The sequence below is a fragment of the Siccibacter turicensis LMG 23730 genome (genome assembly GCF_000463155.2).
GTDB lineage: Bacteria > Pseudomonadota > Gammaproteobacteria > Enterobacterales > Enterobacteriaceae > Siccibacter > Siccibacter turicensis.
The window spans coordinates 108535-166205 of record NZ_AWFZ01000061.1 but is presented as its reverse complement, the minus strand read 5'-3'; the positions used below and the strand labels follow the sequence as shown (position 1 = coordinate 166205).

At 59.2% G+C, this 57671-nt stretch carries 53 protein-coding genes (1 of these 53 running past the window's edge); 30 read left to right on the top strand and 23 right to left on the bottom strand.

Features of this window, described 5'->3' with window-relative positions; translation table 11 throughout:
- Window positions 1–1038: the 5' portion of a xylulokinase gene (xylB, locus tag DW58_RS18690; RefSeq protein WP_024548398.1), read on the bottom strand. Its footprint begins 417 nt before the window's first position; 1038 of the gene's 1455 nt are visible here — the first part of the coding sequence; its start codon is at window positions 1036–1038; its stop codon lies beyond the left edge, outside the window.
- Window positions 1039–1082: 44 nt separating this feature from the next.
- Window positions 1083–2405: a xylose isomerase gene (xylA, locus tag DW58_RS18685; protein ID WP_024548397.1), complete on the bottom strand. Its 1323-nt coding sequence runs from the start codon at window positions 2403–2405 to the stop codon at window positions 1083–1085.
- Window positions 2406–2779: 374 nt separating this feature from the next.
- On the opposite strand from xylA, the gene xylF reads away from it, so the two are divergent.
- From xylF to xylR, 4 genes are all read left to right on the top strand, one after another.
- Complete coding sequence (xylF, locus tag DW58_RS18680) at window positions 2780–3772, top strand: D-xylose ABC transporter substrate-binding protein (protein WP_024548396.1); 993 nt, start codon at window positions 2780–2782, stop codon at window positions 3770–3772.
- 66 nt (window positions 3773–3838) lie between these two features.
- On the top strand, window positions 3839–5380 hold the full coding sequence (locus DW58_RS18675; RefSeq protein ID WP_024548395.1) for a xylose ABC transporter ATP-binding protein: 1542 nt from the start codon (window positions 3839–3841) through the stop codon (window positions 5378–5380).
- On the top strand, window positions 5358–6539 hold the full coding sequence (gene xylH, locus DW58_RS18670; RefSeq protein WP_024548394.1) for a xylose ABC transporter permease XylH: 1182 nt from the start codon (window positions 5358–5360) through the stop codon (window positions 6537–6539). Before DW58_RS18675 ends, xylH begins: the two co-directional genes overlap by 23 nt.
- A 100-nt stretch (window positions 6540–6639) precedes the next feature.
- Complete coding sequence (gene xylR, locus DW58_RS18665; RefSeq protein WP_024548393.1) at window positions 6640–7824, top strand: D-xylose utilization transcriptional activator XylR; 1185 nt, start codon at window positions 6640–6642, stop codon at window positions 7822–7824.
- Between the two features lie 95 nt (window positions 7825–7919).
- Here the strand turns inward: xylR and DW58_RS18660 are convergent, their stop codons facing one another.
- On the bottom strand, window positions 7920–8741 hold the full coding sequence (locus tag DW58_RS18660; RefSeq protein ID WP_071789237.1) for a protein bax: 822 nt from the start codon (window positions 8739–8741) through the stop codon (window positions 7920–7922).
- A 312-nt stretch (window positions 8742–9053) separates the two neighbouring features.
- Between DW58_RS18660 and DW58_RS18655 the strand changes: the two genes are divergently transcribed.
- From DW58_RS18655 to DW58_RS18635, 5 genes are all read left to right on the top strand, one after another.
- Window positions 9054–11087, top strand: a complete 2034-nt coding sequence (locus DW58_RS18655; protein ID WP_024548391.1) for an alpha-amylase — start codon at window positions 9054–9056, stop codon at window positions 11085–11087.
- A 181-nt stretch (window positions 11088–11268) separates the two neighbouring features.
- Window positions 11269–12525: a valine--pyruvate transaminase gene (gene avtA, locus DW58_RS18650; protein WP_024548390.1), complete on the top strand. Its 1257-nt coding sequence runs from the start codon at window positions 11269–11271 to the stop codon at window positions 12523–12525.
- Between the two features lie 405 nt (window positions 12526–12930).
- On the top strand, window positions 12931–14142 hold the full coding sequence (locus DW58_RS18645) for a collagen-like triple helix repeat-containing protein (RefSeq protein WP_024548389.1): 1212 nt from the start codon (window positions 12931–12933) through the stop codon (window positions 14140–14142).
- Window positions 14143–14229: 87 nt separating this feature from the next.
- A complete protein-coding gene (locus DW58_RS18640; RefSeq protein WP_024562380.1) occupies window positions 14230–15948 on the top strand; it encodes a ShlB/FhaC/HecB family hemolysin secretion/activation protein in 1719 nt (572 codons plus the stop codon).
- Between the two features lie 91 nt (window positions 15949–16039).
- Window positions 16040–16915: an ROK family protein gene (locus DW58_RS18635; protein ID WP_024547896.1), complete on the top strand. Its 876-nt coding sequence runs from the start codon at window positions 16040–16042 to the stop codon at window positions 16913–16915.
- Between the two features lie 102 nt (window positions 16916–17017).
- On the opposite strand, the gene selB is transcribed toward DW58_RS18635, so the two are convergent.
- The 3 genes from selB to DW58_RS18620 form a co-directional block, all read right to left on the bottom strand.
- Entirely contained in the window at window positions 17018–18868 is a 1851-nt protein-coding gene (selB, locus tag DW58_RS18630) for a selenocysteine-specific translation elongation factor (RefSeq protein ID WP_024547897.1), read from the bottom strand.
- A complete protein-coding gene (gene selA / locus DW58_RS18625; RefSeq protein WP_024547898.1) occupies window positions 18865–20256 on the bottom strand; it encodes an L-seryl-tRNA(Sec) selenium transferase in 1392 nt (463 codons plus the stop codon). Before selA ends, selB begins: the two co-directional genes overlap by 4 nt.
- A 126-nt stretch (window positions 20257–20382) precedes the next feature.
- Window positions 20383–20991, bottom strand: coding sequence for a glutathione S-transferase (locus DW58_RS18620; RefSeq protein ID WP_024547899.1), 609 nt, complete (start codon window positions 20989–20991; stop codon window positions 20383–20385).
- A 41-nt stretch (window positions 20992–21032) separates the two neighbouring features.
- Here DW58_RS18620 and DW58_RS21080 point away from each other — a divergent pair, with 41 nt between their 5' ends.
- From DW58_RS21080 to lldD, 11 genes are all read left to right on the top strand, one after another.
- The gene (locus DW58_RS21080) at window positions 21033–21212 is read left to right on the top strand and encodes a hypothetical protein (protein WP_152525604.1); all 180 of its coding nucleotides are present in this window, start codon (window positions 21033–21035) and stop codon (window positions 21210–21212) included.
- 312 nt (window positions 21213–21524) lie between these two features.
- Window positions 21525–23447 (top strand): PTS mannitol transporter subunit IICBA, encoded by a 1923-nt coding sequence (locus DW58_RS18615; RefSeq protein ID WP_024547900.1) that lies wholly within the window; start codon window positions 21525–21527, stop codon window positions 23445–23447.
- A 166-nt stretch (window positions 23448–23613) separates the two neighbouring features.
- Window positions 23614–24762, top strand: coding sequence for a mannitol-1-phosphate 5-dehydrogenase (gene mtlD / locus DW58_RS18610; RefSeq protein ID WP_024547901.1), 1149 nt, complete (start codon window positions 23614–23616; stop codon window positions 24760–24762).
- A 48-nt stretch (window positions 24763–24810) separates the two neighbouring features.
- A complete protein-coding gene (gene mtlR, locus DW58_RS18605) occupies window positions 24811–25347 on the top strand; it encodes a mannitol operon repressor MtlR (RefSeq protein ID WP_024547902.1) in 537 nt (178 codons plus the stop codon).
- Between the two features lie 151 nt (window positions 25348–25498).
- The gene (locus tag DW58_RS18600; protein WP_024547903.1) at window positions 25499–25861 is read left to right on the top strand and encodes a YibL family ribosome-associated protein; all 363 of its coding nucleotides are present in this window, start codon (window positions 25499–25501) and stop codon (window positions 25859–25861) included.
- A gap of 259 nt (window positions 25862–26120) precedes the next feature.
- Entirely contained in the window at window positions 26121–26990 is an 870-nt protein-coding gene (locus DW58_RS18595) for a radical SAM protein (RefSeq protein WP_024547904.1), read from the top strand.
- A complete protein-coding gene (locus DW58_RS18590) occupies window positions 26987–27730 on the top strand; it encodes a deoxynucleoside kinase (RefSeq protein ID WP_024547905.1) in 744 nt (247 codons plus the stop codon). Before DW58_RS18595 ends, DW58_RS18590 begins: the two co-directional genes overlap by 4 nt.
- A complete protein-coding gene (gene nudI, locus DW58_RS18585) occupies window positions 27696–28121 on the top strand; it encodes a nucleoside triphosphatase NudI (RefSeq protein ID WP_024547906.1) in 426 nt (141 codons plus the stop codon). Before DW58_RS18590 ends, nudI begins: the two co-directional genes overlap by 35 nt.
- 250 nt (window positions 28122–28371) lie before the next feature.
- Window positions 28372–30027 carry an L-lactate permease gene (gene lldP, locus DW58_RS18580; RefSeq protein ID WP_024547907.1) on the top strand — a complete coding sequence of 552 codons (1656 nt, stop codon included), beginning with the start codon at window positions 28372–28374 and terminating at the stop codon, window positions 30025–30027.
- Window positions 30024–30797 carry a transcriptional regulator LldR gene (lldR, locus tag DW58_RS18575; protein WP_024547908.1) on the top strand — a complete coding sequence of 258 codons (774 nt, stop codon included), beginning with the start codon at window positions 30024–30026 and terminating at the stop codon, window positions 30795–30797. The genes lldP and lldR overlap by 4 nt, the downstream gene beginning before the upstream one ends.
- Window positions 30794–31975 (top strand): FMN-dependent L-lactate dehydrogenase LldD, encoded by a 1182-nt coding sequence (gene lldD, locus DW58_RS18570; RefSeq protein ID WP_024547909.1) that lies wholly within the window; start codon window positions 30794–30796, stop codon window positions 31973–31975. Before lldR ends, lldD begins: the two co-directional genes overlap by 4 nt.
- Window positions 31976–32036: 61 nt before the next feature.
- On the opposite strand, the gene DW58_RS18565 is transcribed toward lldD, so the two are convergent.
- The 5 genes from DW58_RS18565 to DW58_RS18545 all read right to left on the bottom strand — a co-directional run bounded on the left by DW58_RS18565 (window position 32037) and on the right by DW58_RS18545 (window position 37229).
- Window positions 32037–33407, bottom strand: a complete 1371-nt coding sequence (locus tag DW58_RS18565; RefSeq protein ID WP_024547910.1) for a Fic family protein — start codon at window positions 33405–33407, stop codon at window positions 32037–32039.
- A gap of 263 nt (window positions 33408–33670) precedes the next feature.
- Complete coding sequence (locus DW58_RS18560; RefSeq protein WP_024547911.1) at window positions 33671–35050, bottom strand: carbohydrate porin; 1380 nt, start codon at window positions 35048–35050, stop codon at window positions 33671–33673.
- A 149-nt stretch (window positions 35051–35199) separates the two neighbouring features.
- Window positions 35200–35502, bottom strand: coding sequence for a PTS lactose/cellobiose transporter subunit IIA (locus DW58_RS18555; protein WP_024547912.1), 303 nt, complete (start codon window positions 35500–35502; stop codon window positions 35200–35202).
- Between the two features lie 75 nt (window positions 35503–35577).
- Entirely contained in the window at window positions 35578–36903 is a 1326-nt protein-coding gene (locus tag DW58_RS18550) for a PTS sugar transporter subunit IIC (RefSeq protein ID WP_024547913.1), read from the bottom strand.
- 11 nt (window positions 36904–36914) lie between these two features.
- Window positions 36915–37229 (bottom strand): PTS sugar transporter subunit IIB, encoded by a 315-nt coding sequence (locus DW58_RS18545; protein ID WP_024547914.1) that lies wholly within the window; start codon window positions 37227–37229, stop codon window positions 36915–36917.
- Between the two features lie 294 nt (window positions 37230–37523).
- Between DW58_RS18545 and DW58_RS18540 the strand changes: the two genes are divergently transcribed.
- Window positions 37524–38477 (top strand): LacI family DNA-binding transcriptional regulator, encoded by a 954-nt coding sequence (locus tag DW58_RS18540; protein ID WP_024547915.1) that lies wholly within the window; start codon window positions 37524–37526, stop codon window positions 38475–38477.
- Window positions 38478–38533: 56 nt separating this feature from the next.
- Here DW58_RS18540 and yiiM read toward each other — a convergent pair whose 3' ends face one another.
- Window positions 38534–39223 (bottom strand): 6-hydroxyaminopurine reductase, encoded by a 690-nt coding sequence (gene yiiM / locus DW58_RS18535; RefSeq protein WP_024547916.1) that lies wholly within the window; start codon window positions 39221–39223, stop codon window positions 38534–38536.
- Window positions 39224–39394: 171 nt separating this feature from the next.
- Here yiiM and DW58_RS18530 point away from each other — a divergent pair, with 171 nt between their 5' ends.
- The gene (locus DW58_RS18530) at window positions 39395–40288 is read left to right on the top strand and encodes a dihydrodipicolinate synthase family protein (RefSeq protein WP_024547917.1); all 894 of its coding nucleotides are present in this window, start codon (window positions 39395–39397) and stop codon (window positions 40286–40288) included.
- A gap of 50 nt (window positions 40289–40338) precedes the next feature.
- Here DW58_RS18530 and sodA read toward each other — a convergent pair whose 3' ends face one another.
- On the bottom strand, window positions 40339–40959 hold the full coding sequence (gene sodA, locus DW58_RS18525; RefSeq protein WP_024547918.1) for a superoxide dismutase [Mn]: 621 nt from the start codon (window positions 40957–40959) through the stop codon (window positions 40339–40341).
- A gap of 391 nt (window positions 40960–41350) precedes the next feature.
- Here sodA and rhaT point away from each other — a divergent pair, with 391 nt between their 5' ends.
- A complete protein-coding gene (gene rhaT / locus DW58_RS18520) occupies window positions 41351–42385 on the top strand; it encodes an L-rhamnose/proton symporter RhaT (protein ID WP_024562678.1) in 1035 nt (344 codons plus the stop codon).
- Here the strand turns inward: rhaT and rhaR are convergent, their stop codons facing one another.
- Together rhaR and rhaS are read right to left on the bottom strand one after the other, a co-directional pair.
- Window positions 42386–43237, bottom strand: coding sequence for an HTH-type transcriptional activator RhaR (gene rhaR / locus DW58_RS18515; RefSeq protein WP_024547920.1), 852 nt, complete (start codon window positions 43235–43237; stop codon window positions 42386–42388).
- Between the two features lie 73 nt (window positions 43238–43310).
- Window positions 43311–44147 carry an HTH-type transcriptional activator RhaS gene (gene rhaS, locus DW58_RS18510; RefSeq protein WP_024547921.1) on the bottom strand — a complete coding sequence of 279 codons (837 nt, stop codon included), beginning with the start codon at window positions 44145–44147 and terminating at the stop codon, window positions 43311–43313.
- 298 nt (window positions 44148–44445) lie between these two features.
- Between rhaS and rhaB the strand changes: the two genes are divergently transcribed.
- The 5 genes from rhaB (at window position 44446) to rhaM (ending at window position 49673) form a co-directional block, all read left to right on the top strand.
- A complete protein-coding gene (rhaB, locus tag DW58_RS18505) occupies window positions 44446–45915 on the top strand; it encodes a rhamnulokinase (RefSeq protein WP_024547922.1) in 1470 nt (489 codons plus the stop codon).
- Window positions 45912–47171, top strand: coding sequence for an L-rhamnose isomerase (gene rhaA, locus DW58_RS18500; protein WP_024547923.1), 1260 nt, complete (start codon window positions 45912–45914; stop codon window positions 47169–47171). The genes rhaB and rhaA overlap by 4 nt, the downstream gene beginning before the upstream one ends.
- 116 nt (window positions 47172–47287) lie before the next feature.
- Complete coding sequence (gene rhaD / locus DW58_RS18495; RefSeq protein WP_024547924.1) at window positions 47288–48118, top strand: rhamnulose-1-phosphate aldolase; 831 nt, start codon at window positions 47288–47290, stop codon at window positions 48116–48118.
- A 95-nt stretch (window positions 48119–48213) separates the two neighbouring features.
- Entirely contained in the window at window positions 48214–49362 is a 1149-nt protein-coding gene (gene fucO / locus DW58_RS18490) for a lactaldehyde reductase (RefSeq protein WP_024547925.1), read from the top strand.
- The gene (rhaM, locus tag DW58_RS18485) at window positions 49359–49673 is read left to right on the top strand and encodes an L-rhamnose mutarotase (protein WP_024547926.1); all 315 of its coding nucleotides are present in this window, start codon (window positions 49359–49361) and stop codon (window positions 49671–49673) included. The genes fucO and rhaM overlap by 4 nt, the downstream gene beginning before the upstream one ends.
- 58 nt (window positions 49674–49731) lie before the next feature.
- Here rhaM and DW58_RS18480 read toward each other — a convergent pair whose 3' ends face one another.
- The 7 genes from DW58_RS18480 to DW58_RS18450 all read right to left on the bottom strand — a co-directional run bounded on the left by DW58_RS18480 (window position 49732) and on the right by DW58_RS18450 (window position 56013).
- Window positions 49732–50100 carry a type II toxin-antitoxin system PemK/MazF family toxin gene (locus DW58_RS18480; protein WP_024547927.1) on the bottom strand — a complete coding sequence of 123 codons (369 nt, stop codon included), beginning with the start codon at window positions 50098–50100 and terminating at the stop codon, window positions 49732–49734.
- Window positions 50101–50331: an AbrB/MazE/SpoVT family DNA-binding domain-containing protein gene (locus DW58_RS18475; protein ID WP_152525672.1), complete on the bottom strand. Its 231-nt coding sequence runs from the start codon at window positions 50329–50331 to the stop codon at window positions 50101–50103.
- A 118-nt stretch (window positions 50332–50449) separates the two neighbouring features.
- Window positions 50450–51724, bottom strand: a complete 1275-nt coding sequence (locus DW58_RS18470; protein WP_024547929.1) for an MFS transporter — start codon at window positions 51722–51724, stop codon at window positions 50450–50452.
- Window positions 51725–51775: 51 nt separating this feature from the next.
- Window positions 51776–53899, bottom strand: a complete 2124-nt coding sequence (locus tag DW58_RS18465) for an alpha-galactosidase (protein WP_024547930.1) — start codon at window positions 53897–53899, stop codon at window positions 51776–51778.
- A 102-nt stretch (window positions 53900–54001) separates the two neighbouring features.
- Window positions 54002–55012: a LacI family DNA-binding transcriptional regulator gene (locus DW58_RS18460; protein WP_024547931.1), complete on the bottom strand. Its 1011-nt coding sequence runs from the start codon at window positions 55010–55012 to the stop codon at window positions 54002–54004.
- A 107-nt stretch (window positions 55013–55119) separates the two neighbouring features.
- Window positions 55120–55329, bottom strand: a complete 210-nt coding sequence (locus tag DW58_RS18455) for a YdgH/BhsA/McbA family protein (protein WP_024547932.1) — start codon at window positions 55327–55329, stop codon at window positions 55120–55122.
- Between the two features lie 135 nt (window positions 55330–55464).
- A complete protein-coding gene (locus tag DW58_RS18450; RefSeq protein ID WP_024547933.1) occupies window positions 55465–56013 on the bottom strand; it encodes a helix-turn-helix domain-containing protein in 549 nt (182 codons plus the stop codon).
- Window positions 56014–56114: 101 nt separating this feature from the next.
- On the opposite strand from DW58_RS18450, the gene DW58_RS18445 reads away from it, so the two are divergent.
- Together DW58_RS18445 and DW58_RS18440 are read left to right on the top strand one after the other, a co-directional pair.
- Window positions 56115–56777 (top strand): AzlC family ABC transporter permease, encoded by a 663-nt coding sequence (locus DW58_RS18445; protein ID WP_024547934.1) that lies wholly within the window; start codon window positions 56115–56117, stop codon window positions 56775–56777.
- Window positions 56777–57100 (top strand): AzlD domain-containing protein, encoded by a 324-nt coding sequence (locus tag DW58_RS18440; protein ID WP_024547935.1) that lies wholly within the window; start codon window positions 56777–56779, stop codon window positions 57098–57100. The genes DW58_RS18445 and DW58_RS18440 overlap by 1 nt, the downstream gene beginning before the upstream one ends.
- Here the strand turns inward: DW58_RS18440 and DW58_RS21480 are convergent.
- On the bottom strand, window positions 57101–57671 hold a 571-nt coding region (locus tag DW58_RS21480; RefSeq protein WP_268873306.1), incomplete at its 5' end, for a flagellin.

The window sequence follows — 57671 nt, the reverse complement described above, 5'->3', positions numbered from 1 at the left end:
TTTTGCTTCCGGATTGTTATGTGGGGTCCGCTCTCCGGAAAGGTAAGGTAAAAACCACACTACCCCCGCGTTATCATCCGCCTGCTGTGCGGCCTCAAGCAGCGCCGGTACGCCCGTCATACCGGTAAGCCTGGCGGCCCAGTCAAGGCAGGAGGCAGCGCTGAGCATTACCGACATCAGATGCCAGCGGTTGGGCAGCGCGTGACAAAAACTGTGCACCGCCTGCTCCGGTTTGCTGCGAAACCCGTCGCTGACCGCGAAATAGACTCCCGACGTTCCCAGCGACAGCATCGCCTGCCCCGGATCGACCATCCCAACCCCGACGGCACCCGCCGCGTTGTCGCCACCGCCTGCCACTACCGGCACCGCAGGCATACCCCAGGCCTGCGCGATATCGGCCTTCAGCACACCGGTTATTTCACTGCCTTCAAACAGCGCCGGCATCTGCTCACGGGTGAGCTGGCAGGCCTCGAGCATCACGTCACTCCAGTCGCGCTTTGCCACATCAAGCCACATGGTGCCCGCCGCATCGGACATATCGCTGGCGAACTCGCCGGTCATGCGTAGCCGCAGATAGTCCTTGGGTAACAGTACCTTGTCGATCTGGCGAAAAACCGCCGGTTCGTGCCGTTCAACCCACAGCAGTTTGGGCGCGGTGAAGCCCGGCATCATCAGATTTCCGGTGATACGCCTCGCGTCGGCGACGTTATCCTCCAGCAGGGCGCACTCCTCTGCGCAGCGTCCGTCGTTCCATAAAATCGCCGGGCGTAGCACCCGCTGCTGGCGGTCAAGCAGCGTGGCGCCGTGCATCTGCCCGGCCAGCCCCAGCGCTTTTACCGTATTGAGTGGATACTGCGCGCCCAGCGCGCGCATTGCCATGTCGGTGGCCTGCCACCAGTGCTCAGGATCCTGCTCTGACCACAGCGTATGCGGGCGGGAAACCGTCAGGGGCTGACTGCTGGAGGCCAGCAGCTCCCCCTGCTCATTAAGCAGAATTGCTTTTACACCCGATGTGCCAAGATCGATCCCGATGTACATGATGGCGGCTCCTCTGGGTGCGCCGCTAATGCGGCGCAGTGCCTTTATTTATCAAACAGATAGTGGTTTACCAGGTTTTCCAGCAGCTCCTGATGACCGCTCTGATGACGCGGCGCTAAGTTGTGCTGCTCAGCGTACTTCGCCAGTTCGGCGAGGGTAAGTTGGCCCTTCAGGATTTGCTGACCCAGTTCACCATTCCAGCCCGCGTAACGCTTCGCCACACGCTTATCCAGCTCGCCCGCTTCAATCATGCGCGCGGCAACTTTCAACGACAGCGCCATGGTGTCCATCGCACCAATGTGCCCGTAGAACAGGTCGTACTTATCGGTGCTCTGACGGCGCACTTTGGCATCGAAGTTCAGGCCACCGGTGGTGAACCCGCCCGCTTTCAGGATTTCGTACAGCACCAGCGCGTTCTCTTCGACACTGTTCGGGAACTGGTCGGTATCCCAGCCCAGCTGCATGTCGCCGCGGTTGGCATCCACCGAACCGAAGATCCCCAGCGCGATGGCGGTGGCGATCTCATGATGGAAAGAGTGCCCCGCAAGGGTGGCGTGGTTGGCTTCGATATTGAGTTTGATCTCTTTTTCGAGGCCGAACTGCTTCAGGAAGCCGTACACGGTCGCCACGTCGTAGTCGTACTGGTGTTTCGTCGGCTCCTGCGGTTTCGGCTCGATGAGCAGCGTCCCGCGAAAACCGGTTTTGTGCTTGTGCTCCACCACCATCTGCATAAACCGGCCGATCTGTTCGCGCTCCTGACGCAGGTCGGTATTGAGCAGCGTTTCATACCCTTCGCGCCCGCCCCACAGCACGTAGTTTTCACCGCCCAGCGTGCGGGTGGCGTTCATGGCGTTCACCACCTGAGTACCGGCCCAGGCGAACACCTCCGGATCCGGGCTGGTTGCCGCACCTGCACCGTAACGCGGGTGGGTAAAGCAGTTCGCCGTCCCCCACAGCAGCTTCACGCCGCTTTGCTGCTGCTTCTCGCCCAGCACGTCTACCATCTGCGCGAAATTGCTTTGATACTCGCGCAGCGAACCGCCTTCCGGCGAGACGTCAACATCATGAAAACAGTAGTACGGCACGTTCAGCTTGTGGAAGAACTCGAAGGCGACGTCGGCTTTTTGCTTCGCCAGCCCCAGTGCATCGCCCGCCTGCTGCCACGGACGTTCAAACGCACCGACCCCAAACATATCCGCACCGTTCCAGCAGAACGTGTGCCAGTAGCAGGCTGCGAAGCGCAGATGGTCTTCCATGCGCTTGCCCAGTACTTTTTCGTCGGGATTGTAGTGGCGAAACGCCAGGTGATTGGTGGTCTGCGGGCCTTCGTAACGTACGCGATCAAGCTCTTCAAAATAAGCGGGCATAATTAACTCCATCGTCCAGGATACGGTGTGCGTTGAGATTGAAATTATCCTGTATTTTCCCGACGGCCAGCTCAATTACGTTATTTCACACTGCGATTAAGAGAATACCCAAACGTGCGCTGGCTCGCAAAAGTCGGCCGATAATATTTACGAGGCGCCTTCCCGCTCATCATGCAATTATCAGCGCGCTTATTTTAAAAGCCGATCGCGGTCATACTTTGGCAAATAAACCAAAAAACATAAACGGAAGATAAAAATCTGTAATTGCGGTGTTTCCATAACGCGTTAAAAATCCCAACGTCGTTAATTGGCTCTTTCTTTACTTTTTATTTGTCAGCAACCGAAAAACTCACCCTACTACAGGTATTAACAATATGAAGATAAAGAACCTTTTCCTCACACTGTGCGCGACGCTGCTGCTTACCAGCGTCGGCAGCCAGGCCAAAGACATTAAAATCGGTATGGCTATTGACGATCTGCGTCTGGAACGCTGGCAGAAGGATCGCGACATTTTCGTCAAGCAGGCTGAATCGTTAGGCGCAGATGTATTTGTACAGTCCGCGAACGGCAATGAAGAAACGCAAATGTCGCAGATTGAAAATATGATCAACCGCGGCGTGGACGTGCTGGTGATAATTCCTTACAACGGCCAGGTATTAAGTAACGTCGTGAAGGAAGCGAAGCAGGAAGGAATCAAGGTACTGGCCTATGACCGCATGATTAATAACGCCGATATCGATTTTTACATTTCGTTTGATAATGAAAAAGTGGGTGAACTTCAGGCCCAAAGCCTGCTTAAGAAAGTGCCTCAGGGCAATTATTTCCTGATGGGCGGCTCACCTGTCGATAATAATGCCAAGCTGTTCCGCGAAGGCCAGATGAAAGTGCTTAAACCGCAGGTTGATAGCGGAAAAATCAAAATCGTGGGCGACCAGTGGGCAGACGGTTGGTTACCGGAGAACGCGCTGAAAATTATGGAAAATGCCCTGACCGCAAACAATAACCATATTGATGCAGTAGTGGCCTCGAACGATGCCACCGCGGGCGGCGCTATCCAGGCGCTGAGTGCGCAGGGTCTGGCCGGTAAGGTCGCGATTTCCGGTCAGGATGCCGATCTCGCTGGCGTAAAACGCATCATCGCCGGTACCCAGACCATGACCGTGTACAAACCCATCACCGAGCTGGCGACTACCGCGGCCACCATTGCGGTTGAGCTGGGCAATGACAAACAGCCGCAGTCAAACGCCACCCTGAACAACGGCCTGAAAGAGGTGCCGTCTCGCCTGCTGACGCCGATTGAAGTCGACAAATCCAACATCGACAGCACCGTCATCAAGGATGGTTTCCACAAGAAAAGCGATCTCTGACCGATACGCCTCTCGCACCCTGCGGGAGGCGTCTGACACGGCATCTGTAGCGGCTGCGGAGGAGTTATGCCTTATCTGTTGGAAATGAAAAATATCACTAAAACCTTCGGCGTGGTGAAAGCGCTGGATAACATCAGCCTGACGCTCAACGCTGGCGAAGTGATGTCGCTGTGCGGCGAGAACGGCTCAGGCAAATCGACGCTGATGAAGGTGCTGTGCGGGATCTATCCCCATGGTAGCTATCAGGGCGAAATCTGGTTTGCCGGCGAAAAACTGGAGCCGGAACACATTCGCGACAGCGAGCGTAAAGGTATCGCCATCATCCACCAGGAGCTGGCACTGATTAAGCACCTGACGGTGCTCGAAAATATTTTCCTCGGCGCCGAGATCGCCCGCCGCGGCGTGCTGGATTACGACGCCATGACGGTGCGCTGCGAGAAGCTGCTGGGCCAGGTGAATCTGCGGGTTTCGCCGCACACCAAAGTGGCGGACCTCGGACTGGGGCAGCAGCAGCTGGTGGAGATCGCCAAAGCGCTGAACAAGCAGGTGCGGCTGCTGATCCTCGATGAGCCAACCGCGTCGCTCACCGAACAGGAGACCGCGCTGCTGCTGGATATTATCCGTGACCTGCAACAGCACGGCATCGCCTGCATCTATATTTCGCACAAGCTGAACGAAGTGAAAGCCATTTCGGACACCGTCTGCGTGATCCGCGACGGGCAGCATATCGGCACGCGCGACGCCACCGGCATGCGTGAAGAGGAGATCATCACCATGATGGTGGGCCGTGAGCTGACGGCGCTCTATCCAGCGCGCAAGCATCAGCCCGGTGCCGAAATACTGCGCGTGGAACATCTTACCGCCTGGCACCCCGTCAACCGCCACATTCGCCGGGTTAATGACGTGTCGTTTTCATTACGCCAGGGCGAGATTCTCGGCATCGCCGGGCTGGTCGGCGCCGGGCGTACCGAAGCGGTGCAGTGCCTGTTTGGCGTCTGGCCGGGGCGGCGCGAAGGTACGTTTTTTATCAACAACCAGCCGGTGGAGATAAACCGCTGCCAGCAGGCGATTGCGCATGGCATCGCCATGGTGCCTGAAGACCGCAAAAAGGACGGCATCGTGCCGGTGATGCCGGTTGGGCAAAATATCACCCTGGCGGCGCTTGGCCGTTTCGCCGGGCCGCTGAGCGCGCTGGACGATGCCGCCGAGCAGCAGTGCATTGCTCAGTCCATTCAGCAACTCAAAGTCAAAACCGCCTCTGCGTTACAGCCTATTGGCCGCCTGAGCGGCGGGAACCAGCAAAAAGCCATTCTCGCCCGCTGCCTGCTGCTTAACCCACGCATTCTGATTCTTGATGAGCCGACGCGCGGCATTGATATCGGTGCCAAACAGGAGATTTACCGGCTGATTCATCAGCTGGTAGAGCAGGGCATCGCCGTGATTGTTATCTCTTCGGAGCTGCCGGAAGTGCTGGGGCTGAGCGACCGCGTACTGGTGATGCACGAAGGGCAACTTAAAGCCGATTTACTCAACCACAACCTGACACAGGAGCAGGTAATGGAAGCCGCGCTCAGGAGCGAACGTCATGTCGAAAAGCAACCTGTCTGAAATGAAAATCGCCGCCCCGCTGATGACGCCGGGCGGGCGCCTGAAGTCCATGAATCTTCAGGTCTTTGTCATGATTGCCGCCATCGTGGCCATCATGCTGTTCTTTACCTTCATGACCGATGGCGCCTACCTGAGCGCCCGTAACGTCTCCAACCTGCTTCGCCAGACCGCCATTACCGGCATCCTGGCCGTCGGGATGGTGTTTGTGATTATTTCGGCGGAGATCGATCTCTCCGTCGGTTCCATGATGGGGCTGTTGGGCGGCGCGGCGGCGATTTTTGACGTCTGGCTGGGCTGGCCGCTGCCGTTGACCATCGTCGTTACGCTGCTGCTCGGCCTGTTTCTGGGCGCATGGAACGGATGGTGGGTCGCCTACCGCAAGGTGCCATCCTTTATCGTTACCCTGGCGGGGATGCTCGCCTTCCGCGGTATCCTGATCGGCATCACCAACGGCACCACCGTATCGCCCACCAGCGCAGCCATGTCGCAAATTGGTCAGAGCTATCTGGCGGACAGCCTTGGATTCATCATCGGTGTGTTCGGCCTGCTGCTGCTGATGGCATGGCAGTGGCGTGGGCGGGTTCGCCGCCAGTCGTTAGGCCTTGCGGCGCAGCCGGCCAGCGGCATGGTGGGCAGACAGGCGTTTATCGCCGTCGTGGTGCTTGGCGCCATCTGGCTGCTCAACGACTACCGCGGTGTGCCGACGCCGGTGCTGATTCTGGCCCTGCTGATGCTGGCGGGTATGTTTATGGCATCCCGCACCGCGTTTGGCCGCCGCATTTACGCCACCGGGGGCAATATCGAGGCGGCGCGCCTGTCGGGGATCAACGTCGAGCGCATCAAGCTGGCGGTGTTTTCCATCAACGGGCTGCTGGTGGCAGTGGCCGGGCTGATTCTCAGCTCACGCCTCGGGGCTGGCTCGCCGTCGGCGGGCAATATTGCCGAGCTGGACGCTATCGCCGCCTGCGTCATCGGCGGTACCAGCCTGGCAGGCGGTATCGGCAGCGTGGCCGGGGCGGTAATGGGCGCGTTTATCATGGCCTCGCTCGATAACGGCATGAGCATGATGGACGTTCCGACCTTCTGGCAGTACATCGTCAAGGGCGCCATATTGCTGCTCGCGGTATGGATGGATTCTGCCACCAAGCGCCGGGCGTGAGCGTAAAGTTCCGGCTGCATCACACTGCCCGCCCGCGTTACGCCGGGCGGGCGACGAATATGCTATTAGATAGAGGATAAGCTTTCAGGAAAACAACAACATGTTCGAAAAACGCCACCGCATTACGCTGTTGTTCAACGCCAATAAAGCCTACGACCGTCAGGTGGTGGAAGGCGTTGGAGAGTATTTGCAGGCCTCCCAGTCAGAGTGGGATATTTTCATTGAGGAAGATTTTCGGGCACGCATCGAAAACATCAAAGAGTGGCTGGGCGACGGCGTGATAGCCGATTTTGACGACAAGGAGATCGAACAGCTGCTCGGCGATGTGAATGTCCCTATCGTCGGCGTCGGCGGCTCCTACCATCTGCCGGAGCACTACCCGCAGGTGCATTACATCGCTACCGACAACCATGCCCTGGTTGAGAGCGCGTTTTTACATCTCAAAGAGAAAGGCGTCCACCGGTTCGCCTTCTACGGGCTGCCCAACTCCAGCGGCAAACGCTGGGCTGCCGAACGGGAGCATGCGTTTTGTCGTCTGGTGGCGCAGGAACAGTATCGCGGCGTAGTGTATCAGGGGCTGGAAACCGCGCCGGAGAACTGGCAGCACGCCCAAAACCGTCTCGCGGACTGGGTGCAAACCCTGCCCCCTCAAACCGGCATCATCGCCGTAACCGATGCTCGCGCCCGCCATCTGCTTCAGGTCTGCGACCATCTGCATATTCCCGTTCCAGAAAAGCTGTGCGTTATTGGTATCGATAACGAAGAGCTGACCCGCTATCTGTCCCGCGTGGCGCTGTCGTCTGTTGCTCAGGGGACGCGCCAGATGGGCTATCAGGCGGCCAAGCTGTTGCATCGCCTGCTGGATAACGAAAATCTGCCGCTCCAGCGGGTGCTGGTGCCGCCGGTGCGGGTGGTTGAACGCCGCTCAACTGACTACCGCTCGTTAAACGATCCGGCGGTGATTCAGGCGATGCACTATATCCGCAACCACGCCTGCAAAGGCATCAAGGTTGAACAGGTGCTGGATGCCGTGGGTATCTCGCGCTCAAACCTGGAGAAGCGCTTTAAGGAAGAGGTGGGCGAAACCATTCATGCGGTTATTCACGCCGAAAAACTGGAAAAAGCGCGCAGCCTGCTGATTTCCACCTCGCTCTCTATCAACGAGATTTCACAGATGTGCGGCTACCCTTCCCTGCAATATTTCTATTCGGTGTTTAAAAAAGAGTATGGCACCACGCCGAAGGAGTATCGGGAACGCTATAGCGAAGTGGCGGTGCTGCCCTGAACGCGGTGGCGCGGCGTGCAGCCACTCACCGTCGTTAAGCGCAGAAAAAGAAAAACCTGGCCGAATGGCCAGGTTTTTTTGCTGAGCGAGGCGCCTTAGTTTGACGGCATCAGGTTGCGATTATCCTGATACATAGCAAACAGGTAGTTGTTGTAGCTCTGCCCTTTAGTGGAGTAGCCCTGCAACTTGTGAATCATGTTGGTCGCCGTAACTTCCTGATCTGCACGACGCAGCTGCGCGCGTGACTTACGGAACGAGCTGTACGCCTGGTGCGTATTCAGGTTCATCGCGTAGGCGTTAACCGACTCTTTCAGCGATCCGTAATGCAGGTAGCCCTTCACCTTGCCCGGTTCGCTGTTGCAGTGGCGCTGCGCGCAGCGCATGCCGAACAGGTTATTGTTAGTGCGCGCCAGCTTCGACGTGCCCCAGCCGCTTTCCGCCGCTGCCATCGTGGCAACCATACTGGTTGGAATGATGTCGACGCGCTCAAGCAGGTTGTTCCACGGAATGTGGCGCGTATTGCCGCTCCACTTCACCTTGTAGCGCTGGGTAATATCCTTGAGGCGCGCGCGCTCGGAAGGCGACCAGCGTTTCTCATACTGCTTTGAGATAAGCCAGTTGCGCTCGGCGGTAATGGCCGCATTTTGACTGGTAATGTATGGCATCACTGTCCGGAGAAACGCTTTTTTTCTTGGGGTTCCGGAAGGGTATTTTCGCAAGTCAGGAAGTGAACTGCTTACACTATTGCGAGAATACTCTTTTTTACTACTAGCCAGCTTCTTACCGTGTGTGTTTGTCTTCTGGAGCTGATGATGCGATGTTTTCTCATGCTGTTGTGCCAGCACCTCACCGGATAAACCGAGAGTGAACAACATCAGTATCGCAGCCCCGAATCGTCGAATTCGAGTCGATATCATTAGGTCTCCTGGTCGGATAGACGCATCCCAACACCTTATTTTTAATTGAAATTCAGGATTTGAATCCCAAATCATACCAAAAATAATACTCGAGGGCACGTTTATGAATAATCTAATTCTTAAAACTTGTCACGCATGATTTTTATAACGTGCTGTAAAGTGATGGAAAAAATTTAATTTATGTCCATATGCACCGTTGCGTGAGCGGGATCACTCAACCTCACGTTTCATCCCCTTTTCTCAGCGTCCAGGATGAGGCTGTAACCCGCGCCAGCTGCGACAATGCACAAAAAACGCCCACTGGAGACCGCCATGAAGCCCGCTGCACTCACCCTGTTGCTGTTCCCCATAATGAGCTGGGCCAGCTGGTCGCTGCCTGGACTGCCCGAGTTTACCGACCAGGGCAGCGGAGTGTTTGTCTCTAAGGGCGAATTGCCGAAAGGCGCCCTGCCGCTGCGATTCGACAATGACGGAACCTGCTGGCAGCCCGCCGGTGCGATAAAGCTCAATCAGATGCTGTCGCTCACGCCATGCCAGGGTGACGCCCCGACGTGGCGTCTGTTCCGCACCGGGCAGTACAGCGCGCAGATCGATACCCGCTCAGGCACGCCGACGTTAATGTTGAGCGTGGCGCAGGATGCGGAACGCACGCCCGTTGACGTGGTACGCCAGTGTCCGCGCTGGGACGGCACGCCGGTGACCGTTGAGGTAAACGACACCTTCCCGGAAGGCAGCGAAGTGAGAGATTTCTACAGCGGTGCCACCACGGTGGTGCGCGACGGGAAAGTCACCCTGATGCCTGCCGATAACAGCAACGGTCTGCTGCTGCTCGAAGCGGCGAGTACCGCCCAGCCGGCACCGTTCAGCTGGCAAAACGCCACGGTCTATTTCGTCCTCACCGACCGCTACGTCAACGGTAACCCGGACAATGATGGCAGCTATGGTCGTCATAAAGACGGGATGCAGGAGATTGGCACCTTTCACGGCGGCGATTTGCAGGGGCTGACCAGCAAGCTCGACTATCTGCAGGCGCTCGGCGTCAACGCCTTATGGATTAGCTCGCCGCTGGAGCAGATCCACGGCTGGGTTGGCGGCGGTACCCGGGGCGACTTCCCGCACTACGCCTATCACGGCTACTACACCCAGGACTGGACCCGGCTGGATGCAAACATGGGAACCGAAGACGACCTGCGTCAGCTGGTGGACGAGGCCCACCGGCGCGGTATTCGCGTGCTGTTTGACGTGGTCATGAACCATGCCGGGTACGCGACGCTGGCAGATATGCAAACCTTCCAGTTTGGCGCGCTCTATCTCAACGAAGCCGAGCGTAAAAAAATTCTCGGCGAACGCTGGACCGACTGGCGTCCGACGGGCAACCAGACGTGGCACAGCTTCAACGACTATATCAATTTCAGTGACAAAGCCGCCTGGGATCGCTGGTGGGGCAAGGCGTGGGTGCGCACCGATATCGGTGACTACGACAATCCGGGCTTTGACGATCTGACCATGTCTCTCGCCTTCCTGCCCGATTTGAAAACAGAATCAGACACGCCGTCCGGCCTGCCGCACTTCTACCAGCACAAGCCGGACACCGCGGCGAAAGTGGTGGCAGACTACACGCCCCGCGACTATCTGACCCACTGGCTAAGCCGCTGGGTGCGGGAGTATGGCATCGATGGTTTTCGGGTCGATACCGCGAAACACGTCGAGCAGCCGGCCTGGCAGCAGCTGAAAACCCAGGCCAGTGAAGCGCTCGCGGCGTGGAAGGCCGAAAACCCGCAGAAAAAGCTGGATGACGCTCCCTTCTGGATGACCGGCGAGGCCTGGGGTCACGGCGTGATGCAGAGCAGCTATTACCAGCACGGTTTCGACGCGATGATTAACTTCGATTATCAGGAGCAGGCGGCAAACGCAGCGGATTGTCTGGCGACGATTGACCCGGTATGGCAGCAGATGGCGGACAAGCTCCAGACGTTCAACGCCCTGAGCTACCTCTCCTCCCACGATACCCGCCTGTTCCGCGAAGGCGGGCCGCGCGGGGCTGAACTGCTGCTGCTTGCTCCCGGCGCGGTGCAGATTTTCTATGGGGACGAGACCCAGCGTCCGTTCGGCCCGACCGGTTCCGATCCACTTCAGGGCACCCGCTCGGATATGAACTGGCAGGACGCCGCCGGTGCGCAGGCCAGCACGCTGGCACACTGGAAAGTGCTCGGGCAGTTCCGGGCGCGCCACCCGGCGATCGGCGCCGGCACGCAAACGACGCTGTCGACGACGACGGGCTATGCATTTATCCGTCAGCACGGCGACGATAAGGTGATGGTGGTGTGGGCCGGCAACCGCGAGTAACGCGTCGGCGGGTGTGTCATCGCACCCGCCCGTTCCCTTTCCGGCCCATCAAAATAAAAAACCGTTAATTGCCACTACGGCACTACTTTACTCCAGGCAAGGCCGCCACCCCGATTTGCACCCCGCCAGATGTAGCGCTATGGTTAGCGACTTTCACACTTTGTATGACAGACCAACCGCTATGACGTTTTCCCTTTTTGGTGACAAATTCACCCGCCACTCAGGCATTACCCGCCTGATGGAGGATCTCAACGACGGCCTGCGCACTCCCGGCGCCATCATGCTTGGCGGGGGGAATCCGGCGCAAATCCCGGCCATGAACGCCTACTTTGATGCGTTGTTGGGGGAGATGCTGCAGAGCGGAAAAATCACCGAAGCGCTGTGTAACTACGATGGGCCTCAGGGTAAGAATGCCCTGCTGACCGGTCTGGCGCAGATGCTCCGGGAAACCTCGGGCTGGGACATAGGTCCACAAAATATTGCGCTGACAAATGGCAGCCAGAGCGCGTTTTTCTACTTGTTTAACCTTTTCGCCGGACGCCGTGCCGACGGCTCCACCAAAAAGGTGCTGTTCCCGCTGGCACCGGAATACATTGGCTACGCCGATGCCGGGCTGGAAGAGGACCTGTTTGTCTCAACCCGTCCGAATATTGAGCTGCTGCCCGAGGGGCAATTCAAATACCACGTCGATTTTGAGCATCTGCAGATCGGTGATGACACCGGGATGATCTGCGTGTCGCGCCCCACCAACCCGACCGGTAATGTGATTACCGATGAGGAGTTGATGAAGCTCGATGTGCTCGCCAACCAGCACGGCATTCCGCTGGTGATTGATAATGCCTACGGCGTTCCCTTCCCCGGCATCATTTTTACCGACGCGCGCCCGCTGTGGAATCCCAACATTATTCTCTGCATGAGCCTGTCCAAGCTGGGCCTGCCGGGTAGTCGCTGCGGCATCATCGTCGCTAATGAGAAAGTCATTGGTGCCATTCGCAATATGAACGGCATCGTCAGCCTGGCACCCGGCGGGATTGGGCCGGCCATCGCCTGCGAGATGATTGCGCGCAACGACCTGCTGCGCCTGTCCGAGACGGTGATCAAGCCCTTCTATCAGCAGCGTGTCCAGGAGACGGTGGCGACCATCCGTCGTTACCTGTCGCCGGAGCGCTGCCTGATCCATAAGCCAGAAGGGGCCATTTTCCTCTGGCTGTGGTTTAAGGATCTGCCGATTACCACCGAACTGCTGTATCAGCGCCTGAAGGCGCGCGGCGTGCTGATGGTGCCGGGCGACTATTTCTTCCCGGGGCTGGATAAACCCTGGCCGCATACGCACCAGTGCATGCGCATGAACTACGTTCCGGATCTGGATAAAATCGAAGCGGGCATCGCGATTCTTGCCGAAGAGGTAGAGCGCGCCTGGCAGGAAATCTCGTCGTAACGACAACCACTGTTTGCGCCTTCTGCCCGGAAGGCGCTTTCAGGGTTTCGTGCTTCACCTCAACCTTCAGAAAAAACAGCATTTTTTAATAATGTTTATTTATCACAGCGTTTACGTAGCCGATTATAAAAACATTGCAATATCATTTTACCTTAATTTAATAAAATATTAACCATCTCTTAACACTGAATTCAGCCAGACTAACAGACCAAGCGGTCAATATTTAATTTATTGATTTTAAATTAATTATTATTATTCTTGATGACTCTTAACGTTTATTAAATTTGATCTAAATCCCGATTAAAAATAATTTATCAATAAATAAACCACCGCAGTGGTAGCCATCAAAATAACACATACACTCTTTATTACGCCGTCCGGCGTTTAATTCTGTGGAGTATGGTTATGGCTTCTAATAACGTTGGCCACATTAGCGTAATCGCGGTGGCGGTACTTCTTGCATTCTCTCTGACCGCCTGCAGTGGAAGCGGGGGCGGTTCCCATCACACAGCCAGTAATAATTCCCCTGCCGGTACTAACGGCGGAGACGGATCGGGCGGAGGCACAGACGGTTCAGGCGGCGGCTCGGGCAGCGGGTCCGGCGGCACGGGTGGCGGCTCAGGTGGCGGTGGCACCGGCGGTGGCTCGGGCGGCGGTAATGGCGGTGGAACCGGTGGCGGCTCCGGCAGCGGCTCTACCGCCGGGGTCAACACCATCCTCGGCGATGCCGGGGATACCGTCACCAGCATCGGCACCACGCTCGACAACCTCGGCAGCCAGTTGCCTAACGACAATCCGGTGACCTCCACCGTTTCGACCACCGTCAGCGGGCTGGGTAACGCCGTGGAAACCACCGGCACCGGCATCGCCACCGGTATTGGCGATCCGAAAAATACCAATGGCGTCGGCACCACCGTGCAGGGCGTAACGACCACCGTTACTTCGCTCGGGAATACCGTCTCCAGCGTCGGCACCAACCTGGCGAGCACCACCTCGACCACACCGCTGGGCGGCGTGACCGGTGCGGTGGGCGCGGTCGTCAACACCACGGGTGAGGTGGTGAGCGGCACCGGCGGCGCACTGACGTCGGTGGCGAAAAGCGATGGCGTGACCCGGGTGACAACCGGCGCGACAACGCTGGTGAATAACACCGTCAACGGCGTGCAGGGCGTGACCCAGGGCGTCGGCACCGCCACCGGGCTGGGGACGCCGGTCAATAACCTGCTGACCAGCGTCGGCACCGCGGTCAGCGGAACCGGTACGAAACTCGGCACCACCAGCCCGGCCTTAGGCGGCGTGGGTCAGGTCGTACAGAACGTCGGCCAGACGGTGACGGATGTCGGCGGCCTGGTGAAACCCACCGCTACCAGCGGCGGCACCAGCGGGAGCGGCAGCACGGGCGTCGCAGCAGGCGCAGGCGTTACGGCAGGCAGTGGCGGGCTGGCGGCGAATATCGGCGCGACCCTTAACGGCGTCACCTCGGGCCTCACCGCCGGGCTGGCCGCTAACGTCAGCAGTACCAGCAGTACCAACACCGGGAGTACCACTACAACAACCGGGCCGCTCAACGGCCTGACATCCACCCTCGGCGGGATCCTGACGCCGAAGAGTAAATAACACCTTTAACGCCCCCGGCACGCGGGGGCGTTTTCTCACAGCATGCCGTTTTCGCCCGTTCGGGTCGTCTGGGAAAGGGAACGCACGATGAAACTGTCACTCTGCTCTGCGCTACTGCTGGGCGCCCTGCCGGGGTTTGCCCTGGCCGAGACGCTTCCGGCGCTGATCGATACGACCAACCCCGCCCGGCCCGCTCGCTCGGTTCCCACGCCGCAGGCACCCGCGCAAAGCGCGCCCCGCGTCACGGTCCCGAAATCCGCCGCGGCGCTGACGCCCGATACCCCGGTGCAGGTCGGCCATATTCAGTTTATCGGTGGCACTATCTACCCGCTGAAATCCCTGCTGCTGCCGTTTCGCCCTTACGCGGGCAAGACCGTGCCGCTCAAAATAATCGTTAAGCTCGCGTCGGATATCACGGCCCGCTACCGCGCCGACGGCTATCCCCTCTCTTACGCCTGGCTGCCGGACGATAATTTTCACCAGGGCGTGATTAAAATCGTGCTGGTTGAAGGCTACGTGGCGCACAGCGATATCAAGAGCAATAACCCGCGTACCGCGGCGCGTTTGACCCGGCTGGCGACGCGCATCATGCAGCAGAAGCCGCTGCGCCAGGAGACCTTCGAGCGCTACAGCCTGTTAATGACCCGCACGCCCAACACGAAGGTAGAGGCCAGCGCACAGCTGCCAAAAAATATCTACGGGGCTGGCGTCATGCAGGTTAACGCCACCGAACCGCATATCTGGGACCTCTCCTCAACGCTGGATACCCGCAAGGGGCAGAACGTTGCCCTGATCAACGGCTCGCTCAGTAATCTCACCGCCTGGGGCGATCAGCTCGGCGTGGCCACCCTGGTTCCGCTCGATAAGGCGACCAAGAAAACCTATCTCGGCCTTAACTGGCAGCAGTTCCTCACGGACGACGGGCTGTCGATGCAGCTCAAAGGGAGCTACTATCGGGACGATCCCCGGGACTACGATCCGCTGCTCTACCTGCCAAACGTCATCACCATAGAGGCGCGCCAGAAGGCGACGCAGTATACCGGCGGGGCCACCTTCAGCTACCCGGTGCTGCTGACGCGCCAGCAGCAGATTGGCGTGAGCGGCGGGATAGATTACAGCGACCGGCGCAATGATTACCGGCTGCGGGCGCGTGGATTTGGCGAAACGCTGGACCTGCCAGGGCAGAGCCAGCACGTGCGTTACCCGGCGCTGGAGTTCGGGCTGAACGGCTATCGCGAGTGGACGAAGGCCAGCGGCAGCGCCCGCTTAACGCTGCGCCAGGGGCTGGACACCGCCGGCGCCAGCGCGTCGCCGTCCCAGGGAACCGACCTCGGCTTTACCCTGTGGAAAGCCAATCTCGAGGGCGCCTGGCTGCTGGCGGAAAACTGGCGTCTCTCCAGCGCGCTGGAGGGCGACTGGTCCGATAACGACCTGCCGGAAACCGAACGCGTGAGCTTTGGCGCGCAGCGCTTCGGGCGCGGCTATCCGGACGGAGAAGCAAGCGGAGACGCGGGCGTAGGCGGCCAGCTGGAGCTGCGCTATCTCCATCAGCGCAAAGAGAGCGTCTGGCTGAGCACCGTGCAGCCCTATGTGCTGGCCGATACCGCCCGCACGCGCTTCAATCAGCCGGGTTTTCGCGGGCAGACGCTGGGGTCAGTCGCGGGCGGCGTGATGTTCGGCGACAACCGCCACTACAGCCTGACGCTGGAAGCGGCGCGGCCGGTCGGGGATCTGCCGTCCGATGCCAGCCGCCGCGACTGGCGCTACAGTCTGACAGTCAGCTGGAATTTCAACAATTTGCGCTAACGATTCCCGATGAAACTATTACGCTCCTTTACAGTGCGGGCGCCAAATCTGCACCATACTTAATGCAGTCGTTTTCATTGCGGGGAAGCAAATGCGTCACTTTATTGGATTTGATATCGGCGGGACTCACGTAAAACACGGCCTCATCACCGAAGAGGGTGAGGAGCTGCACACCGACGAGTATGACACCCACTACGAGCTGGACGAATTCAAAGCGAGCTGGCAGGAGGTCGTGCGCCAGTACCAGGATAAGCATGAGATTGCCGGGATCGGCATCAGCTTTCCCGGCTACGTTAATCCGCACACCGGCGAAGTGCCAAAAGCGGGGTCGCTCGATTTTCTGGACGGCTGCAACCTGCTGACGCTGTTCGGCGAACTGACCGATCTGCCGATCACCGTTGAGAACGACGCTAACTGCGCCGCGCTGGGCGAGCAGTGGCGCGGCGCAGGTCAAAAGTATGACTCGCTGATCTGCATGACCATCGGCACCGGCATCGGCGGGGGAATTATCCTTGAACGCCAGCTGATGCGCGGGTCGCACTTTCGCGCCGGTGAGTTTGGTGTGATGCCGGTAGGCGATAACGGCGAGAACATGCATGAGATCGCCTCGGCGCGCGCCCTGACCGATGCCTGCCGTCAGGCGCTGGCGCTCCCGGCGAACGAGCCGCTGCACGGGAAAGAGATCTTCGAAAAGATGGAAAACGACGGGCATCTGCGTGAAGTGGTAGAGCGCTGGGCCGGTTATCTGGCGCGCGGGATTTACAGCGTAGTGTCGCTCTACGATCCGCAGGTCGTTTTGATCGGCGGCGGCGTCAGCCAGCAGAAGGACCTCTATCCGCTGCTGGAGCGGCATTTAGAGAAATACAATTTCTGGGAGGCGCTGCGCGTCCCGGTGCATCCATGCGAGCTGGGCAACCAGGCGGGCCGTCTCGGTGCCGTGTGGCTGGCAAGCCAGAAACAGGCGTAACGCTCCGCTCCACCGTCCTCTCACGACACGAGAGGACGGTCGCGCATACTTCAGCATGTAAATCCCCGCCCTGCACTAACGCCAGAGCGCCTGCCCCGTGAACTACGCCTCTTTACGACTGAACAGCCGCGCGTCCCGCAGCAGATGGGTGTTGCCTTTACGCCGCGTAAAGCCGATGCGGTCGAAGTATTCGAGGATTTGAATCGCCAGCTTACGCCCGACGTTGAGGCGGTCACGGAAATCGGCGGCGACCGTCGAGCCTTTCTCCCGATCCAGCTCGCGGATCAGATCGGCGAACTGCACAATCCGATCGTTGCGGTAGTAGCGATCCTTGACGATCGGCGTAATCAGCCCCTGCTGAGCGCCAAGCCGCAGCAGCTGGCGCATCTCCTGCTCCTCTTCCCCCACCTCGGCGGCCAGGTCGCGCACCCACCACGGGTCGTCACCAAACAGGGCACTCACCCGATCCCAGCGCGCCTGCTGTTCCGGGCTGAACCCGGCTTCGTAACCCGGCAGCGACAGCCATCCTTGCTGACTTTGCAGTTCGCCCGCCTGACGCATCGCTTCGATCACCGCCAGCACCAGCGCTTCCGGCTCCGTTGGAAGCGCCATGCGCCGCAGACGCTCGCGACCCGGCCCCGGCTCATCGGCGTGCTGCTGATGGTAACGGGCCAGGGTGGCGAGCAGCGTGGTTTTCCACCGCTGCGCGACGTCGCCGCTCACCAGCATACCGCCCGCTTCGATGCCGTCGATCTCGTCCACCAGCCGCCGCAGACCAGCCTCGCTGAGCTGCCGCGACCAGGCAAACGCCGTCAGCCGTACCGCGCCCTGGGCGAGGTGCAGCGCCAGCGCCTGCGCATCCGTCGTGGCCGCCGCCAGCTGGCTAAGCCAGGCGAGAAACGCAGGTTTACGCTTTCCGCGCCGTGGGGAGTCCACCAGAATCACCCGCGCCCCGGCAAGCGTGGTGCGGGCCGAGATGTCGCGCAGGATAAGACGATCGTTCTCCGCCACCCACAGCGGGGTGTCGAACACCAGCTCGGCCAGGTTATCGCTCAGCAGGGAGACGCGTCCGGTCACGTGGCTCGCCGCGTGGTGCAGGTGAACCGGCTGCCACTGGGCCAGCGGCGTATCGGCAGACAGCGCGACAATCACCCGCTCCGACAGGTCGTCCGGCTGAGACGCCAGCAGCCAGTCCCCGCGCCGCAGCATCTCTTTTTCCACATCACCGGCAATGTTCAGGGCGATGCGCTGCCCGGCGTGCGCCTGGCTGGCAGGCTGGTTCTGGGCGTGCAGGCCGCGCACGCGCACCGGCACATTAGCACCCGTCAGCCAGAGCGTGTCCCCCGGCGCGACCGTGCCGGAGAGCGCGGTGCCGGTCACCACCAGACCCGCGCCTTTAACGGTAAAGGCGCGATCGATTGCCAGCCGGAACCGCTGATGCTCAGGGTGAGGGCGCTCAGCCAGGCCCTGAATATGCTGTTGCAGCTCGGCAATGCCCTGGTGCTGCGCGGCGGCGGTGACAAACAGCGCCGCGTCGTCCCAGCCCTGGGCGCTCAGCAGCTGCATCACCTGGGTGCGCACTTCCTCGACCCGCGCCTCGCTCACGCGATCGGCTTTGGTTAGCGCCACGCTCAGCGCAGGCTGACCGGCAAGACGCAGGATAGCCAGGTGCTCACGCGTCTGGGCCATCACGCCGTCATCGCAGGCGACCACCAGCAGGGCATGGTCGATGCCGCCCACCCCGGCCAGCATGTTGGCAAGAAACTTTTCGTGCCCCGGCACGTCGATAAAGCCGATGACGCGTCCGTCGGGCTGCGGCCAGTAGGCATAGCCCAGATCGATGGTCATGCCGCGTTTTTTCTCTTCCGGCAGGCGGTCGGCGTTGATCCCGGTCAGGGCTTCCAGCAGGGTAGTTTTACCGTGGTCGACGTGACCGGCAGTGGCGATAATCATTTCAGCAACGTCTCCATCAAACTTGCTTCATCTTCAAGGCAGCGTAAATCCAGCCACAGACGCCCCTCTGACAGGCGGCCAATCACCGGCACCGGCAGAGCGCGCAGCTCGCGGGAGAGCGCCTCAAGCTGGCTGCCGCGGCCGTCGAGCGGGGTCAGGGTAATAGCGGCGGAAGGCAGTCTGTCCACCGGCAGCGAACCGCTGCCGATCTGCGACAGGCACGGCTCAACCGTGACGCGAAAACGATCGCCAAAACGGGCCTCAATATGCGGTGCCAGGCGCATCGCCTGCAGCCGGATATCGTCGGCGCTGCGGGTCAGAAGGCGCAGCGTGGGCAGACGTTGGGTGAGGGTTTCCGGGTGGCGGTAAAGACGCAGGGTGGCGTCCAGCGCCGCGAGGGTCATTTTATCGGCGCGCAGCGCGCGCTTGAGCGGATGCCGTTGCAGCTTCTCGATCAGCGCCTTTTTCCCCACCACGATCCCCGCCTGCGGGCCGCCGAGCAGCTTATCGCCGGAGAAACTCACCAGGCTGACCCCTGCGCTAATCAGCTCGCGCACGACCGGCTCTTTCGGCAGGCCGAAGCGGCTGTAGTCCACCAGCGAACCGCTGCCGAGATCGGCGATCGTCGGCACGCCGGTCTCTTCACCCAGTTCCGCCAGCGCGGCTTCCTCCACGGCGGCGGTGAAACCTTCGATCTGGTAATTGCTGGTATGTACTTTCATCAGCAGCGCGGTTTGGTCGCCGATCGCCGCCCGGTAATCTTTCAGGTGGGTGCGGTTGGTGGTGCCCACTTCAACCAGCTGGCATCCGGCCTGGCGCATCACATCGGGGATGCGAAACGCGCCGCCGATCTCCACCAGTTCGCCACGCGACACCACCACTTCGCGTCCTGACGCCGTCGCGGCCAGCATCAGCAGCACCGCCGCTGCATTGTTGTTGACGATGCAGGCATCTTCCGCACCGGTCAGCTCGCACAGCAGCGCCGCCAGCGCCTGGTCGCGATGCCCGCGCCCGGCGCCGTCCAGATCGTACTCCAGCGTCACCGGCTGGCGCATCGCCTGGGTCACCGCGGCGATCGCCGTCTCCGCCTGGAGGGCGCGTCCGAGATTGGTATGCAGCACCGTGCCGCTCAGGTTAAACACCGCCCGCAGCGCCGGTGCGCTCTGGTCGGCCAATGTGAGTGCCGTCTGCGCCGCCCAGTCATCGCACCACGCCGGCAGCGTGCCGTTCTCCCGTATCGCACGGCGCGCCTGCTGCTGGAGCCCCTGCAACGCGGTGACGACCTGGGTGTGACCCCAGCTTTCCAACAGCGGCGAGAAAGACGGATCGCGCAGCAGACGATCGGTGGCAGGAAGCTGACTGTAGAGCGAACGGTTTTCGGTTGTCATAAGTTGGCCTGGCTATGGGGATGCAAACCGCGACACGATAATTGTGCGGGGCGCGGGAGAGAACCCGCGCCGCGGTCTAAACGTGGCGGTGATTGTACAGGGACAGCGCGCCAGGCCCAAGCGGGGTCAGGCAGTTGGCGGCTCGGTGCGGGCAAAGCTTTCGCGGCTGAACAGGCTTTCCACCAGTTTCACCAGATGCGGGCGATCAACGCACCAGCCCGGCGCGACGCGGCGGAAGTTAAGGTAGCCGATGGCGCAGGCCACGGCGATGGTGGCGACAGTCAGCTCGTCGGCTTTCAGCGTACCGTCGGCGGCATAGCCTTCAAGCGCATCAAGGCTCTGGTTGATTTTCTCACGCTGGCGCAGCAGTTCAGCCGGGGACTGCTGCTCCGGCGGGCGCGCCTGTTCACGCACCGACACCAGCGCGGCATCCATCACGCCATCGGCCAGCGCTTCAAGCTGACGCACTTTCAGGGCCGCTTTCGGCTCACGCGGCAGCAGCGCCGGGGCGATGTCCAGCATCTCAATCCAGGCGGCAATGATGGGAGAATCGAACCAGGTTTCACCGTCGTCGGTGACCAGCGCCGGGACTTTACCCAGCGGGTTGTACTGCGCGACGCCGTGGTTATCGCTGTAGGGTGATTCGTTCACAAATTCGAAGGTGATGCCCTTTTCCATCAGCATGACCGAAATTTTGCGCACGAACGGACTGGTATAGCTGCCAATCAGTTTCATTGCCTGCTCCTTGAGAGATGAATGCCAACAGGGGAATAAGTATGGCTCAGGATACGCGAAAGCGCGGCGCGGCGGTGATCGATGGCGATTTACTGTGCAGTGGGAAACGTCATCGTTATGTCATACCCAACGGCTGTAATTTTATTACGCATTTCCCACCAGCCGGATGGACAGGAAGTGAACAGTCAGAGTTAGGATTTATCCTGGAAAATATTTCGTGATGTGCGTCACAAATTGTCAACAAAGCGCCAACTCAGAAATGTGATCTGTTTCACTTTTAACCCTGAATTGCGGCTGTTTTTTCGCCGTTGTCATCTTTTTACACAACAATTTTGTGATGAAAATCACACTTAACCGCCCATAGTACGGACAACCTGCGTGATGCGGATCACAATTCATTGCCCGCTCTGGACAGCAAAACGATTCGGTGCCAGATTTCGCGTCACCAAGCATGGATCCGGCTACCTCTGCCGCCACGTTAACAATAAAACTCGGGCCATCAGCCTGCGCGTCAACACAATAAGGGGTGTTTTATGTCATCCGATATCAAGATCAAAGTGCAAAGCTTTGGTCGTTTTCTCAGCAATATGGTAATGCCGAACATTGGGGCGTTTATCGCCTGGGGTATTATCACCGCGTTGTTTATTCCCACAGGATGGTGGCCGAGCGAAACGTTGGCCAAGCTGGTAGGTCCGATGATCACCTATCTGCTGCCGCTGCTTATCGGCTTTACCGGTGGCCGTCTGGTTGGCGGCGATCGCGGTGGCGTGGTGGGTGCGATTACCACCATGGGCGTTATCGTTGGTGCAGATATGCCGATGTTCCTCGGCGCGATGATTGCCGGCCCGCTGGGCGGCTGGTGCATCAAGAAATTTGACGCGCAGGTAGACGGCAAAATCAAATCCGGCTTTGAAATGCTGGTGAACAACTTCTCCGCTGGCATCATCGGTATGATCCTGGCGATTCTGGCGTTCCTCGGCATTGGCCCAGCGGTAGAAGTGCTCTCTAAAGCACTGGCGGCTGGCGTCAACTTCATGGTTGTCCATGACATGCTGCCGCTGGCGTCCATCTTTGTTGAACCGGCGAAAATCCTGTTCCTCAACAACGCCATCAACCACGGTATCTTCTCGCCGCTGGGTATTCAGCAGTCCCATGAGCTGGGCAAGTCCATCTTCTTCCTGATCGAAGCAAACCCGGGTCCGGGTATGGGCGTTCTGCTGGCGTACATGTTCTTTGGTCGCGGCAGCGCGAAGCAGTCTGCCGGCGGCGCGGCTATCATCCACTTCCTGGGTGGTATCCACGAAATTTACTTCCCGTACGTGCTGATGAACCCGCGTCTGATTATCGCCGTTATCCTTGGCGGCATGACCGGTGTGTTCACCCTGAGCGTACTGCACGGTGGTCTGGTTTCTCCGGCCTCTCCGGGTTCTATCCTGGCGGTACTGGCGATGACGCCGAAAGGTGCCTACTTCGCTAACATCGCGGCGATTGTCGCAGCGATGGCGGTCTCCTTTGTTATCTCAGCCATTCTGCTGAAAACCAGCAAAGTGAAAGAGGAAGATGACATCGAAGCGGCGACCCGTCGTATGCAGGACATGAAATCCCAGTCCAAAGGCGGCGCGGCCGCAGTGACCGCTGGCGATACCACCAACGATCTGAGCCACGTGCGTAAAATCATCGTGGCGTGCGATGCCGGTATGGGCTCCAGCGCTATGGGTGCAGGCGTACTACGTAAGAAAGTGCAGGATGCCGGGCTGACGCACATCTCCGTGACCAACAGCGCGATCAACAGCCTACCGGGCGATGTGGATCTGGTGATTACCCACCGCGATCTGACCGAGCGCGCGATGCGTCAGGTGCCGCAGGCGCAGCACATTTCGCTGACTAACTTCCTCGACAGCGGTCTGTATACCAGTCTGACCGACCGTCTGGTTGCGGCCCAGCGCCACACCCAGAACGAAGAGAAAGTGCGCACCAGCCTGCACGACAGCTTTGACGAGAGCAACAGCCACCTGTTCAAGCTCGGCGCAGAGAACGTGTTCCTGGGCCTGACGGCGAGCCACAAAGAAGACGCGATTCGCTTCGCCGGTGAGCAGCTGGTGAAAGGCGGCTACGTGCAGCCAGAATACGTGGAAGCGATGCTGGAGCGTGAGAAGCTGACCCCGACCTACCTGGGTGAGTCTATCGCTGTTCCACACGGCACCGTGGAAGCCAAAGACCGCGTGCTGAAAACCGGCGTGGTATTCTGTCAGTACCCGCAGGGCGTGCGCTTCGGCGAAGACGAAGACGATATCGCCCGTCTGGTTATCGGTATCGCCGCGCGTAACAATGAGCACATCCAGGTGATTACCAGCCTGACCAACGCGCTGGACGACGAGACGGTCATCGAGCGTCTTGCCAACACTACCAGCGTGGATGAAGTGCTGGCGCTGCTGGCCGGTAATAAGAGCGCGTAATACGCTGAGGGTGGAGACACCCTCACACCGCCCCGCGCCGTCGCGAGCGGGGTAAAGCAGTACCGGTTCTTTCCCCTCTCCTTCGGGAGAGGGTTAGGGTGAGGGGAGATGCGACTCCGCCCTCACCCCAGCCCCTGCGGGTAAAAACATTAGTAAGGATATCCACATGAAAGCATTACATTTTGGTGCAGGTAATATCGGTCGAGGCTTTATTGGCAAACTGCTGGCAGACGCCGGTATTGAACTCACCTTCGCCGACGTCAACCAGGTGGTGCTTGACGCTCTGAACGCGCGCCACAGCTATCAGGTCCATGTGGTCGGTGAAAACGAGCAGGTTGATACCGTGTCCGGCGTGAACGCCGTGAGCAGCATCGGCGACGACGTGGTCGATCTGATTGCTCAGGTCGATCTCATCACTACCGCGGTTGGCCCGGTTGTGCTGGAGCGCATCGCCCCGGCCATTGCCAAAGGGCTTGCAAAACGTAAAGCCCAGGGCAACGACGCGCCGCTGAATATCATCGCCTGTGAAAACATGGTGCGCGGCACCAGCCAGCTTAAAGGTCACGTGCTGAAAGCGCTGAACGAGGGCGATATCGCCTGGGTTGAGGGCCACGTCGGCTTCGTGGATTCCGCGGTAGACCGTATCGTTCCGCCGTCCGAATCGGCGACCAACGATCCGCTGGAAGTGACCGTGGAAACCTTCAGCGAGTGGATCGTTGATAAAACCCAGTTCGTTGGCACGCTGCCGACCATTCCGGGCATGGAGCTGACCGACAACCTGATGGCGTTCGTTGAGCGTAAGCTGTTTACCCTCAACACCGGCCACGCGATTACCGCGTATCTTGGCCAGCAGGCGGGGCATCAGACGATTCGCGACGCCATTCTCGATGAAAACATCCGCGCCGTGGTAAAAGGCGCGATGGAAGAGAGCGGCGCGGTGCTGATCAAGCGCTACGGCTTTGATGCCGACAAGCACGCCGCCTACATCAACAAAATTCTGGGCCGCTTCGAAAACCCGTACCTGAAAGATGACGTTGAGCGCGTGGGCCGTCAGCCGCTGCGTAAACTGAGCGCCGGCGATCGCCTGATTAAGCCGCTGCTGGGCACGCTGGAGTATGGCCTGCCGCATCACAATCTGGTGCTGGGTATCGCCGCCGCAATGCACTACCGCAGCGAGCAGGATCCGCAGGCGCAGGAGCTGGCGCAGCTGATTGCCGAAAAAGGCCCGCAGGCTACGCTTGCGCAGATTTCTGGCCTGGATGCACAGAGTGAAGTGGTGGCGGACGCGGTAAACGCGTATAACAGCCGGGCGTAATCAGTACCGGGGGCGCGGCACCGCGCTCCCGTTTTCAGGTTGTCAGAGATGCAGGCAAAATTGGAAGAACCCCAGGCTTTCGAAAACCACGTTCTGGAGCGCCTGAACGCGGGGAAAAGCGTACGCAGCCTGATCATCGCCGCCGTCGAACTGCTGAGCGAAGCCGTGAACATTCTGGTGCTTCAGGTCTTTCGCAAGGATGACTACGCGGTGAAATACGCCGTCGAACCGCTGCTGGACGGCAACGGTCCGCTGGGCGATCTGACGGTGCGCCTGAAGCTTATCTACGGCCTTGGCGTGCTCAGCCGGGCGGAGTACGAAGACGCCGAACTGCTGCTGGCGTTACGCGAAGAGCTTAACCACGACGGCAGCGACTACCGCTTTACCGACGATGAAATTCTCGGGCCGTTTGGCGAGCTGCACTGCGTTGCCGCCCTGCCCCCCGCGCCGCAGTTTGATCCCAGCGACGCGGCGCTGTACGCCATGCAGAAACAGCGCTATCTGCAGGTGGTTCGCTCCACGATGGTGCTCTCCCTCACCGAGCTTATCTCAGGCATCAGCCTGAAAAAGGCGTTCCAGAAATAGCCTCTCCAGCCCGCGCCGTATCGCGAAATGCCCCGGAAAACAGAGCGCCGCACCCGGTTCGTTAGCCGATGCGGAGCGATCGCGAAGCCTGCGTTCGGGCAGCCAATAGTGTATCCTTTGCCAGAAACACACCTTTTAGAGTCAAACTGCCATGAAAGAAGTCGAAAAAGCTGAAATTAAACGCCTGAGCGACCGTCTCGATGCGATCCGCCACCAGCAGGCCGGGCTCTCCCTCGTTGAAGCCGCCGATAAATACGCCGAGCTGGAAAAAGAGAAAGAGACGCTTGAAGCCGAAATCGCCCGCCTGAAAGAGGTGCGCACCGTTAAGCTCAGCAAGGAAGCGCAGAAGCTGGCCGATATGCCGTATCGCCGGGCTATTACCAAAAAAGAGCAGGCCGATATGGGCAAGCTGAAGAAGAGCGTGCGCGGGCTGGTAGTCGTGCACCCGATGACCGCCCTGGGCCGCGAAATGGGCCTCCAGGAGATGACCGGTTTCGCCAAAACCGAATTCTGATTGCCCTGCTCTTCACACCTGCCGTTCGGCCATTCTTAATCTTCAGCACACAGAGCGGATGAAGTCGCGCGATTCATCCCTCTGTGTTTCTACCGTGCACCGCCGTTAATTCCTCCCCCGTCGCAGCTGGCGAAGATATATCCAGAACCTGATTGATATTTCATTTCTCAGGCGTATGGTGATCTCTCATAACCACAATGAATGAATGGTTATTCGCTTCTCTGGTGATGCTCACATAATTGGGGTAAGGAGATGTACCATGCTAAACGTCAGTAATTTATTACTCGATTTCAGAATTACGTCGCACTGCGATTTAGGGTGCGACCTCTGTTTCAGAAACCCCGGCATTCTCGATTCATCCAAAGACAAGGCGCTCGCCGTCATCGATAAAATGTACGACGTGGGCTTTCGCCGCATTGGTTTTACCGGCGGCGAACCCACCTCCCGCAAAGATTTTCTTGAGCTTATTGAGCATGCAAAACAAAAAGGCTTTATGACCTATCTCTCCACAGTGGGGCATCGGTTCGTGATGGATCATGAGCGGCTGAATAACGTGCTCGATTGGGTGGGCATTCCGATAGACGGTATTAAAAAAGAGATTAACAGCACCATCCGCAGCGATAAAATGAGTAATCAGCATCGGGTAGTGAAGAATATCCTTACTTGGCTGCCGCAGGCGTCGAATAAAATTAATATTAAGCTCACCACGGTGGTGTCCCAGGCCAATATTATGGAATTACACGACCTGATAAGCTGGGTTGAGGCCTTACCTTATAACGTGCAGGCCTGGCGTTTTTATCAGTTCTGCCCGCTCGGCGTCGGAAAAGAGAAGCGTGAAAAGCTGGAAATCGACACCCAACTTTTTCTTGAACAGATGAACCGGGTGAAAGCGCTTCATCCTGAGATGCCCGTCAGCTGGGCCACCTTCGAGGAGCGGGACAACGCCAATGTCGTCATGGAGCCAAACTTTAATGTGATTATTCCCGACGGCGAGAACTATACCCTGCTCTGCAACATGTACACCGATTCACGGGAAAAGATCCTCTCCTCCATTTTTGGCAATAACCATGTCATGCAGAAGTGTGAGAATAACCGCTTCTGGCTGGATAACCGGGAGTTTATTTCATGAGAGAAAATTTTCTGTTCATGGACCCCTGGTCTGCGCCTGCCAGAGTAAAAATCCAGCACCGCCGTCCGGTCTATATCTGTCTTTCCGGAAATTCCGGGGCGGGGAAAAGCACCCTGCTGCGCAAGATTGCGGTGGCGCTGTATCAGGAGGATGAACATACCCTCGCCATTGACGAAAAAGCGGTTCACCACCATCTTCTGCCCTACCTTTTCGATGACACCCCGCGCTACGGCTACCTTATTCAGCTCAATTTTATGATCCAGCGGGCGCTGCTGATTAAATCATGGCTTGAGCAGGGCTATAACCTGGTGATGGAGCGTTCACACGTTGAAGATTATATCTTTATCAATTTTCTGCGCCGGGCGGAATATATCACCGCCTCGCAATATGAAAGCTATATGTCGCTGTGGCGGGAAATAGCGAAACTGCTCCCGGATCCGGACGTGATCGTATTAATGGATTTTGATCTGCACCATTCGCTGAATAATCTGAACCGTGACGAGCAGTGCGGGATCCGTCCGCAGGAATTTCCGGATGAGGCAATGAAAGAAAAATGGCTCGGCGGCTGGCACGATGAATATCAGACGTTTATCACAAACCTCCCGGATAGCCTGCAGGCGCGGGTTGTAAAATTTTCGGCAGCGGATACCGTAGAAAAACTTTCCGACAAGGTGCTCGGCAACATTCGTGAAATCAGGAGTTCACATGCGTCAAAGGATTATTGTTTGTCCGATTATTGAAAACGATGGTGACGTTTTACTTTGCCGGATGGCAAGCGACCGGGGCGTATTCCCGGGGCAGTGGGCGTTATCGGGCGGCGGCACGGAGCCGGGTGAAACCCTCGAAGAGGCGCTGCGCCGTGAGATCCGCGAAGAGCTGGGCGACAAGCTTGAGCTTGTCAGCATCACGCCCTGGACCTTTCGGGACGACGTACGGATAAAAACCTATGCCGACGGAACGAAAGAAGAGATCTACATGATTTACCTGATTTTCGACTGCGTGAGCGCCAATCGTGAGGTGGTGTTTAATGACGAGTTTCAGGAGATCGCCTGGGTTAGTCGCGACAGGCTGAAAGATTACGATCTGAACGACGCAACGCGCTTTACCTTCACTCAGAAAGGCTTTCTCTAGTCACGCCGGGGTGCCGCGCCACACAATGGCCGGTGCCCACGTCAAACTGGCCCAACCAATTCACGCCATTCCCCCTTGTCTCCTCACAAATTCCAGATTACGGCTTACAATAACGTTGCCCATCAGCAACATTCGGTTAACCATTTGTTGTCATTCACCCTACAACAACACTTTGGTTGGACCACTTTTACACGTGCTTTCAGGCAAACACAGATTTGCTGCACGGGCGGGTGGGCCACAGGAGCGCGCTATGGAACTCTGGCAACAAAATTACGATCCGGCAGGAAATATCTGGCTCTCGAGCCTGATTGCCGCGTTACCTATTCTGTTTTTCTTCTTCGCGCTGATTAAACTGAAGCTTAAAGGCTGGCAGGCCGGAACCATCACCGTTGCCATTGCGCTTGCGGTATCGCTGTTCTTTTACGACATGCCTTATGACCGTGCGTTTGCATCCGCGGTGTACGGCTTCTTCTACGGCCTGTGGCCGATAGCCTGGATAATTATCGCCGCGGTATTTGTCTATAAAATCTCGGTGAAAACCGGCCAGTTCGACATCATTCGCTCGTCAATATTGAGCATCACCCCGGACCAGCGCCTGCAGATGCTGATCGTCGGTTTCTGCTTCGGGGCATTTCTGGAAGGAGCCGCGGGCTTTGGCGCCCCGGTGGCCATCACCGCGGCGCTGCTGGTTGGGCTGGGGTTTAACCCGCTCTACGCCGCCGGCCTGTGCCTGATCGTTAACACCGCCCCGGTGGCGTTTGGCGCCATGGGTATCCCGATTCTGGTGGCCGGTCAGGTGACCGGCCTCGACAGCTTTGAGATTGGGCAGATGGTTGGCCGTCAACTGCCGTTCCTGACCATCATCGTGCTGTTCTGGATCATGGGGATTATGGACGGCTGGCGCGGTATCAAAGAGACCTGGCCGGCGGTGATCGTCGCCGGTGGTTCGTTTGCCATTGCCCAGTATCTCAGCTCCAACTTTATCGGCCCGGAGCTGCCGGACATCATCTCCTCGCTGGTGTCGCTGGTGTGCCTCACCCTGTTCCTCAAACGCTGGCAGCCCACGCGCATTTTCCGCTTCGAGGATATCAATGCTCAGGCAGCGGACCCGACGCCATCAAACCAGCGCTATACCCACGGCCAGATCGTCAAAGCCTGGTCGCCGTTCCTGTTCCTGACCGCCACGGTAACCCTGTGGAGCATCCCGCCCTTTAAAGCGCTGTTTGCCAAAGATGGCGCGCTGGCCAACTGGGTGTTCAACCTGCCCGTGCCGTTCCTCGATAAGCTGGTGGCGCGTATGCCACCGGTGGTGGCCGACGCTACTCCGTACGCCGCGGTCTATAAGTTTGACTGGTTCTCGGCTACCGGTACCGCCATCCTGTTTGCCGCACTGCTCTCAATCGTGTGGCTGCGCATGAAACCGAAAGAGGCGGTCGCCACCTTCGGCCACACCATGAAGGAGCTGGCGCTGCCGATCTACTCCATCGGTATGGTGCTGGCGTTCGCGTTTATCTCGAACTATTCCGGGCTGTCGTCCACTCTGGCGCTTGCGCTGGCGCATACCGGCCACGCCTTCACCTTCTTCTCACCGTTCCTTGGCTGGCTGGGCGTGTTCCTGACCGGATCGGACACCTCCTCAAACGCCCTGTTTGCGGCGCTTCAGGCCACCGCCGCCCAGCAGATTGGCGTGTCGGATGTGCTGCTGGTCGCGGCTAACACCACCGGCGGCGTAACCGGGAAGATGATCTCGCCGCAGTCCATCGCGATAGCCTGTGCGGCGGTCGGACTGGTCGGTAAAGAGTCGGATCTGTTCCGCTTCACCGTGAAGCACAGCCTGATTTTCACCTGCATCGTGGGGATTATCACCACGCTACAGGCTTACGTCTTAACCTGGATGATTCCATGACACTACCTACCCGGCGTCTGACCGACGACGTCGCCGATCGCCTGCGGGCGCTGATTGATGAGCAGGGGCTGGACGCGGGCATGAAGCTGCCCGCCGAACGCCAGCTTGCCGCCCTGCTTGGCGTCTCGCGCAATTCGGTGCGCGAAGCGCTGCAGGTGCTGAACGCCCAGGGCGTGCTGATGACCCGACGCGGCGGCGGCACCTTCGTGCGCTGGCGGCATGAAACCTGGTCTGAACAGAATATCGTTCAGCCGATCAAAACCCTGCTGGCGAGTGACGCGGGCTACAGCTACGACATTCTCGAAGCGCGCCACGCCATCGAGGCCAGCACCGCCTGGCACGCGGCGATGCGCGCCACCCCGGCGGACAAAGAGAAGCTGCGCCTCTGCTTTGAGGCGACCCAGAGCGATGACCCGGACCTGTCCTCCCAGGCCGATGTGCGGTTTCACCTGGCGATTGCCGAAGCCTCGCACAATATCGTGCTGCTCCAGACCATGCGCGGCTTCTTCGACCTGCTGCAGTCGTCGGTGATCGAGAGCCGACAGCGCATGTATCTGGTGCCGCCGGTGTTTGCCCGCCTGACCGAACAGCACGCCGCAGTGCTCAATGCCATCCTGGACGGCGACGCCGAGGGCGCACGCCGGGCGATGATGGCCCACCTGAGCTTCGTCCATACCACGATTAAACAGTTCGATGACGATCTGGCCCGCCAGGCGCGCATCACCCGCCTGCCCGACGATCCGGCCGACCACCTGGAGAAAAAACTATGATTATTTCCGCCGCGAGCGACTATCGCGCGGCAGCGCAGCGCATCCTGCCGCCGTTTTTATTTCATTACATCGACGGGGGCGCCTATGCGGAATATACCCTGCGCCGCAACGTCGAGGACCTGGCCCAGGTGGCGCTGCGCCAGCGCATTCTGAAGAACATGGCGGACCTCAGCCTGGAAACCACGCTGTTCAATGAAACGCTGTCTATGCCGGTGGCGTTGGCCCCGGTCGGGCTGTGCGGGATGTACGCCCGGCGCGGCGAAGTGCAGGCGGCGGGCGCGGCGGCGGATAAAGGCATTCCGTTTACCCTCTCCACCGTATCGGTGTGCCCGATTGAAGAGGTCGCCCCGACCATCAATCGCCCGATGTGGTTCCAGCTCTACGTGCTGCGCGATCGCGGCTTTATGCGTAACGCGCTGGAGCGCGCCAAAGCGGCGGGGTGTTCCACGCTGGTATTTACCGTGGACATGCCGACGCCGGGCGCCCGCTATCGGGACGCGCACTCCGGCATGAGTGGGGCGAACGCCGCGCTGCGCCGCTACTGGCAGGCGGTGACGCATCCGCAGTGGGCGTGGGACGTGGGCGTGAACGGACGCCCTCACGATCTGGGCAACATCTCAACCTATCTCGGCAAGCCCACCGGGCTTGAAGATTACATCGGCTGGCTGGGGAATAACTTCGATCCGTCTATCTCGTGGAAGGACCTGGAGTGGATCCGCGAATTCTGGGATGGCCCGATGGTGATCAAGGGGATCCTCGATCCGGAAGATGCCCGCGACGCGGTGCGCTTCGGTGCCGACGGCATTGTGGTCTCCAACCACGGGGGCCGCCAGCTCGACGGCGTGCTCTCATCGGCGCGCGCGCTGCCGGCGATTGCCGATGCGGTGAAGGGCGATATCGCTATTCTTGCCGACAGCGGCATCCGCAGCGGCCTGGACGTGGTGCGCATGATTGCCCTCGGCGCCGACACCGTGCTGCTGGGCCGGGCTTATCTCTACGCGCTGGCAACCCATGGTCGCGCGGGCGTGGCAAACCTGCTTAATCTGATTGAAAAAGAGATGCGGGTCGCGATGACGCTGACCGGTGCAAAATCCATTCAGGCGATCTCCCGCGACTCGCTGGTGCCCGACCCGGAATTCACCTCGGTACTGGCCTCGCTGCCGGCGGCAAGCGCGTAGCCTGTAAGGGCAGGTGCGCAGCCTTACCTGCCCTTAATACCTGCGGTCACCGCCGGGATAGTTACCAGTCCTGCGCAGAGGGCGGGTTTGCTGTTTTACCGTGCCATTTTTTGAGTTCGTGCAGGCTTTTTGGCGAAAGATACACGTTCCCTTTGCCCTCTTTCATGGCCCGCATCAGCCCCAGCGCGGTGAGCTTTTTCAAATCGTCACGCGCCGTGTTTTCAGACACGCCCATGCGTGTTGAGACCTCCATGGCGGTAAACAGCACGCCAGGCTGGTTAATGGCGATAGTCGCTACATCACGCTGGCGACTGTTTATCTTGTTAAAAATTCCGGAATCGTAAAGCCACTGGCGAAGCTCGGTGCGGGTGGTGATTATCTCTTTAATATAATCAATATATTCAGTGACGGCGCGGGAGACGATATCGCATTGGTAATTAACAAAATAAGTTAAATCCATGCCATCCGTTTCAGAATACAAATAGGCGCGTACATATTTCGCCGGCGCGTTTTTTAACAGCTTAGAGACGGAGATATAGCGGAACGCGGTATAGCCGCATTTCAGCATATACCAGTAAAAAAGCGCCCGTGCGGTACGCCCGTTGCCGTCTTTAAAGGGATGCAGATAGCCAATCATGAAATGAATAATGCAGGCTTTAACCAGAGGATGAAGATATTTTTCATCCTCTGCTTGCTCATGCGGAATATTAATAAACTCACACAGTTTCTGTAATGTCTCGGGCAGCGCTTCTGCGGCAGGAGGCGTATGAATAACATTTCCTTCGAGGTCAGCCACCACGACGGCATCTGCGGCGCCCCTGAGTTCTCCCGGAGAATATTTTTCGTCATCAATGCCTTCAATGGCGACGCGATGCATGTTCAACAGCTCGTTTGTATCGAAAGGCTCATCCCCACGCTCCGACACATACTTCATCATGCGCCAGTTGCCCATGATCATTTTCTCGCCTTCATCGCGCGGCTTACGCCCCACTTTCAGCATCTCCAGCGCGACCCGACTGGTTGTCGCGGCGCCTTCGAGCTGGCTTGATGCGATAGATTCCGCCAGCCGTAACTCATCCATTAAATAGTCAGCGGCATCGAATTTTTCATAGCGTTCCGTTTCCGCTGCCGATGACGTCAGGCGATCGACCATTGAACATGATTTCTGGATCGTGGCCGTCGTATTAACGTGAATAACGCCATCATCTTTCTCGCACTCCAGGGGGTTTAAATACATGCATGAAAGGAAACGAGACAGCTTCATCGCGGACCAGAGCGCGTTAACTTTCGCCTGATCCTGATAACGGCGTTTTAACTGGTCATAGTGCAGGTAAGTCCAGCCTCGGAAGCGAATATTCTCTAAATACTCCATCAATAATGCTTCATTCCAGGCGGTCGAGATATCAAGCTCAGGCGGGGAGGATACGCGCACGGTTCACCTCAAAATGACGTTAAATTGAGGTGAAGATAGGATTTGCCTGTTTAAATAGCAAGCAATTTCCCCTGGGGTTGGGGGCATAAACCGAAAAAGCTGGCTCGCAAAAGGCTGACGAGCCAGCGGACCCGCGCTGCGGTCGCGAAAATTCGCATGAAAGGGCATATGCCCAGGAGGATAACGTGGGGGGAGTGGCGCGAGGCCACTCCCGGTAAGACGTAGCGTGCCCGGCAGGCTTTGCCGGGCAGTCGGGCTGATGACTAGAACCAGGCTTCCCACATCGCGCCGACGTTGAACGAATCCAGCGTTTCGTCGTTGGTGCCGTTTACGCGTGCGGTGCGCTCGTTGTCCACTTCACCACCTGTGACGTAGAAGCGCAGCATCGGACGGAATTCCGGCCCCATGGCGATGGAGATGTTCTGGGACAGGGTCAGCTTCCAGCCGTGGTTGTCGCCGCCCTGATCGTAGTCAACGCGCTGCCAGCCCGCTTCAAGCCAGGTGGAGTGCACATCGTTCCACCAGTACATGGGACGGACAATCGCATTGTAGTTGCGGCGGTCGTCGCGGTTGTCCGAGTCGTTGGAATAGTCATGCCACGCGAGCAGATACTCCACCTGGGCCTGCTGGGTGAATCTGTGCAGCCCTTCAAAGCTGGCGTAGATGGTCTTCAGATCGTCGGTTTTGTTGTAAACGCTGTTGTCCGAGTTGTCGGAGTAGCGGGCGATCAGCTTGTTCACGCCGTTGTCACCGGTATGACTCAGCACCACCCCGCCCTGCCAGGCCTTGAGGCGATCGTCGCTCTCCACCGCTTTTGAATCAAAGCCGTAGTTGGCGTACAGCTCCAGATCCAACGGGCCAACCTTCATGCCGTGCACTTTTGAGGTGATGGCGTAGTTGCCCTTATCGCCGGTGCCGGAACCGCCGGTACAGGTGATGCGCGACGGGTTACCCTCGTCGTTCATGATCTCCGGGCTACAGGATTCCACTGCCGCTACGGCCGCTACGTCAAACTGCACGCCGCCAATGTCGAAGTTTTTCACCCCGCCGCCCTGGCCGTCATGGTTCATCCAGAAGTAGTCGTTGATGCCCTGCTGCGGACGCTGGTGGAAGTCGCGGCCTGCCCAGAGGTAGGCGTTCGGGTTGGATTCAAGAATGTTGGTCACACCGGCATAGGCTTTTTTGAGGTTCACCTCATCGCCCCAGTGGTCGATCATGACGTTAACGTCCCAGATTGCGCCGTTATCGCCCTTGAACGCTTTAGAAAGCTGGAATTCGCCGCCGTTGCCTTCGTTACCGAGGCGACCAATGGCCGAGGAGCCGTTATACGACCCGTCCACGCCGACAAACTTCTGATCGCCGGCCTGGAACTGCGCGCCGTAGCGGGCGTAGCCCGAGAACTTCACGCCAAACGGGATCGCCATATCGGGGGACTGCGCCGGGCTTTCCGGCTCGTTGATCACATCGGCTTTTTTCGCGATGGCGGCGTCGATTTTTTCCTGCCGCTCGGCGAGGGCTTTATCCACCGCTTTGGCGACAATGGCGTCAATCTGTTCCTGGGTAAATTCTTGTGCGACGGCATTTCCTGAGCACAGCGCAGCCATGACCGCCAGCGCCACTGGAAGTTGTTTCTGTAATTTCATGTTTGTCTCGATGTAGTATTTTATTTTCAGACAATAATCATCCCGTCCGGATTTCACGGAATAATTGCGCTACCACCATGTCATTGTTTATTGGGTACAGAGCGACACTTATATTTTCGTTGCGGGTTCTCCGTTATTTTATTTATTCATTAACGCTGGTAGAGCTGAATAATCTCTTCGGATAATTCACGCGCCAGCAGCGAGTTCATAAGGTGATCCTGAGCATGCACCATAATCAGCGTCATCGGTTGCCGCGCCTCGCCGGCGTCCTGCTCGATCAGTTTGGTCTGGATATGGTGCGCCCGGCGCGAATAACCGTCCGCTTCTCGCAGCAGGTTTTTCGCTTCCTCTATTTCTCCCTGACGCGCCGCCCGCAGCGCTTCAAAACACAAGCTGCGTGACTGACCGGCATTAACGATAATTTCCATTACGGCTTCTTCTAATTCAATCATGGGGAATACCCGTTTTTAAGGCGTGACGATCCGTAGCGTCGGCAATAGATATCCGACGCTGCGGGGCAATAATGATTACGAACTGACTGGCTGGGCCAGCGGCGCGGTGCTTTGCGCTTTTTGCTCTTCGGTTTTTAACAGGGAACGTTCATAGGCACGCAGGAACGGCAGATACATCAGCGCCGACATCACCATGCACACCAGGCACATCACCAACGGACTGAGCGCCCAGTTCGCCGCCCAGGAGGCACCGATTGGCGCCGGCGTGGTCCACGGCGTCAGGGAGACCACCTGAGACAGCCAGCCGAGCCGCGTCGCACCGTAGGCGAGGCACGCGTTCACCAGCGGAACGCAAACGAACGGGATAAACAGCATCGGGTTCATGATGATGGGTGCGCCAAACAGAATCGGTTCGTTGATATTAAAGAAGCTCGGCACGATACCCATTTTCCCGATGGTCCGCAGATGGGTCACGCGGCTGCGCAGCAGCAGGAACGCCAGCGGCAGCGTACAGCCAACCCCGCCAATCAGCAGGTAGTGATCCCAGAAGCCCTGGAGATAGACGTGCGGCAGTGCCGCGCCTGCCGCCAGCGCCGCCTGGTTTGCTGACAGGTTCGCCATCCAGAACGGGTTCATGATGCCGGTGACAATCAGTGAGCCGTGGATGCCGGCGAACCAGAAAATCTGGCACAGCAGCACGGAGAGCAGGATAGCCGGCAGGGAGTCGGAGGCCGATACCAGCGGCTCCAGCAGGTGCATGATCGCCTGCGGTAAAATCATGCCGGTTTGCGCTTCAATAAACAGGTTAAGCGGGTGCAGCGTACCGATCACCACCATCACCGGAATCAGGATCTCAAACGAGCGCGCCACGCCGGTGGGCACTTCCTTCGGCAGACGGATGGTCACCTTGTGCTGCTTCAGCCAGGCGTATACCCGGGTGGAGTAGATCGCGGTGATCAGCGCGGTAAAGATGCCCTGCCCGGAGAGATATTGGGTAGAGATTTTGCCATCCGCATAGGGCGCCGCCACCAGCAGAAAGGCCATAAACGCCAGCAGGCCGGCCATTACCGGGTCAAGCTGGAACTGCCGTCCGAGGCTTGCGCCAATCCCGACGGAGATAAAGAACGTCATCACGCCCATGCTGAGGTTAAACGGCAGCATCAGCTGTTCGCGATAGTTCTCAGAGAACGTCAACCAGCCGCGGGCGAAGCCGTTGGTGGTGTCGGCGGCAAACGGTGGAAAAATGAACACCAGCATAAACGACCCGATGATCATGAACGGCAGCGCGGCGGTGAAACCGTCGCGGATGGCGATCACGTATTTCTGCTGTCCAAGACGACCAGCCAGCGGGGTAATGGTTTGCTCGATAACGGCAACCATAGACTGATAGAGCGTACTCATAGGGACACCTTTTAGTGCGCCGCTTCGATAAGCGACAGAGCAAAGTCCAGTACCTTATCCCCGCGCTGCATGCCGTAATCCATCGGTTCGATGGGTCTGACCGGAATGCCGTGGGAGGCAGCCTTTTCTGACAACGTGCTTAACATGTATTTCACCTGCGGCCCGAGCAGGACCACCTGATAGCGCGGGAACTGGGTATCAAATTCCGCGACGCCGTAAGCGTCAATCTCAACCGGCAATTCCCGTTCCTGGGCGGCGTCGAGCATTTTCCTTACCAGCAGACTGGTAGACATTCCCGCCGAACAACACAGCATGATCCTGACCATCGACAATCCATCCTCAAATGTAAATAGTTATTGCGGCGTTGATTGGATATCATACGGAAACCGTTTTCCATACGGTGAAATAAGAAGTGGGATACGCGTCAACATCTGCGCCAAATCAGGCTTTTTATTTAGATTTGCATCACGGATTTTTTGGCGTTTTAGGCTGCAAACGGCGTGAAATGGAAAATCGGTTTCCAGAGAAACGGGAAACCCGGTATACTGGGCTGGCGATTTTATGAGCCGAATATCGCCGGAGAATTTTTAGGCCGTATGCAGGCCTGTCAGGGGAAAAAGATGTCAACAATCAACGATGTATCACGTTTAGCTGGGGTATCCAAAGCCACGGTTTCGCGGGTGTTGAGTGGTTCGCGCGGCGTAAAGGAAGCCAGTCGCCAGGCAGTGCTGAAAGCAGTCGAAGAACTGAACTATCGGCCTAACGTTATTGCTCAATCCCTGCTTAGCCAGTCCACCGGCTGCATTGGCGTTATCTGCGCACAGGAAAATATCAACCAGACCACCGGCTATCTGTACGCGCTGGAAAAGCACCTGAGCCAGCATCAGAAACACCTGCTGCTGCGCTTCGCCAACACCCAGGCGGAAGTCATGAGCGCGCTTGACGAGCTGACCTGCGGGCTGTGCGATGACGTGCTGATTATCGGTGCCCGCTTCCCGCTGCACCTGCCGCACGACAACGTTATTCTGGTGGACTGCGCACAAACCGATGTGCCAAACAGCATTCAGTTCGACCACGCCTTTGCCGCGGAAACCGCCTGTAACTACCTGATAAGCCAGGGGCGACGTCAGATTGCACTTATCCATCCGGACACCAACGGCTCCGCCGAACGGGTGCTGCACGGCTATAAGCTGGCGCTGGAAAACAACTTTTTGCCGTTTAATCGCAGCCTGGTGTTTATGGATTCCGTCAGCTCGTCCGTGGCGTTGCAGGAGCTGCTCAACAGTGCGGCCACGCTGAATTTCAACGCGCTGCTGGTCGCCGATGAACAGGAAGCCCAGCGGGTGATTGCCCAGCTTCAGGCGTTTAACAAATCGGTGCCGGGCGACATCATGGTGTTCAGCCTCGCCGGATCGTTACAGCTGCCCGGCATTCCCGCCATTCCGGCGATTGAATATTCTATGGATGCCATGGCGGCACGCATCGTCAGTTGGCTGACTGAGAAAACCCAGCGCGTGTTGGGAGCCAGCGTGCTGCGCGGGGATTTGATCACGCCCACTATCCGCAAGCGCTAAAACAGAACGCCTCCGCAGGGAGGCGTTTTACGTTTCGGCACCCGTGCCGGACAGGCTTATTTCACCGCGGGCTTGTTGCCCCACAGCCGGCGCGAAAAGCTCTCAATTTTGTGTGAGTCGCGGCGCTTCTGCATGGTGCGCGTCCAGCTTACCGACAGCCCCGGCGCACTCAACAGGCGATGATACTGCTCGTCGTCGAACGGCTGGTGCCAGGCGATCGCCGCAGCGTCATGAACGCTGACGTCGCTCAGGCGTGACGCCAGCTCCAGCGGCACGTCGCGGGATACCGCCCCGTCGTTGATCACCCGGTAGAGCCAGCCGGTGCGCGCGCTCTGCTGCATCAGCGCCGCCAGGTTGGCAATGTCGAAGTGGAAATTGACCTTAAAGCACGGCGAACGCGGCTGCGTCACCTGAATCAGCGCATCGCCCCAGCGAAAAATATCGCCGATAAACACGTTCTTCTCGTCCAGCCCGACGCTGGAAAGGTTCTCGCCGAACGCCGGGGGAACGAAGCGATCGGCCTGCTCGGGGCACGCCTGGGCCCAGTAGAGATAGTGCTCGCGCGGATAGTGACACAGCGCGCGATCCGGCCCGCCATGGATTTTCTTCTCGGCCTGCTCGTCACCCTCCAGCCCCAGCCCGGTGAGCATCACTTCACCCTCCACCTCGCGTTTTGCGATGGCGCTTGGCCGGGTTCCTTCGTACTTCTGTACGCGCCCGATAAAGACTTCTACAGGAAATTTCATCTGCGACTCCTTGTGCCTGTGACCCGCCACAGGCTCGCCGCTGCGCGGACGCTTTGCAACAAAATTCGCGATGCGCGGTGCAAAATACGACCACCGTGCGGGTGGAGGAGGACCTGAAGTGCTATCACTAAAAGGAGTGAAACGCTATTTCATAAATAAGGAGTGAACGACGTGACTCTTCAGCCCGCATTTAATGGCGTCTGGTGCCCCTCCATTACGCCGCTCGATACCGAGGGAAATCTTGATCTACCGGCGCTGGCTCGCCACCTGGAACGTCTGACCGCCGCCAGGCTCGACGTGATTTTGCTGATGGGCAGCATCGGCGAGTTCGCCTCGTTTACCCTGGAGGAGCGCCTGCTGCTGATCCGTGAAGCGCGCGCAATGCGCGCCGCGCCGATGGTGGTCAACGTCTCCTCCACCTGCGTGCCGGACATTCTGCGGCTGGCCGATGAGGCGCACCGCGTTGGGTACGAGGCGGTGATGATCCTGCCGCCCTATTACTACGGCCAGACCACGCAACAGCTGCTGGCGTACTATCGTGAGCTGGGACGCCGGATTCAGGGGCCGTGGTTTGCCTATAACTTCCCGGCGCGTACCGGCTGCGATTTAACCCCGGAACTGGTGGCGACTCTCGCTGCGGAGTTTCCGCACTTTGCCGGCATAAAGGATACCGTCGACTGCCAGTCCCACACTCGCAACATGATCCTCGCCACCCAGGCGGTACGCCCTGACTTTACCGTGCTGTCGGGCTACGACGAGTATTACATTCCCAATTTGCTCACCGGGGGCGGCGGAATTATCTCCGGGCTGAACAACATCGTGCCGGAGCTGTTCGTCCGCGCCAGGGACGCCTTCGCCCAGGGCGATCTGGCTACGCTGTGCGAGGTACAGCGCGACATCAGCCGCTATTCGGCGATTTACACCATCGGGGATGATTTTGTGACGACGATTAAAACCGTGGTAGCGCGTCGGTTTGGCTACAGCCAGACCCGATCACGCAATGCGGGCGGTGAATTAACCGCCGCACAGCTGAGCGAGGTGGATGCGCTGTTTGGCATCGCGTAGCGGGCATAAAAAAGCCGACCCTCGGGTCGGCTCGTTCCGTTCAGGACGGCTTATTTTTTAGCGGCGAAACGCGCTGCAGCTTCGTCCCAGTTAACCACGTTCCAGAACTCTTTGATGTAGTCCGGACGGCGGTTCTGGAATTTCAGGTAGTAAGCGTGCTCCCACACGTCCAGGCCCAGGATCGGGAAGCCGGAAGCGCCAGAGATAGCTTCGCCCATCAGCGGGCTGTCCTGGTTTGCGGTAGACACCACAGCCAGTTTGTCGTCTTTCAGTACCAGCCACGCCCAGCCGGAGCCGAAACGGGTAGCGGCAGCTTTCTCGAACTCTTCTTTGAATTTCTCAACAGAGCCGAAATCGCGCTCGATAGCCGCTTTCAGGTCGCCCTGCAGGGTGGTGCCTTTTTTCAGGCCTTTCCAGAACAGGCTGTGGTTAGCGTGGCCACCCGCGTTGTTGCGCAGTACGGTTTTCTTGTCAGCCGGAACCTGGTCCAGTTTCGCGATCAGTTCTTCAACCGGCAGATTCGCCAGCTCAGGCAGGCTTTCCAGCGCCGCGTTGGCGTTGTTAACGTAAGTCTGGTGATGCTTGGTGTGATGGATTTCCATCGTCTGCTTATCGAAGTGCGGTTCCAGTGCGTCATAAGCGTACGGCAGGGATGGCAGTGTATAACTCATAATCATCATCTCCATTGTTGTCGGGCGGCAGAGGTGTAAGCGCCGCGTAAGCAGTGGGTTCATTATAGTTAATTAAATGATCTTGAAAATGTTTATCAATGCCGTACTTTCTCTGTGGTTATAACTTATGGTTATGATTTAGAGCCAGGAATCACAGTTACCGGCATAAAATCCGAATTTTCCCCTCGCCGCGTCGTACCCTCTGCTTGCGATGAAAACGAAACCGAGAACTGTGATCGTTATCGACCCCACCCCCTGAATTTTTGCCAGTTTTCGTTAAGGCACGGCAGTGCATCGAAGGTTCCGCTGTTGCTCACTCTTTAGACTCGGTTATCGGGGACGTGTGCTGACACCCCGTCTCGTTGGTCGATAAACCTGAGGGATAAAAAAAATGAGTAACGCGATAACAATGGGGATCCTGTGGCACCTGGTGGGTGCGGCGAGCGCCGCCTGCTTTTATGCCCCGTTCAAGAAAGTGCAGCGCTGGTCCTGGGAAACCATGTGGGCGGTTGGCGGGTGCGTTTCCTGGATAATCCTGCCCTGGACGGTCAGCGCCTTGCTGCTGCCCAATTTCTGGGCCTACTACGACGGGTTCAGCCTCTCGACGCTGCTGCCGGTTTTCCTGTTTGGCGCCATGTGGGGCATCGGGAACATTAACTATGGGCTGACCATGCGCTACCTGGGCATGTCGATGGGCATCGGCATCGCTATCGGCATCACGCTTATCGTCGGCACGCTGATGACCCCGATCATCGCCGGGAAATTTGACGTGCTGATTGGTACAGCAGGCGGACGCATGACCCTGCTCGGTGTCGTCGTGGCGCTGGTTGGCGTCGCTATCGTCACCCGAGCCGGTCAGCTTAAAGAGCGCAAAATGGGCATCCGGGCCGAAGAGTTCAACCTCAAGAAGGGCCTGCTGCTGGCGGTGATGTGCGGTATTTTCTCCGCCGGAATGTCCTTCGCCATGGACGCCGCGAAGCCGATGCATGAAGCCGCGGCGGCGCTCGGCGTCGACCCGCTCTACGTCGCCCTGCCAAGCTACGTGGTGATCATGGGCGGCGGCGCGGTGGTGAACCTGGGCTTCTGTTTTATCCGCCTGGCGAAAGTGAAAAACCTGTCGATAAAAGCCGACTTCTCGGTGGCGAAACCGCTGCTGATTGCCAACGTGCTGTTCGCCGCGCTGGGTGGGCTGATGTGGTACCTGCAGTTTTTCTTCTACGCCTGGGGCCACGCCAGAATCCCGGCGCAGTATGACTACATGAGCTGGATGCTGCACATGAGCTTCTACGTGCTGTGCGGCGGGCTGGTGGGGCTGCTGCTCAAAGAGTGGAAAGCGGCAGGCCGGCGACCGGTGAGCGTGCTGAGTCTGGGGTGCGTGGTGATCATTATTGCCGCAAACATCGTCGGCCTGGGCATGGCGAACTGACTACGCCGCCACGCGACTGCGATGACGCCACTGGCTTGGCGTCATCCCCACTTCCCGGGTAAACACCACCGAAAAATAGTTACTGTCCTCAAACCCGCACCGCATCGCCACTTCCCCGATCATCAGCTCCGTGTGCTGCAATAAATACTGGGCGTGGCACACGCGCAGCTGGCGCAGATAGTGGTTGATGGTCATTCCGGTCTGGGCGCGAAACTGCTGGCGCAGCGTGCGCTCGCTGCACTGCTCCCGCTCGCAAAACGCATCCACCATAAAGGGCCGGTTGAGGCTGCCCGCCAGGGCGGTGATCAGCTTATCGAGCAGGGTTTCGCTGGCGGTGGCCTGAAGATTATCGGTGCCGTAGCGGTGGCGGCTTAGCGTCAGCACCAGCTGGGCAAACAGCAGTTCGGCCATCTGGTGACTGGCCACGGCAGCGGCCTGTTTACTCTCCTGCTCCAGCAGGGCGATCACCTGCTTTGCCTGCGCCATGCCGGTCGTGCCCAGCCGCCAGTGCGGCGTCCAGCTCGTCGCCTGAAAGCCCGGGATGTGCTGCCCCCAGTCGACGTTGAGCGTCAGCCGCTCCGGGCAGTAGATCACGTTTTGCAGCACCAGATCGTTGACCGAGGCGTAGGCGTGCTTGTCTTCGGCGCGGATATAAAACAGGTCACCGCGGGTGATGCGGTACGGACGTCCGTTAAGAATGTGCAGACCGTTGCCGCGCCACACCAGTACCAGCTCGCAAAACTCGTGAGTATGCTCAGCAAACACATGCTGCGGATAGCGATCCGCCACGGCGACCGGCTGCGTGGCGCTGGCGAAAAAATCGGCTTTACGAAGAATTAACGGGTTGCCCACAGCATCACCTCAGCGGCTAATAACCCTTTATTATTAACCACGTGACGTTCAAAAGTCGGTGACTGCTCTCGCGTTACTGACCAGAAACATCGCGCCCCTGGCGAATATCGCGCGGCGACCAGTTGAACTCGCGGCGAAACAGCGTCGAGAAGTGATTGCTGTCGCCAAAGCCGCACTGGTAGGCAATGTCGGTGACGCTCTGGTCGCCGTGGCGCAGCAGGTGGCGCGCTTTGATCAGGCGCAGGCGGTTGAGATAGCGCTGCGGGGTTAATCCGGTCTGCTGCTTTAGCTGACGGTGCAGCGTGCGCAGCGAGAGTGAGAACCGCGCCACCAGCGACTCCCAGCACACCTCCTCGGTAAAGTGATCCTCAAGCCAGGCCAGCAGCTGACTCAGCCGCGCATCGTTATTCAGCGCGCCCTCTGCCCGGCTGCTTCTGCGCAGCATCACCAGCAGCTGCATAAACAGCATTTCACGGTTGGCGAGGGCCGGCGCGTCTGACGCCTCATCGTCCTGCTCCAGCTGCTGCACGATCTGCCGCACCTGATTGAGTGTGCTCTGGTTCACGCGCCAGTGGGAGGGGTAGTGGCCCTCGGTCTCCTGAGGCAGCAGCTGGTTGAGGCCGGAGAGAAACTGGAACGCGTCCGGCGAGCGGTACAGCACGTTGGTCAGACAGAGGTTGTCGGTGTGCTCATAAAGGTGACGGTCATGATCGCGCACATAGCAGATGGTCCCGCCGCTGATGGTGTAGGGCTGGCCGTTGAACACGTGAATACCGGTGCCGTGTTCCACAATCACAATTTCATGAAAATCATGATGATGCTCAGGAAATGCGCCCTGAGGCAGCCGCGGCTCGATGGCCACCGGCGCGTTGCCTGACGGAAAGAAATCCACGCTATGTAGTACGGTCATAACGCCCCCTGCGATGAGAAATTTTCTCAAATAGTAATTAAGGGTCGTCAACCTCACCTTGAATTTTCGACCGTAAAACCGCCAAAGCCTGTCATTTTTTCAAGAAACAGCGGGAAAGATCGGGAAATGCGGCGAGCATCACATCCCGCTGGCCGACGCCCGGAACGAGATTCTGTGAACTGCCTCACGTTCACCTTTGCTTTCTTGCCAGCCCGCCCGCAAGCCTGTCCGTGGGGAGAAGGTTCAGCGCCAGGCACTTTTTTAGACTGGACGCAGTGATTACCAGAAGGATCTCAACATGGGCTTTCGTTATTGCGTCGCAGTCGATTTAGGTGCCTCCAGCGGACGCGTCATGCTTGCCGAATACGACCCCACCACCCGGGCGCTCGCCCTGCGCGAAATGCACCGTTTCGCGAACGCCCTGCAAAAAAAACAGGGCCATGCGTGCTGGGATCTCGACAGCCTGGAGGCGGAGATCCGCACCGGGCTGGAAAAGGTCTGCCAGCAGGGCATTCAGCCCGACAGCATCGGGATAGATACCTGGGGCGTGGACGTGGTGCTGTTGAACCGCGAGGGCGAACGCGTGGGGCTGCCCATCGCCTACCGCGACGATCGCACCAACGGCGTGATGGCCCAGGCCTGCCGCCACCCCGGCAAAGCGGAGATTTATCGCCGCAGCGGTATCCAGTTTTTGCCGTTTAACACGCTCTATCAGCTTTACGCCCTGGCGCAGCAGCAGCCGGCGCTGCTCCCGGAGGTGGCGCACGCGCTGCTGATCCCGGACTACTTCAGCTACCGCCTGACCGGCAACCTGAACTGGGAGTACACCAACGCCACCACCACCCAGATGGTGAACATCAACACCGATAACTGGGACGAGACGCTGCTGGCCTGGACCGGTATTCCGGCGGGCTGGTTCGGCACCCCAACGCACCCCGGCAACGTTATCGGCCACTGGCGCTGCCCGCAGGGCAATGCCATTCCGGTGGTCGCCGTCGCCAGCCACGACACCGCCAGCGCGGTTATCGCCTCGCCGCTGGCGGGAAAACACGCGGCCTACCTCTCCTCCGGCACCTGGTCACTGATGGGATTCGAGAGCAAAACGCCCTACACCAGCGACGCCGCGCTGGCGGCCAACATCACCAACGAAGGCGGCGCGGAGGGGCGCTACCGGGTGCTGAAAAACATCATGGGGCTGTGGTTGCTCCAGCGCGTGCTGAAAGAGCAGGCGGTGGCGGATCTGCCCGACCTGATTGAGCGCACCCGCGCCCTGCCCGCCTGCCGCTTCGTCATCAACCCGAACGACGATCGTTTTATCAACCCGGAAAACATGAGCGCAGAAATTCAGGCCGCCTGCCGCGACGCGGGCCAGCCGGTGCCGGACGGCGACGCGGCGCTGGCGCGCTGCATTTTCGACAGCCTGGCGCTGCTCTACGCCGAGGTGCTGAGCGAGCTGGCCGCCCTGCGCGGCCACCGCTTCGAACAGCTGCACATCGTCGGCGGCGGCTGCCAGAACGCGCTGCTGAACCAGCTCTGTGCCGATGCCTGCGGCATCACAGTGATCGCCGGGCCGGTGGAGGCGTCCACCCTCGGCAATATCGGCATTCAGTTGATGACCCTCGACGAACTGCACAACGTTGACGACTTCCGTCAGGTGGTGCGTGACAACTACGCCCTCACCACCTGGACCCCCAATCCCGATCATGAAATTGCCCGCTACGTTGCGCAGTTTCAGCAAAAACGACAGAAAAAGGAGCTTTGCGCATGACCACTCAACTTGAACAGGCATGGGAACTCGCAAAACAGCGCTTCGCCGCCATCGGCGTTGACGTTGAGGAGGCGCTGCGCCAGCTTGACCGCCTGCCGGTTTCAATGCACTGCTGGCAGGGCGATGACGTTGCCGGGTTTGAAAACCCGCAGGGCACCCTGACCGGCGGGATTCAGGCCACGGGCAACTACCCGGGCAAAGCGCGCAACGCGCAGGAGCTGCGTGCCGATCTGGAGCTGGCGTTCAGCCTGATCCCCGGCCCCAAACGCCTCAACCTGCACGCAATCTATCTGGAGTCCGACACCCCGGTGGCGCGCAATGAGATCAAGCCTGAGCACTATAAAAACTGGGTGGAGTGGGCCAAAACCAACGGGCTGGGGCTGGATTTTAACCCGTCCTGCTTCTCACACCCGCTGAGCGCCGACGGCTTTACCCTGGCCCACGCCAACGATGAGATCCGTCAGTTCTGGATTGACCACTGCAAAGCCAGCCGCCGCGTATCGGCCTTTTTTGGCGAGCAGCTCGGCACCCCGTCGGTGATGAACATCTGGATCCCGGACGGCATGAAGGACATCACCATCGACCGCCTGGCCCCGCGTCGGCGCCTGCTGGCGGCACTCGACGAGGTAATCAGCGAAAAGCTCAACCCGGCGCACCATATCGATGCGGTAGAGAGCAAGCTGTTCGGCATTGGCGCCGAGAGCTACACCGTCGGCTCGAATGAGTTTTACATGGGCTACGCCACCAGCCGCCAGACCGCGCTGTGCCTCGATGCCGGCCACTTCCATCCTACCGAAGTGATTTCCGACAAAATCTCCAGCGCCATGCTCTATGTGCCGCGCCTGCTGCTGCACGTCAGCCGTCCGGTACGCTGGGACAGCGACCATGTGGTGCTGCTGGATGACGAAACCCAGGCCATCGCCAGCGAAATCATCCGCCACAACCTGTTCGATCGCGTTCACATCGGCCTCGACTTCTTTGATGCCTCCATCAACCGCATCGCGGCCTGGACCATCGGCACCCGCAATATGAAAAAAGCGCTGCTGCGCGCGCTGCTGGAGCCCACCGACACGCTACGCGCGCTGGAGAACCGCGGCGACTACACCGCGCGCCTTGCCCTGCTGGAGGAGCAGAAGTCGATGCCGTGGCAGGCGGTCTGGGAGATGTACTGTCAGCGCCACGACACGCCGGCGGGAAGCCAGTGGCTGGACAACGTGCGCGAATACGAGAACGGCGTGCTGCGCGCACGGGCGTAACCTCACCGCGACCGAAAACGCGCTTCGCGACAACAGGCGCCTCTCTTTTCCTCTCCCTGGCGAGAGGTCAGGGTGCGGGGAGATCTCCGCACCGTACCAACAGGAACCACAAGACAATGCAGAACATTCTCGACGCCTGGTTTGTCCAGGGCATGATCAAAGCCACCTCCGACGCCTGGCTGAAGGGCTGGGACGAGCGCAACGGCGGCAACCTGACGCTGCGTCTGGGTGACGCCGATATCGCGCCGTTTCACGCCGATTTTCACCCCCAGCCGCGCTACATCGCCCTGAGCCAGCCGATGCCGCTGCTGGCGAACACGCCGTTTATCGTCACCGGCTCCGGCAAGTTCTTCCGCAACGTGCAGCTCGACCCGACCGCCAATCTCGGCATTGTGAAGGTCGACAGCGATGGCGCGGGCTATCACATTCTGTGGGGATTAACCCACGATGCGGTGCCGACTTCGGAACTGCCGGCGCACTTCCTCTCGCACGCCGAGCGCATGCGCGCAACCCAGGGCAACGATCGCGTGATCATGCACTGCCACGCCACCAACCTGATTGCCCTGACCTACGTGCTGGAAAACGACAGCAATCTCATCACCCGCAAGCTGTGGGAAGGCAGCACCGAGTGTCTGGTGGTCTTTCCGGACGGGGTGGGCATTCTGCCGTGGATGGTGCCGGGCACCGATGAGATTGGCCGTGCCACCGCAGACGCGATGCAGAAGCACGCCCTGGTACTGTGGCCGTTCCACGGCGTGTTCGGCAGCGGCCCAACGCTTGACGAGACGTTTGGCCTGATCGACACCGCCGAGAAATCCGCCGAAGTGCTGGTAAAAGTCTACGCCATGGGCGGGATGAAGCAGACCATCACCCGTCAGGAGCTGATTGCGCTGGGTCAGCGTTTCGGCGTCTCGCCGATGCAGTCGGCGCTGAACCTGTACGACTAAGCCGCCAGCCGCCTCCAGCACAGACGGAATTGAACGCCCCCGGCGGCATAAATGCTGCCGCCGGGGATCGAGCTTTATTCTTAAGGAGAGTAATCATGAGCTTTATGCTGGCGCTTCCTAAAATCAGCCTGCACGGCGCAGGCGCCATCGGCGACATGGTGCAGATGGTCGCGGGTAAAGGGTGGGGCAAGGCCCTGATTGTTACCGATGGACAGCTGGTGAAGCTGGGCCTGCTGGACAGCCTGTTCAGCGCGCTGGACACCCACCAGATGTCGTACCACCTGTTTGACAAGGTATTTCCCAACCCCACCGAGACGCTGGTGCAGGAGGCGTATGACGCCTGGCGTCAGGCGGACTGCGACTACCTTATCGCCTTCGGCGGCGGCAGCCCTATCGATACCGCCAAGGCGGTGAAAATCCTTACCGCGAATCCTGGCCCGTCCACCGCCTACGCCGGCGTCGGCAACGTTACCCATCCCGGCGTGCCGCTGGTGGCAATCAACACCACCGCCGGAACGGCGGCGGAGATGACCAGCAACGCGGTGATCATCGACCCGGCGCGCCACGTCAAAGAGGTGATCATCGACGCGCATATCATTCCCGACATCGCCGTGGATGATGCCAGCGTGATGGTCGCCATTCCGCCAGCCATCACCGCCGCCACCGGCATGGACGCTCTGACCCACGCGGTGGAAGCCTATGTGTCGGTGGGGGCGCACCCGCTGACCGATGCCAACGCGCTGGAGGCGATTCGCCTGATTTGCCAGTGGCTGCCGAGAGCGGTGGAGGACGGCAGTAACCTGGAGGCGCGCGAGATGATGGCCTGCGGGCAGTATCTGGCCGGGATGGCGTTCAACAGCGCCGGGCTGGGCCTGGTTCACGCCCTCGCCCATCAGCCGGGGGCCACCCACAACCTGCCGCACGGGGTGTGCAACGCCATCCTGCTGCCGATCATCGAAAACTTTAACCGCCCGAACGCGGTGGCGCGCTTTGCCCGTGTCGCTCAGGCGATGGGCGTGAACACGCAGGGCATGACCGAGGAGGCAGCAAGCCAGGCCGCCATCACCGCCATCCGGCAGCTCAGCGCCAGGGTCGGTATTCCGTCAGGCTTCAGCCAGCTCGGCGTGACGAAAGCGGATATCGAAGGCTGGCTGGACAACGCGCTTGCCGACCCGTGCGCCCCCTGTAACCCGCGCACCGCCAGCCGCGACGAGGTGCGCGACCTCTATCTGGAGGCGCTATGATCCGTAAAGCCTTTGTTATGCAGGTGAACCCCGACGCGCACGCCGAATACCAGCGTCGTCACTCCCCCATCTGGCCCGAACTGGAAGCGGTGCTGAAAGCCCACGGCGCGCACCACTACGCCATCTGGCTTGATGCGCAGCGGAATCTGCTGTTCGCAACGGTGGAGATTGAATCGGAAGCGCGCTGGGATGCGGTGGCGCAGACCGAGGTCTGCCAGCGCTGGTGGCAGCACATGCGGGACATCATGCCCGCCAATCCGGATAACAGCCCGGTAAGCGAGCCGCTGACGCCGGTATTTTATTTGCCGTAGTGGCCGTAACAAAAAGCCCGCGCAAGCGGGCTTTTTTATGTAGCAACAATAGCGCGTTTTACTGCGGGTCGATGATATCGACAACCTTATCAAGCACTTCACGCATGACCGAGGCTTCCACCGTAGAGTGATATCGGGCACCACGTGCTTTCAAATCCATACTTCTCATCATGTAACACAGAGCCACACCGGTTACGCTGCCTTTATCGGTACTGCCGCCGTCCAGCGTGACCGTAACCTGCGCAGATCGCGCGGCGCTTCCACCTGTGGTAATGGGCACACAGGTGGCGACGCCTAATGCTTTGACCAGCTGTTTATCTGTAATCACCAGATAATAGTGTGGACCCTGAAATTCGCGGCCTGTTGTCGGGTCGCCATTTACGTGCCAGATTTCTCCCTTATGCGGAAATTTCATCCCTGGTGCCATCTACACGATCTCCTTGCCAACAGGTGGGGAGTTCAACGCATCGCCCATCGCCTCGTTAAGCTGTTGAATTTCATCCTTGTCGATACCCTTAAGAAGCTCGGCGAGTGATTTTTTCCCCCGCGGACGCGGCTGTTCCGATGTTACCGTCAGCGATTGACCGGCAGGGTGCAACTCCACCACCATTCCTGCTTCCCAGTTCATTTGCATCAGCGTTTCTTTAGGGATGGTCATGATGACCGCCCCACCTTGTTGCCTTAGCCTTGTTGCGTTCATTTCAGACCCCAAGTCTCACAAAGTAACACTTTTGAGCATAACATAATCATCCGCGCGCTGTAACGCTGTTTAAATATTAGACGCGCTGCGCCAGCTTCTCTGGCTGCGCTACCTCACCTTTGCGTTTGCTGGATGAGAGGGTAAACGCCGACACCACCGTCACGGTCAACACGAAGCAGCCGAGCATCAGGTAGGTATCCTGGAAGCCGATGCGGTCGTACATATTGCCGGCGAAGGCGGAGAGGAAGATCGCCATCATCTGTTTTGAGAACTGGAAACCAATCAGATAGATGGTGGCGGAAAGGCGGGTATCGAACACGCCGGTGATATATTTGAAAGCACCCACCAGCAGGAACGGCACTTCCAGCGCGTGCAGCATCTTCAGCGCCACCACTTCCACTACCGTGGTGGCGAAAGCCGAGCCGATGATGCGTGTCGCCATGATGGTGCCGGCGATCAGCAGGGTATTTTTCGCACCGATGCGGTTAATAATCCACGGCGAGCAGAACATGATGATGGCATTGCACAGCTCCCCGGCGGTGGTGGCGAAGCCAAATGCCCGCGTGCCGGCTTCCGGCGTGGCGAAGAAGGATTTAAAGAAGGTCGCGAACTGCTGATCAAACACGTCGTAGACGCAGGCCACGCCAACAACGTAGAGAATGAACATCCACATCTTTGGCAGACGGAACAGACCGAATACCATCTTCGCGGTGATCTGCGGCTGGTTTGCTCCCAGCGCACCCATCACCTGCGCCGTCTGATTCGGTTTTGGACGCGCCAGGATCAGCAGCACCATCATCAGCAGTGCCGCGCCGGACCCCATCCAGAACACCAGCGCCGGATTAACGTTGAACAGGATCCCGGCGGTGGAGGCGCATAACCCCCAGCCGAGACAGCCGAACATGCGTGCCTTGCCGTATTCAAACGCGCTGTTGCGGCTGACGCGTTCAATATAGGCCTCAATCGCCGCCGAACCGGATGAAAAAACGAAGCCAATATACAGCCCGCCACTCAGCGCCCCAAGCCAGATGTTTACCTTCAGCAGCGGACCAAAAACGTAGAGGAAAAACGGCGCAAACAGCACCAGCAGCAGGGTGATGATCCACAGCAGGTGCTTCTTCAGCCCGAGCTTATCGGAGATCACGCCAAGCAGCGGCTGGAAGCTGATGGCTGCCAGCGAGATGCAGGAGAAGACGATGCCGGTATCGGTTTTGTTCAGGCCAATGATGTCCGACAGCCAGATCGGCAGGAACGGAAAACAGGTCGCCATGACAAAGAAGTAGAGAAAAAAGAACAGACCGAAAATCCAGAAGTTAGGGTTATTTTTGTAGGTACAGGCGGTGGTGTTCATTCAGGATATCCTCAAAGGCGTGGCGCGTCGGGGCCATGCGGCCCCGCTCCGTTACACTCGTTCAACGACAATCAGCAGGGCCGTTTCCGGGTCCATCACCGGCAGCTGCAGCCCGGCCTGCGCCAGCCATTCGCCGCTGGCGCTGACGGGCGACGTCATCCAGCCTGGCAGCTTGCGCATGGTATGCCCGCCGGCACCGGTTAACGGCAGGGTGGACGGGTCTTCCAGCCGAATCTGGTAACGCGCCCCTGGCTCCAGGCCCGGTATTCTCAGTGCGCCGGGCAGCGTGTAATCCGGCATCGCCAGCTGGCTCACCAGCCACAGCCCCTGGGTTTTATCCTCGCTCACCACGCCCTGTACCTGCGTGGTGGCGTCCGGCATCGCCACCCGCCACATCGTGCCGGAATGGATCAGCCCGCGCCAGCGCCTGTAGAGCGCGGAATAGCGCTGGTAGCCTGCGTATTCCTCGGCATCGGCGGTGACCGGGTCCAGCTCCAGCCCCATATGACCAAACAGCGCCGTCAGGCCGCGGAAGGCGATGCTGTGCTGGCGAAACGTGGCATGACAGCGGCGGTTGCCGATATGCGCGCCCATCACTTCCGGCGGGAAGAAATAGCTCATGCCGCGCTGGATGGTGCTGCGCTCCAGCGCATCGTTATTATCTGACGCCCAGAAACGGTGGCTGCGGGTCAGCACTTCGTAGTCGATACGTCCCCCGCCCGAGGCGCAGGACTCAAACTCCACCTGCGGGAAACGTGCCCGCAGGGTGTCGAGCAGGCGATAGAACTGGCGCGTCTGGGCGTCTGCTGCGGCTCTGTCATGATGCCCGGGCTGCACCAGCTCGCGGTTCATGTCCCACTTCACGTAGTCGATGGGATGCTCACCCAGCAGCCAGCTCAGGCGCTCCACCAGATAGTCAAACGCCTCGGGAATACTCAGGTTCAGCACCCACTGGTGACGTCCGGTGGTTTTCGGGTAGCCCGGCAGCGCCAGTACCCAGTCGGGATGAGCGCGACAGAGATCGGAATCGGGGTTAATCATCTCCGGCTCTACCCAGATACCGAACTCCATGCCGAGGGATTTCACGTGGTCGATCACCGGCATCAGCCCGTCCGGATACTTGTTCTCATCGAGATACCAGTCGCCGAGCGCAGCATGGTCGTCATTACGTCCCTTAAACCAGCCGTCATCGATGATAAAGCGCTCGACGCCCAGTTCGGCGGCGCGGCTCGCCATCTGCATGATGTACGCGGGGTCGTGATTGAAGTAGATCCCCTCCCAGGTATTGAGATGCACCGGGCGCGGCTTGTCGCCGGGGAAGCGGATAATCTCGTCGCGCAGGAAGCGGTGGAACTGCTGGCTCATGCCGTTCAGCCCGGCGGCGGAGAAGCTGGCATAGAGCCACGGCGTATGCAGCGTTTCCCCCTCTTCCAGCGCTATTTCACCGGGCAGATAGAGCGCTTCGGCCTGGATCAGGCGGCGGCCATCGGTTTTCGCTTCGCACTTGATGCGGTGGTTGCCGCTCCAGCCAAGATGCACGCCCCAGACGTCGCCCTGCTGCTCGTGGAAGCCCGGCGTGCCGGCAATCAGCGCCGGAAAATGTTCATGTGAGGTGCGCCCGCGGCGGTTTTCCAGCACGAAGCCGTCATGGCTCAGCGCTACGCGGTGCGGCTGGAACTCGCGGATCCAGCGACCGTGAAACGCCATCACCTCGCCCGCCCGCTCCGGCACCGGCAGCGTGACGGCGAAGCGATCCACCTGCCACGGCTGGGCACGCTGGTTGGTAAGCGCGTGGCGCACCTTCAGCACGCCGCTGTCGGTCAGCACCAGTTCGCTGACCAGCCCCAGACCGGCATTGACGTCCTCGCAGAGGATCGTCAGGGCATTGCCCTGCTGCGCCACGCGCGTCGGCGTAAAGACCGGCGAGGCGTCCAGGCCGTTGCGATGCCCCTCCAGACCCGGCGCGCCAAACAGGCCATGGCCGTTCTCGGCCATCAGCGTAATCGGGGAATCGACATCCAGCCGACCGTTAGCCACCGGGCGCGTCAAACTGTGGCGATCCTGCGGCGAAAAGTGGGCAAGATGCGCCCCCCAGTAAACAATTTCCGGGAACGGTGCGGTAGTGATGATCACATCGGTGGCACCACTGGTGAGGCGGTAACAGCGCGCTTCCATAAAGCATCTCCTGAATCGGGTCTGCGTTAACTGTTGATCCGAAACGTTTCGGATGCCAACCACAATGTTTCGGTTATGTGAGCGTTGTTAAATTATTGAGAATTATTGCGGAGGGGAATTCAGGGTCACGCCGGGGAAAAACTCTGGCTGCCAGAGCACCTGCAGCTGCGTCAGCGGTTCACCGGCAATGAGGCGGCGCACCATATCGGCAATCTGCTGCCCCACGCCCTGACGGGTGGACTGGATCACCGCAGCAACGTCAAGTTCAACGATGCTGTCCGGCGGCAGACCATCGTACACCACCAGCGATACCGCGTTGTCACCTTGCAGACGACCGAGCGTTTGCAGCGCCATTGCCGCGCCATCGCCGTGGGAGTTGCAGTCGGTGACGATCGCCGTGGGCGGCGTGGGCAGTGCGAGCAGCTCCAGCGTCGCTTTATACCCGGCGCGGCGGGTAGGCGGCAGCAGGCGCAGCCAGGCGTCGGAGAGGTGATGCGCACGCAGCGCCTCGCGCCAGCCGTCCCGTCGCTGGGTGATAAAGGCCTGGCTGTTGTTCTCCCCGAGCAGGGCAATGCGCTGATGGCCGAGCGCAATTAGCCGCTCCGTTGCCTGCCGGGTTCCGGCCTGATTATCGAAATCAAACCAGGCGTAGGGCTGCGCAAGCTGGCTGCGGCCCAGCGCCAGAAAAGGGAAATTAGCGCGCTGTAACTCCTGCAGCCGGGGATCGTTATCCAGCGTGTGCGCGACGATCAGGGCGTCGACGCGGCGGCTCTGCACCTGACGCATATAACTGTGGCGGTCCGCCAGATCGTCATCGGCAATCAGCAGCAAATCGATTTCGTACTGCGCCAGTTCGCGGCTGATCTCGCCCACCATCCCGAGAAACACGCTGTTATTCAGCGGGGCGGGCAGCACCGGAAACACCAGCCCGACGGCGTCGATTTTGCCCATTTTCAGGCGGCGGGCGAAGGTATTTGGCCGGTAGCCGCGACGCTGCGCTTCCGCTTCGACGCGCGCCCGGGTCTCCTGCGAGACGTCGTCATAGCCGTTCAGCGCACGGCTGACCGTGGTGACGGAAAGACCCAGATGTGTGGCGATGGCTTTTAGCGACATGGTAAGCGGCCCGTAAAGAGTGATCGCGGGCTAGTGTCGCGCATCCCCGCCACCGAGTCCATATAACAAAAAAAGCGCCCTCAGGCGCTCTTTCGACATGAATTCATTTATTTAGACAGTTCAGCGGTCATATGAACCTGGTCGCGGTTGAAGGCGGAGGTGATTTTATACGACGCGCCCATCTCCTGCGCCTGTGCGGCAATTTTCGCTTCGGTATCATCGAGCGTAGAACCGGTTGCGGTCACGGTCTGGCCAGCAAAAGCACCGAAAGCGGAGGTCAGGGCGAGAACTGCAACAAAATTTTTGATAGTTTTCATCGGGTATTCCTTCATCGTAATTTGTCAGGGAGAAGGCTTATCGCCTTCGATGGAGTAATAATAGACCCCACTCCCCTCAACAAAAAGCGGAAGGATTTGCTGAGCTTGTTCATAAAAATTGAACTAGTCATGCTATCAGTTCTGTTCGGCCACCAGCAGCGCCTGCGTATCCGGCTCCAGCGCGCGAAACACGTGTTCGCGATCTGCCGGATAACAGATGTAATCCCCCGGATGCAGCTCTTCTGCGGCATCCATCAGCCCGACCACCGCCCGGCCCTGGGTAATAATAATGTGCTCCACCGAGCCCGGTGAATGCGGCTGTGAGACGCGATCCGCGCCCGGCTGCGCCATCAGCAGATAAATATCGCGCCGTGCCGTTGGCGGGCAGGTCGCCAGCAGGATCGCCTGATAGTTGGCCTGCTCCGCCACCACGCGGGTGCCCTCCCCGCGACGGATAACCTGCGTCGGGGCGGCCTGAGGTTCGAACAGGCGCGCAAACGGAATGCCCAGCGCCACGCACAGCGCCCACAGCGTTTCCAGGCCAGGATTCCCTTTACCCGCTTCCAGCTGGGAAAGGGTGGATTTCGCAATCCCGGCGCGGCGGGCAATTTCCGCCAGCGACAGACCGGCACGGGTGCGCTCGCGCACCAGGCTTGCGGCAATAACTTCAATGGGCGGGTTCATTTACCCCTCCGGTTGTTCTTTATAACGAACGATCGTTCGCTTGAAATTCATACTCACTGTGTTCATTATAATGAATACTCGTTCGATATGGTTAACTATCTATGGTAATGCAACGGTTTGCTTGTCTGAGCGGCGACACTAAAAAAGCCATTTTCCTGGTATGCCTGGCGGTGGGCGTGGTGGGCGTCTCTTACGGTTCGCTGGCGATGGCCTATGGTTTTCCGCTCTGGCTACCGCTGGTGCTGTCGGTGTTCGTGCTGGCCGGGGCGTCAGAATTTATGTTTATCGGTATCGTCGCCAGCGGTGGGCATCCCCTTGCCGCCGCCGCTGCGGGCCTGCTGGTTAACGCCCGCCATATCCCCTTCGGCGTGGCGGTGCGCGAGCTGGTGGGCAGACGTGCCGCCGCCGTGCTTGGCAGCCACATCATGAATGATGAAAGCGTGGTGTTCGGCCTTGCTCAGGCCACTCACGAGCAGCGCAAAGCCGCGTTCTGGCTGTGCGGACTGGGCGTGGCGCTGGTCTGGCCGCTTGGCGCGCTGATTGGCAGCGCGATCGGCACCCTGTTGCCCTCGCCCGAAGCAATTGGCCTGGATGCGGTATTCCCGGCCATTCTGCTGGCGCTGGTGATCCCGGCGCTGAAAAACCGCACCACGCTTATTCGCGCCACCAGCGGTGCGGCAATTTCGCTGGCGGCTGTGCCGTTCGCGCCGGTGGGGCTGCCGGTGCTGCTGTCGCTGCTCGGCGTTGTAATGAGGAAGAAATGATGCACGATACGCTGTTGGTGATTCTGGGGATTATCGTGCTGTCGCTCGGCACCTGGCTGATGCGGTTTGGCGGGGCGAAGCTGGGGAACCGCATGGCGCTGTCTGAACGGGCGCAGGGCATGCTGTCGGATGCGGCGACTACCCTGCTGTTTGCGGTAGCGCTGGCGACCACGCTCTATTCCGGCACCAGCTTTGGCGGCATGGCGCGCCTGTGCGGCGTCGCGGTGGCGGTTCTGCTGGCGTGGCGCAAAACGCCGCTGATTGTGGTGATTATCGCGGCCGCCGCGGTGACTGCCGGCCTGCGTCAGCTCGGCGTTCCCTGATTATCCTTTCAGCAGGGTTAACGCCACTTCCGGCATCTGGTTCGCCTGCACCAGCACGGCGTTGCCCGCCTGCGAGAGGATCTGCGCCCGGCTCATCTGGCTGACTTCCAGCGCATAGTCGGCATCTTCAATGCGGCTGCGCGCCGCCGTGGTGGCGAGCGTGCTCTGCGCCAGCGTCGATTTCGCCGATTCAAAGGTATTGATAAGGCTGCCGTACTCCCCACGGTAGCTGCTCACCTTCTCCAGCGCCTTGTCCAGTGCCCCAAGGGCTTTACTCGCCTCGTCCGCCGGATCGAGCCGACTTTTCGATATGCCGAGGGTTTTGGTGTCCGCCGGGGTGGGCGCGATGGTTTTTTTTGTCATTTCATCGCCGAAATTGGCGCTGGTGACGATCTCCACCGGCGCGCTGGCGCGTGGCGGTTTGGCGGGCGTCTGAGTCGGCTCCGGCAGCGAGCCCCAGGTAAGGTTGCTGCTGAAAGAGCCGTTCCCCACCACCATTACGATCAAATCTTCCGGAACGGTGCCCAGTAGGCGAATACGCTCCTGCATCTGCGCACCGTTTTGCCCATCG

Coding starts and splice junctions, on each gene's coding strand:
- xylA (WP_024548397.1), bottom strand. CDS start 2,405: ATGCCCGCTTATTTTGAAGAGCTTGATCGCGTACGTTACGAAGGCCCG.
- xylF (WP_024548396.1), top strand. CDS start 2,780: ATGAAGATAAAGAACCTTTTCCTCACACTGTGCGCGACGCTGCTGCTT.
- DW58_RS18675 (WP_024548395.1), top strand. CDS start 3,839: ATGCCTTATCTGTTGGAAATGAAAAATATCACTAAAACCTTCGGCGTG.
- xylH (WP_024548394.1), top strand. CDS start 5,358: ATGTCGAAAAGCAACCTGTCTGAAATGAAAATCGCCGCCCCGCTGATG.
- xylR (WP_024548393.1), top strand. CDS start 6,640: ATGTTCGAAAAACGCCACCGCATTACGCTGTTGTTCAACGCCAATAAA.
- DW58_RS18660 (WP_071789237.1), bottom strand. CDS start 8,741: ATGATATCGACTCGAATTCGACGATTCGGGGCTGCGATACTGATGTTG.
- DW58_RS18655 (WP_024548391.1), top strand. CDS start 9,054: ATGAAGCCCGCTGCACTCACCCTGTTGCTGTTCCCCATAATGAGCTGG.
- avtA (WP_024548390.1), top strand. CDS start 11,269: ATGACGTTTTCCCTTTTTGGTGACAAATTCACCCGCCACTCAGGCATT.
- DW58_RS18645 (WP_024548389.1), top strand. CDS start 12,931: ATGGCTTCTAATAACGTTGGCCACATTAGCGTAATCGCGGTGGCGGTA.
- DW58_RS18640 (WP_024562380.1), top strand. CDS start 14,230: ATGAAACTGTCACTCTGCTCTGCGCTACTGCTGGGCGCCCTGCCGGGG.
- DW58_RS18635 (WP_024547896.1), top strand. CDS start 16,040: ATGCGTCACTTTATTGGATTTGATATCGGCGGGACTCACGTAAAACAC.
- selB (WP_024547897.1), bottom strand. CDS start 18,868: ATGATTATCGCCACTGCCGGTCACGTCGACCACGGTAAAACTACCCTG.
- selA (WP_024547898.1), bottom strand. CDS start 20,256: ATGACAACCGAAAACCGTTCGCTCTACAGTCAGCTTCCTGCCACCGAT.
- DW58_RS18620 (WP_024547899.1), bottom strand. CDS start 20,991: ATGAAACTGATTGGCAGCTATACCAGTCCGTTCGTGCGCAAAATTTCG.
- DW58_RS21080 (WP_152525604.1), top strand. CDS start 21,033: ATGGCTCAGGATACGCGAAAGCGCGGCGCGGCGGTGATCGATGGCGAT.
- DW58_RS18615 (WP_024547900.1), top strand. CDS start 21,525: ATGTCATCCGATATCAAGATCAAAGTGCAAAGCTTTGGTCGTTTTCTC.
- mtlD (WP_024547901.1), top strand. CDS start 23,614: ATGAAAGCATTACATTTTGGTGCAGGTAATATCGGTCGAGGCTTTATT.
- mtlR (WP_024547902.1), top strand. CDS start 24,811: ATGCAGGCAAAATTGGAAGAACCCCAGGCTTTCGAAAACCACGTTCTG.
- DW58_RS18600 (WP_024547903.1), top strand. CDS start 25,499: ATGAAAGAAGTCGAAAAAGCTGAAATTAAACGCCTGAGCGACCGTCTC.
- DW58_RS18595 (WP_024547904.1), top strand. CDS start 26,121: ATGCTAAACGTCAGTAATTTATTACTCGATTTCAGAATTACGTCGCAC.
- DW58_RS18590 (WP_024547905.1), top strand. CDS start 26,987: ATGAGAGAAAATTTTCTGTTCATGGACCCCTGGTCTGCGCCTGCCAGA.
- nudI (WP_024547906.1), top strand. CDS start 27,696: ATGCGTCAAAGGATTATTGTTTGTCCGATTATTGAAAACGATGGTGAC.
- lldP (WP_024547907.1), top strand. CDS start 28,372: ATGGAACTCTGGCAACAAAATTACGATCCGGCAGGAAATATCTGGCTC.
- lldR (WP_024547908.1), top strand. CDS start 30,024: ATGACACTACCTACCCGGCGTCTGACCGACGACGTCGCCGATCGCCTG.
- lldD (WP_024547909.1), top strand. CDS start 30,794: ATGATTATTTCCGCCGCGAGCGACTATCGCGCGGCAGCGCAGCGCATC.
- DW58_RS18560 (WP_024547911.1), bottom strand. CDS start 35,050: ATGAAATTACAGAAACAACTTCCAGTGGCGCTGGCGGTCATGGCTGCG.
- DW58_RS18555 (WP_024547912.1), bottom strand. CDS start 35,502: ATGATTGAATTAGAAGAAGCCGTAATGGAAATTATCGTTAATGCCGGT.
- DW58_RS18550 (WP_024547913.1), bottom strand. CDS start 36,903: ATGAGTACGCTCTATCAGTCTATGGTTGCCGTTATCGAGCAAACCATT.
- DW58_RS18545 (WP_024547914.1), bottom strand. CDS start 37,229: ATGGTCAGGATCATGCTGTGTTGTTCGGCGGGAATGTCTACCAGTCTG.
- DW58_RS18540 (WP_024547915.1), top strand. CDS start 37,524: ATGTCAACAATCAACGATGTATCACGTTTAGCTGGGGTATCCAAAGCC.
- yiiM (WP_024547916.1), bottom strand. CDS start 39,223: ATGAAATTTCCTGTAGAAGTCTTTATCGGGCGCGTACAGAAGTACGAA.
- sodA (WP_024547918.1), bottom strand. CDS start 40,959: ATGAGTTATACACTGCCATCCCTGCCGTACGCTTATGACGCACTGGAA.
- rhaT (WP_024562678.1), top strand. CDS start 41,351: ATGAGTAACGCGATAACAATGGGGATCCTGTGGCACCTGGTGGGTGCG.
- rhaS (WP_024547921.1), bottom strand. CDS start 44,147: ATGACCGTACTACATAGCGTGGATTTCTTTCCGTCAGGCAACGCGCCG.
- rhaB (WP_024547922.1), top strand. CDS start 44,446: ATGGGCTTTCGTTATTGCGTCGCAGTCGATTTAGGTGCCTCCAGCGGA.
- rhaA (WP_024547923.1), top strand. CDS start 45,912: ATGACCACTCAACTTGAACAGGCATGGGAACTCGCAAAACAGCGCTTC.
- rhaD (WP_024547924.1), top strand. CDS start 47,288: ATGCAGAACATTCTCGACGCCTGGTTTGTCCAGGGCATGATCAAAGCC.
- fucO (WP_024547925.1), top strand. CDS start 48,214: ATGAGCTTTATGCTGGCGCTTCCTAAAATCAGCCTGCACGGCGCAGGC.
- rhaM (WP_024547926.1), top strand. CDS start 49,359: ATGATCCGTAAAGCCTTTGTTATGCAGGTGAACCCCGACGCGCACGCC.
- DW58_RS18480 (WP_024547927.1), bottom strand. CDS start 50,100: ATGGCACCAGGGATGAAATTTCCGCATAAGGGAGAAATCTGGCACGTA.
- DW58_RS18475 (WP_152525672.1), bottom strand. CDS start 50,331: ATGACCATCCCTAAAGAAACGCTGATGCAAATGAACTGGGAAGCAGGA.
- DW58_RS18470 (WP_024547929.1), bottom strand. CDS start 51,724: ATGAACACCACCGCCTGTACCTACAAAAATAACCCTAACTTCTGGATT.
- DW58_RS18465 (WP_024547930.1), bottom strand. CDS start 53,899: ATGGAAGCGCGCTGTTACCGCCTCACCAGTGGTGCCACCGATGTGATC.
- DW58_RS18460 (WP_024547931.1), bottom strand. CDS start 55,012: ATGTCGCTAAAAGCCATCGCCACACATCTGGGTCTTTCCGTCACCACG.
- DW58_RS18455 (WP_024547932.1), bottom strand. CDS start 55,329: ATGAAAACTATCAAAAATTTTGTTGCAGTTCTCGCCCTGACCTCCGCT.
- DW58_RS18450 (WP_024547933.1), bottom strand. CDS start 56,013: ATGAACCCGCCCATTGAAGTTATTGCCGCAAGCCTGGTGCGCGAGCGC.
- DW58_RS18445 (WP_024547934.1), top strand. CDS start 56,115: ATGGTAATGCAACGGTTTGCTTGTCTGAGCGGCGACACTAAAAAAGCC.
- DW58_RS18440 (WP_024547935.1), top strand. CDS start 56,777: ATGCACGATACGCTGTTGGTGATTCTGGGGATTATCGTGCTGTCGCTC.